The organism is Parafannyhessea umbonata (assembly GCF_012844235.1).
GTDB lineage: Bacteria > Actinomycetota > Coriobacteriia > Coriobacteriales > Atopobiaceae > Parafannyhessea.
The window spans coordinates 344,850-401,363 of record NZ_JABAGR010000001.1 but is presented as its reverse complement, the minus strand read 5'-3'; the positions used below and the strand labels follow the sequence as shown (position 1 = coordinate 401,363).

At 67.0% G+C, this 56,514-nt stretch carries 51 protein-coding genes and 1 pseudogene (2 of these 52 running past the window's edge); 18 read left to right on the top strand and 34 right to left on the bottom strand.

Features of this window, described 5'->3' with window-relative positions; all coding sequences use genetic code 11:
- The 7 genes from HF885_RS01785 to asrA all read right to left on the bottom strand — a co-directional run.
- Positions 1–1,055 carry the 5' portion of an L-aspartate oxidase gene (locus HF885_RS01785; protein ID WP_170103246.1) on the bottom strand. It extends 169 nt beyond the left edge of the window, so 1,055 of the gene's 1,224 nt are visible here — the first part of the coding sequence; it begins with the start codon at positions 1,053–1,055; its stop codon lies off the left edge, out of view.
- 20 nt (positions 1,056–1,075) lie between these two features.
- Positions 1,076–2,092, bottom strand: a complete 1,017-nt coding sequence (gene nadA / locus HF885_RS01780) for a quinolinate synthase NadA (protein WP_328804305.1) — start codon at positions 2,090–2,092, stop codon at positions 1,076–1,078.
- Between the two features lie 163 nt (positions 2,093–2,255).
- Positions 2,256–3,347: a Gfo/Idh/MocA family protein gene (locus HF885_RS01775; protein WP_170103245.1), complete on the bottom strand. Its 1,092-nt coding sequence runs from the start codon at positions 3,345–3,347 to the stop codon at positions 2,256–2,258.
- Positions 3,348–3,482: 135 nt separating this feature from the next.
- The gene (locus HF885_RS01770) at positions 3,483–4,514 is read right to left on the bottom strand and encodes a branched-chain amino acid aminotransferase (protein WP_170103244.1); all 1,032 of its coding nucleotides are present in this window, start codon (positions 4,512–4,514) and stop codon (positions 3,483–3,485) included.
- Positions 4,515–4,675: 161 nt separating this feature from the next.
- Positions 4,676–5,665: a sulfite reductase subunit C gene (gene asrC / locus HF885_RS01765; RefSeq protein ID WP_170103243.1), complete on the bottom strand. Its 990-nt coding sequence runs from the start codon at positions 5,663–5,665 to the stop codon at positions 4,676–4,678.
- 10 nt (positions 5,666–5,675) lie between these two features.
- Positions 5,676–6,476, bottom strand: coding sequence for an anaerobic sulfite reductase subunit AsrB (asrB, locus tag HF885_RS01760; RefSeq protein WP_170103242.1), 801 nt, complete (start codon positions 6,474–6,476; stop codon positions 5,676–5,678).
- Positions 6,469–7,524 (bottom strand): anaerobic sulfite reductase subunit AsrA, encoded by a 1,056-nt coding sequence (gene asrA, locus HF885_RS01755; RefSeq protein ID WP_170103241.1) that lies wholly within the window; start codon positions 7,522–7,524, stop codon positions 6,469–6,471. Before asrA ends, asrB begins: the two co-directional genes overlap by 8 nt.
- Positions 7,525–7,893: 369 nt before the next feature.
- On the opposite strand from asrA, the gene HF885_RS01750 reads away from it, so the two are divergent.
- A complete protein-coding gene (locus tag HF885_RS01750; protein ID WP_170103240.1) occupies positions 7,894–8,952 on the top strand; it encodes a threonine aldolase family protein in 1,059 nt (352 codons plus the stop codon).
- A 73-nt stretch (positions 8,953–9,025) separates the two neighbouring features.
- Here the strand turns inward: HF885_RS01750 and HF885_RS01745 are convergent, their stop codons facing one another.
- The 10 genes from HF885_RS01745 to HF885_RS01700 all read right to left on the bottom strand — a co-directional run bounded on the left by HF885_RS01745 (position 9,026) and on the right by HF885_RS01700 (position 18,458).
- Entirely contained in the window at positions 9,026–11,647 is a 2,622-nt protein-coding gene (locus HF885_RS01745; protein WP_170103239.1) for an acyltransferase family protein, read from the bottom strand.
- Between the two features lie 64 nt (positions 11,648–11,711).
- The gene (locus HF885_RS01740; protein WP_170103238.1) at positions 11,712–12,341 is read right to left on the bottom strand and encodes a 4'-phosphopantetheinyl transferase family protein; all 630 of its coding nucleotides are present in this window, start codon (positions 12,339–12,341) and stop codon (positions 11,712–11,714) included.
- Positions 12,342–12,359: 18 nt separating this feature from the next.
- Positions 12,360–12,890 (bottom strand): hypothetical protein, encoded by a 531-nt coding sequence (locus HF885_RS01735; RefSeq protein ID WP_170103237.1) that lies wholly within the window; start codon positions 12,888–12,890, stop codon positions 12,360–12,362.
- A 1-nt stretch (position 12,891) separates the two neighbouring features.
- The gene (locus tag HF885_RS01730) at positions 12,892–13,512 is read right to left on the bottom strand and encodes a DUF47 domain-containing protein (protein WP_170103236.1); all 621 of its coding nucleotides are present in this window, start codon (positions 13,510–13,512) and stop codon (positions 12,892–12,894) included.
- Positions 13,513–13,527: 15 nt separating this feature from the next.
- Entirely contained in the window at positions 13,528–14,577 is a 1,050-nt protein-coding gene (locus HF885_RS01725; protein WP_170103235.1) for an inorganic phosphate transporter, read from the bottom strand.
- Positions 14,578–14,820: 243 nt separating this feature from the next.
- Positions 14,821–15,021, bottom strand: coding sequence for a hypothetical protein (locus HF885_RS01720; RefSeq protein WP_090862875.1), 201 nt, complete (start codon positions 15,019–15,021; stop codon positions 14,821–14,823).
- A gap of 18 nt (positions 15,022–15,039) precedes the next feature.
- Positions 15,040–15,798, bottom strand: coding sequence for an amino acid ABC transporter ATP-binding protein (locus HF885_RS01715; RefSeq protein ID WP_090862877.1), 759 nt, complete (start codon positions 15,796–15,798; stop codon positions 15,040–15,042).
- 25 nt (positions 15,799–15,823) lie between these two features.
- A complete protein-coding gene (locus HF885_RS01710; RefSeq protein WP_170103234.1) occupies positions 15,824–16,672 on the bottom strand; it encodes an amino acid ABC transporter permease in 849 nt (282 codons plus the stop codon).
- On the bottom strand, positions 16,669–17,328 hold the full coding sequence (locus tag HF885_RS01705) for an amino acid ABC transporter permease (protein WP_090864268.1): 660 nt from the start codon (positions 17,326–17,328) through the stop codon (positions 16,669–16,671). Before HF885_RS01705 ends, HF885_RS01710 begins: the two co-directional genes overlap by 4 nt.
- 143 nt (positions 17,329–17,471) lie before the next feature.
- Entirely contained in the window at positions 17,472–18,458 is a 987-nt protein-coding gene (locus tag HF885_RS01700) for a glutamate ABC transporter substrate-binding protein (RefSeq protein WP_090847362.1), read from the bottom strand.
- Between the two features lie 349 nt (positions 18,459–18,807).
- On the opposite strand from HF885_RS01700, the gene HF885_RS01695 reads away from it, so the two are divergent.
- Together HF885_RS01695 and HF885_RS01690 are read left to right on the top strand one after the other, a co-directional pair.
- On the top strand, positions 18,808–21,114 hold the full coding sequence (locus HF885_RS01695) for an LTA synthase family protein (RefSeq protein ID WP_170103233.1): 2,307 nt from the start codon (positions 18,808–18,810) through the stop codon (positions 21,112–21,114).
- A gap of 192 nt (positions 21,115–21,306) precedes the next feature.
- Positions 21,307–21,681 (top strand): hypothetical protein, encoded by a 375-nt coding sequence (locus HF885_RS01690; RefSeq protein ID WP_328804304.1) that lies wholly within the window; start codon positions 21,307–21,309, stop codon positions 21,679–21,681.
- A 99-nt stretch (positions 21,682–21,780) separates the two neighbouring features.
- Here HF885_RS01690 and HF885_RS01685 read toward each other — a convergent pair whose 3' ends face one another.
- Positions 21,781–22,497: a Crp/Fnr family transcriptional regulator gene (locus tag HF885_RS01685; protein ID WP_090862890.1), complete on the bottom strand. Its 717-nt coding sequence runs from the start codon at positions 22,495–22,497 to the stop codon at positions 21,781–21,783.
- Positions 22,498–22,714: 217 nt separating this feature from the next.
- On the opposite strand from HF885_RS01685, the gene HF885_RS01680 reads away from it, so the two are divergent.
- Positions 22,715–23,494: a TIGR00730 family Rossman fold protein gene (locus HF885_RS01680; protein ID WP_090862893.1), complete on the top strand. Its 780-nt coding sequence runs from the start codon at positions 22,715–22,717 to the stop codon at positions 23,492–23,494.
- A gap of 59 nt (positions 23,495–23,553) precedes the next feature.
- Here the strand turns inward: HF885_RS01680 and HF885_RS10285 are convergent, their stop codons facing one another.
- From HF885_RS10285 to HF885_RS01655, 4 genes are all read right to left on the bottom strand, one after another.
- The gene (locus HF885_RS10285; RefSeq protein ID WP_206109719.1) at positions 23,554–24,840 is read right to left on the bottom strand and encodes a methylated-DNA--[protein]-cysteine S-methyltransferase; all 1,287 of its coding nucleotides are present in this window, start codon (positions 24,838–24,840) and stop codon (positions 23,554–23,556) included.
- 336 nt (positions 24,841–25,176) lie between these two features.
- Positions 25,177–26,160, bottom strand: a complete 984-nt coding sequence (locus HF885_RS01665; protein ID WP_170103232.1) for a type I phosphomannose isomerase catalytic subunit — start codon at positions 26,158–26,160, stop codon at positions 25,177–25,179.
- 179 nt (positions 26,161–26,339) lie between these two features.
- Entirely contained in the window at positions 26,340–26,501 is a 162-nt protein-coding gene (locus tag HF885_RS01660; protein WP_170103231.1) for a hypothetical protein, read from the bottom strand.
- Between the two features lie 61 nt (positions 26,502–26,562).
- Positions 26,563–27,780 carry a 6-phosphofructokinase gene (locus tag HF885_RS01655; RefSeq protein WP_170103230.1) on the bottom strand — a complete coding sequence of 406 codons (1,218 nt, stop codon included), beginning with the start codon at positions 27,778–27,780 and terminating at the stop codon, positions 26,563–26,565.
- A gap of 152 nt (positions 27,781–27,932) precedes the next feature.
- Between HF885_RS01655 and HF885_RS01650 the strand changes: the two genes are divergently transcribed.
- Positions 27,933–28,502 (top strand): flavin reductase family protein, encoded by a 570-nt coding sequence (locus HF885_RS01650; RefSeq protein ID WP_170103229.1) that lies wholly within the window; start codon positions 27,933–27,935, stop codon positions 28,500–28,502.
- A gap of 72 nt (positions 28,503–28,574) precedes the next feature.
- Here the strand turns inward: HF885_RS01650 and HF885_RS01645 are convergent, their stop codons facing one another.
- Genes HF885_RS01645 through HF885_RS01635 form a run of 3 tightly spaced genes read right to left on the bottom strand, consistent with a single transcriptional unit; the run spans position 28,575 to position 30,958 of the window.
- Positions 28,575–29,120 (bottom strand): flavodoxin family protein, encoded by a 546-nt coding sequence (locus HF885_RS01645; RefSeq protein WP_170103228.1) that lies wholly within the window; start codon positions 29,118–29,120, stop codon positions 28,575–28,577.
- 27 nt (positions 29,121–29,147) lie between these two features.
- Positions 29,148–29,678, bottom strand: coding sequence for a hypothetical protein (locus tag HF885_RS01640; protein WP_170103227.1), 531 nt, complete (start codon positions 29,676–29,678; stop codon positions 29,148–29,150).
- A gap of 2 nt (positions 29,679–29,680) precedes the next feature.
- Complete coding sequence (locus HF885_RS01635; RefSeq protein WP_090845954.1) at positions 29,681–30,958, bottom strand: O-acetylhomoserine aminocarboxypropyltransferase/cysteine synthase family protein; 1,278 nt, start codon at positions 30,956–30,958, stop codon at positions 29,681–29,683.
- 323 nt (positions 30,959–31,281) lie between these two features.
- Here HF885_RS01635 and HF885_RS01630 point away from each other — a divergent pair, with 323 nt between their 5' ends.
- The 3 genes from HF885_RS01630 (at position 31,282) to HF885_RS01620 (ending at position 34,681) form a co-directional block, all read left to right on the top strand.
- Positions 31,282–32,712, top strand: a complete 1,431-nt coding sequence (locus tag HF885_RS01630) for an esterase family protein (protein WP_170103226.1) — start codon at positions 31,282–31,284, stop codon at positions 32,710–32,712.
- A 192-nt stretch (positions 32,713–32,904) separates the two neighbouring features.
- Positions 32,905–34,107, top strand: coding sequence for an ATP-grasp domain-containing protein (locus HF885_RS01625; RefSeq protein ID WP_170103225.1), 1,203 nt, complete (start codon positions 32,905–32,907; stop codon positions 34,105–34,107).
- An 82-nt stretch (positions 34,108–34,189) separates the two neighbouring features.
- Positions 34,190–34,681 (top strand): GNAT family N-acetyltransferase, encoded by a 492-nt coding sequence (locus tag HF885_RS01620; RefSeq protein WP_170103224.1) that lies wholly within the window; start codon positions 34,190–34,192, stop codon positions 34,679–34,681.
- Between the two features lie 30 nt (positions 34,682–34,711).
- Here the strand turns inward: HF885_RS01620 and HF885_RS01615 are convergent, their stop codons facing one another.
- Positions 34,712–35,062, bottom strand: a complete 351-nt coding sequence (locus HF885_RS01615) for a helix-turn-helix transcriptional regulator (protein WP_170103223.1) — start codon at positions 35,060–35,062, stop codon at positions 34,712–34,714.
- Positions 35,063–35,322: 260 nt separating this feature from the next.
- Between HF885_RS01615 and HF885_RS01610 the strand changes: the two genes are divergently transcribed.
- The 4 genes from HF885_RS01610 (at position 35,323) to HF885_RS01595 (ending at position 40,399) form a co-directional block, all read left to right on the top strand.
- Entirely contained in the window at positions 35,323–35,517 is a 195-nt protein-coding gene (locus tag HF885_RS01610; protein WP_170103222.1) for a hypothetical protein, read from the top strand.
- 141 nt (positions 35,518–35,658) lie between these two features.
- Positions 35,659–36,645, top strand: coding sequence for a LysR family transcriptional regulator (locus tag HF885_RS01605; protein WP_170103221.1), 987 nt, complete (start codon positions 35,659–35,661; stop codon positions 36,643–36,645).
- Positions 36,642–37,649, top strand: a complete 1,008-nt coding sequence (locus tag HF885_RS01600) for an NADH:flavin oxidoreductase (protein ID WP_170103220.1) — start codon at positions 36,642–36,644, stop codon at positions 37,647–37,649. The genes HF885_RS01605 and HF885_RS01600 overlap by 4 nt, the downstream gene beginning before the upstream one ends.
- A 107-nt stretch (positions 37,650–37,756) precedes the next feature.
- Positions 37,757–40,399: a DEAD/DEAH box helicase gene (locus tag HF885_RS01595; RefSeq protein WP_170103219.1), complete on the top strand. Its 2,643-nt coding sequence runs from the start codon at positions 37,757–37,759 to the stop codon at positions 40,397–40,399.
- Positions 40,400–41,373: 974 nt separating this feature from the next.
- Here HF885_RS01595 and HF885_RS01590 read toward each other — a convergent pair.
- The gene (locus HF885_RS01590; RefSeq protein WP_170103218.1) at positions 41,374–41,586 is read right to left on the bottom strand and encodes a hypothetical protein; all 213 of its coding nucleotides are present in this window, start codon (positions 41,584–41,586) and stop codon (positions 41,374–41,376) included.
- A gap of 212 nt (positions 41,587–41,798) precedes the next feature.
- Here HF885_RS01590 and HF885_RS01585 point away from each other — a divergent pair, with 212 nt between their 5' ends.
- Positions 41,799–42,059, top strand: coding sequence for a hypothetical protein (locus HF885_RS01585; protein ID WP_170103217.1), 261 nt, complete (start codon positions 41,799–41,801; stop codon positions 42,057–42,059).
- A gap of 28 nt (positions 42,060–42,087) precedes the next feature.
- Complete coding sequence (locus HF885_RS01580) at positions 42,088–42,561, top strand: hypothetical protein (protein ID WP_170103216.1); 474 nt, start codon at positions 42,088–42,090, stop codon at positions 42,559–42,561.
- A 131-nt stretch (positions 42,562–42,692) separates the two neighbouring features.
- Here the strand turns inward: HF885_RS01580 and HF885_RS01575 are convergent.
- Positions 42,693–43,997, bottom strand: a pseudogene (locus tag HF885_RS01575) (glutamate-5-semialdehyde dehydrogenase); the annotation flags it as partial.
- 329 nt (positions 43,998–44,326) lie between these two features.
- Here HF885_RS01575 and yihA point away from each other — a divergent pair.
- Positions 44,327–44,914 (top strand): ribosome biogenesis GTP-binding protein YihA/YsxC, encoded by a 588-nt coding sequence (gene yihA / locus HF885_RS01570; RefSeq protein WP_090845931.1) that lies wholly within the window; start codon positions 44,327–44,329, stop codon positions 44,912–44,914.
- A gap of 16 nt (positions 44,915–44,930) precedes the next feature.
- Here yihA and HF885_RS01565 read toward each other — a convergent pair whose 3' ends face one another.
- Positions 44,931–46,157: a hypothetical protein gene (locus HF885_RS01565; RefSeq protein ID WP_170103214.1), complete on the bottom strand. Its 1,227-nt coding sequence runs from the start codon at positions 46,155–46,157 to the stop codon at positions 44,931–44,933.
- A 224-nt stretch (positions 46,158–46,381) separates the two neighbouring features.
- Here HF885_RS01565 and HF885_RS01560 point away from each other — a divergent pair, with 224 nt between their 5' ends.
- A complete protein-coding gene (locus HF885_RS01560; protein ID WP_154540962.1) occupies positions 46,382–46,519 on the top strand; it encodes a hypothetical protein in 138 nt (45 codons plus the stop codon).
- Positions 46,520–46,675: 156 nt separating this feature from the next.
- Complete coding sequence (locus HF885_RS01555) at positions 46,676–48,607, top strand: fructose-1,6-bisphosphatase (protein WP_170103213.1); 1,932 nt, start codon at positions 46,676–46,678, stop codon at positions 48,605–48,607.
- On the opposite strand, the gene HF885_RS01550 is transcribed toward HF885_RS01555, so the two are convergent.
- Both HF885_RS01550 and HF885_RS01545 read right to left on the bottom strand, forming a co-directional pair.
- On the bottom strand, positions 48,604–51,222 hold the full coding sequence (locus HF885_RS01550; RefSeq protein WP_170103212.1) for a heavy metal translocating P-type ATPase: 2,619 nt from the start codon (positions 51,220–51,222) through the stop codon (positions 48,604–48,606). The genes HF885_RS01555 and HF885_RS01550 overlap by 4 nt on opposite strands.
- Positions 51,223–51,255: 33 nt before the next feature.
- Complete coding sequence (locus HF885_RS01545; RefSeq protein ID WP_170103211.1) at positions 51,256–51,663, bottom strand: metal-sensing transcriptional repressor; 408 nt, start codon at positions 51,661–51,663, stop codon at positions 51,256–51,258.
- Between the two features lie 261 nt (positions 51,664–51,924).
- Here HF885_RS01545 and HF885_RS01540 point away from each other — a divergent pair, with 261 nt between their 5' ends.
- Entirely contained in the window at positions 51,925–53,973 is a 2,049-nt protein-coding gene (locus tag HF885_RS01540) for a YgiQ family radical SAM protein (RefSeq protein ID WP_170103210.1), read from the top strand.
- A gap of 19 nt (positions 53,974–53,992) precedes the next feature.
- On the opposite strand, the gene HF885_RS01535 is transcribed toward HF885_RS01540, so the two are convergent.
- The 3 genes in view from HF885_RS01535 to HF885_RS01525 are tightly spaced (each overlapping or abutting the next) and all read right to left on the bottom strand, a layout consistent with a single transcriptional unit that may run on beyond the window.
- A complete protein-coding gene (locus HF885_RS01535) occupies positions 53,993–54,664 on the bottom strand; it encodes a GTP pyrophosphokinase (RefSeq protein WP_170103209.1) in 672 nt (223 codons plus the stop codon).
- Positions 54,654–55,925: a sensor histidine kinase gene (locus HF885_RS01530; protein ID WP_170103208.1), complete on the bottom strand. Its 1,272-nt coding sequence runs from the start codon at positions 55,923–55,925 to the stop codon at positions 54,654–54,656. Before HF885_RS01530 ends, HF885_RS01535 begins: the two co-directional genes overlap by 11 nt.
- A protein-coding gene (locus tag HF885_RS01525) for a response regulator transcription factor (RefSeq protein WP_170103207.1) crosses the window boundary here: on the bottom strand, positions 55,915–56,514 show its 3' portion. 72 nt of this gene lie beyond the right edge of the window; the window shows 600 of its 672 coding nt (coding positions 73–672); its start codon lies off the right edge, out of view; it ends in the stop codon at positions 55,915–55,917. The genes HF885_RS01530 and HF885_RS01525 overlap by 11 nt, the downstream gene beginning before the upstream one ends.

The following is a 56,514-nucleotide window of genomic DNA, read 5'->3' as shown; positions in this document are numbered from 1 at the left end:
TCCTGGTCAACGTGGATGCCGCCCATAAGGTAGTGCTGCGCGGGCACCACGGGGATCGGCTCCCGCGTGATATCGTAACCCTCCTCCAGGCAGTGCTCGTAAATGTGCGAGAAGTGCTCGCGACACACCTCTTCCGGCACGTTCGCGAACGAGAGCCACACGTGCTTGGTGCCGTCCTTCTGCATCTGGCGCCGGATGGCGGCGGACACCACGTCGCGCGGCTGGAGCTCGTCCGTGAAGCGCTCGCCGTGGGCGTCCAGCAGCACCGCTCCCTCGCCACGGCACGCCTCGGATATCAGGAAGGAGCGACCGGGCTTGGTCGAGAAGAGCGTGGTGGGATGTATCTGCACGTAGTCCATGTGCTCGAGCGCCACGCCGTGCTCCTGGCACACGCGGCAGCCGTCGCCCGTGAGGCAGGGGTAGTTCGTGGAGTGCTCGTACAGTCCGCCGACCCCGCCCGTGGCCAGCACCGTGTCGCAGGCCCGGATGACAAGACCTTCTCCCCTGGCGTCCCTGGCATGGACGCCGACGCAGGCGCCGTCCCGCACCAGGAGGTCGTCCATGGTGGTGTACTCCATGATGCGCACGTTGCGCAGCTCGCGCACGCGCGCCAGCAGCTTCGTGGTGATCTCCTTGCCGGTGACGTCCGCGTGGTGCACGATGCGGTTTCTGCTGTGGGCGCCCTCGCGCGTGTAGTCCAGGTCCCCCGTGGGCGTGCGGTCAAACTCCACGCCCATGCGGATGAGGTCGTTTATGATCTCGCGGCTGGACCAGATCATGGTGTCCACGCTCTCGGGGCGGCACTCGTTGTGGCCGGCGCGCATGGTGTCGTCGAACCAGTAGTCGTAGTCGTCGTGGTCGCGCATCACGCAGATGCCGCCCTGCGCCAGCATGGAGTCGCAGCTTGCCACGTCCTCCTTGCTGAGCATCGCTATGCGCAGGTGCCGCGGCAGGTTGAGCGCCGCGTACAGCCCGGCCACGCCGCAGCCCACTATGCACACGTCGAAGTCCGCCTCGCGCTCGCCGCGCGCCGCGGCCTCGTCCCCCTTCGTCATGCTCGTCGCCTCCCGCGCGCTCATCGTGCCGCCAGCTCGAGCATGCGCTCGAGCGGGGCCATGGCCCTCTCCGCATCGTCCGGCAGCGACACCTCGCCGAGGTTGCCCTCGAGCGCGGCCAGGACCTTCTCCGGCCCCACCATCGCCATGTTCGGGCAGATGGGGGGCGTCGCCGGGAAGTAGACGCGCTTGCCCTGGCCGGCCGTGAGGCGGCCGATCTCCGCCGCGACGCCCACCACCGTCAGCACGATGAACTCGCGCGCGTCGCTCGCGGCGATGTGCTCGATGATCTGCTTGGTCGAGCCTATGTAGTCCGCCTCGCGCAGCACCTCCTCGGAGCACTCCGGGTGTGCGCAGACCTCCGCGTCGGGGTGCTCGAGCTCCAGGCGCTCCACCTCCTGCGGGATGATACGCTGGTGCGTGGGGCAGTAGCCGCGGTTAAGGATGACGTTCTTCTGGGGCAGCTGCTCCGCCACGTAGCGGCCGAGGTTCATGTCCGGGATGAACAGCACGTTGCGCTCGGGCAGCTGCGAGATCACCTTCACGGCGTTCGACGAGGTCACGCACACGTCCGACCACGTCTTGATCTCTGCGGTCGAGTTGATGTAGCACGCGACGGCCACGTCGCCGGCGTACTGGGCGCGGACCTTCTCCACGTCCTCGCGGCGCACCATGTACGCCATGGGGCACAGGGCGCGGGGCTCCGGGTTCAGCACGCGGCGCGCCGGGTTCAGGAGCTTCACGCTCTCCGCCATGAACGAGACCCCGGCGAGCACGATGGTGTCGCAGTCGAGCGTCTTGGCAAGGCGCGCCAGGTAGAACGAGTCGCCCACGTAGTCCGCGAGCGCCTGGGTCTCTGCCGGCACGTAGTAGTGCGCCAGCACCACGGCCCTGCGCTCGCGCTTCAGCTCGTTCACGCGCCGCGCGATGCGCGCGAGCTCCTCCGCGGAGAGGTCCGATCCGCGACCGCTCCTAAAGCGGCGCGTCGCCTCGCGAAGGCTCTCCTCCTCCACCGGCGTCCTTACGTAGTCTTCCACAGCACTGCCCTCCCACGGGCGCGCCCCTCTGGCGCGCACTGGGTCCGCAGTATGCCACCTGACAAGACAGCTGACAAGTCTGGTGTCTTGTCAGCTGAAATCTCCTCACGGCGCACAGACGCCACCTGGGCCGGGTGCCATCAACGGCACCCTTAGGCAGGCGCTATGCCAGGCCCTCGTCCCTCTCCTCCGGATAGGTCACGCCCCACTCGCGGCGCAGGCCGGTCATCAGTTCCATCACGTCCGAGGCGCAGTCGATCAGGCGGGCGGCCCGCTCGTCGCCCGCGACGGCGCGCTCGAGGTCCGCTACCTCGTAGTCGAGCGCGTAGCCCTCCTCGCCGCAGCGGACCTCCTCCACGCGGCCGTCCTCTGTCCAGACTATCCTCGCCGCGTCTGCGCGCGGGTAGTCGGTCACCTCGACGTAGCACCTGTCGAACGAGAGCATGCCACGCTTCGGCTGCTTGGAGTGCAGGCTCAGCGTGAAGGTCGCGATCTGCCCCTCCGGGTTCCGCATCACGATGCCGGACGTCTGGTCCACCCCCGTCGTCGCGAGGTTCGCGAGCGACAGCACCTCCCTGGGCTGGCTCCGCATGAACTGCCGCGCGAACGTGATGGCGTACACGCCTATGTCCAGCATGGCGCCGCCCGCAAGGCGCGGGTTATAGAAGCGGTTCGTGAGGTCGCCGTACTCCTTGTACGAGCCAAAGTTCACCTGCGCCAGGTTCAGCGCGCCAAACTCCCCCGCCCCCTGGCGGCGCCTCAGCTCCCGGTACAGCGGCATGTGCAGAATCGTCGTGGCATCCATCAGGACGACGTGGTGCTCGTCCGCGATGGCGCGCGCCTCCGCAAGCTCCTCGGAGTTCAGGGTGATGGACTTCTCGCACAGCACGTGCTTCCCGGCGGCAAGCACCGCGCGCAGGTAGCAGATGTGCGTGTTGTGCGGCGTCGTCACGTACACCGCGTCCACCCCGTCGTCCGCGCACAGCTCCTCGAGCGAGCCGTACACGCGCTCCACGCCGTAGCGCCTGGCAAACGCCTCCGCCTTCGCCTGCGTGCGGTTGCACACGCCGTGCAGGCGCCGCCCCGCCAGCGCAAGGGACTGCGCCATCTGGTTCGCGATGACGCCGCAGCCGATCACCGCCCAGCGCAGCTCGGGCGCCTCGAAGACGTCGGTCGGAAACTCCTTGCCCTCCACCTCGGCAAACGCCGCCTTCGCCGCCCGCGCGGAATCGAGCGGCCTTCGTGTCGCGCTCATGCGAGCCCCCTTTTTTGACGACTTATGAGACCACTTCGATTCTAGACGAGAAAAGACGCCCCCTTCCCGGTCGCTTCGTCCGGAAAGGGGGCGTCTGCAGGCGCGGGGACTCGCCTCGCGCGCGAGCGTCTCTCGCTACTCCACGTCGATCTTGTGGACCCAGCCGAACTTGTCCTCGATCTCGCCGGACTGGATGCCCGTCAGGGTCTCGCGCAGCTTCTTCATCACGGGGCCGACGTGCTCCATGCCATAGACGACCTTCTTGTCGTCGGAGTCGACCTCGCCCACCGGGCTGATGACGGCGGCGGTGCCGCACATGCCGCACTCCACAAACTGGTCGATCTCGTCAAAGCGCACGGGGCGCTGGGTCACCTTGATGCCCAGGTAGTTCTCGGCCACGTCCACCAGCGAGCGACGCGTGATGGACGGCAGGATCGAGTCGGTGTGGGACTGCGGAACCACGAGGTTGCCGTCCTTGTCCACAAACAGGAAGTTCGCGCCGCCGGACTCCTCCACGTACGTGCGGGTCTCGGGGTCCAGGAACATGTTGTCCGCATAGCCGGCCGCGTGCGCCTCGACGGAGGGCAGAAGCGACATGGCGTAGTTCAGGCCGGCCTTGATGTTGCCGGTGCCGTGCGGTGCGGCGCGGTCGTACTTGGAGACCTGCACCTTCACGGGCTTCACGCCGCCCTTGTAGTAGGCGCCCACCGGCGTCACCAGGATGCGGAACTGGTACTCGTCGGCCGGCTTCACGCCGATGACGTTGCCGGTCGCGATCATGAGCGGACGGATGTACAGCGTCGCGCCGGAGCCAAACGGCGGCACCCAGGCGGCGTTTGCACGGACGACCTGCTCGACGGCGTCCACGAAGCGGTCCTCCGGGAACGGCGGCATCACGATGCGGCGGGCGCTGTTGGCCATGCGCTTCGCGTTCTGGTCGGGCCTGAAGCAGACGATGTCGCCCTTCTCGGTGGTGTATGCCTTGAGGCCCTCGAACACCTCCTGGCAGTAGTGGAAGATGCCAGCGCACTCGGAGAGGGTAATGGAGTGGTCGGTGGTTAGCGCCCCTTCGTCCCACTTGCCGTCCTTGTAGTTGGAAACGTAGCTGTAGTCCGTGGGCTGGTAGGCGAACCCGAGGTTGCCCCAGTCTATGTCCTTCTTCTCCATCAACACACTCCTCACGATAGAACCGTATCCCGCGCTCGCGCGCGGAGTGCAACAGAGTCTACTACGGCGAGAAGAACGTGGCGTTTTTTATCGCGCGGATGAGACAGGCCTGAAACACTTCACGCGGCCGCAAGGCCTGAGGGCGCGCCCAGGACGGCCGCCTAGCGCAGGCTGTTATCGCGGTCGTAGCGCTTTCCGTCCCAGTACACACGTGTCGCACGCTGGCATTTCTCCGGAAGCTCGACGCCTTCGAGCGCCCACTTGCAGAACTCATCAAAGCCGACGCGATCGACTATGTAGCCTATGTGTTCCTTCCCCTCCGGGGCGTTGGGGTCGATGTACTCCTCGATGAACGCGTAGGTGTTCTTCACGATCTTCACGATGGAGTCCTCGTCCACCCAGCGCAGCCAGTCCTGCGCCAGGCGCGGGTTCTGCTTGCCGGTGCGACCCATGATCTTTACGCGGAAGTAGTGCTCGGGACTGCGCGTCCACGCACGCGTGGGGCAGTACACCACGCACACGCCGCAGCCTATGCAGCGGTCCTCGTCGCGCACGACCTTGTCGTTCACCAGCTTGAGCGCGCTCACGGAGCGACGCTGGCACCAGTCCACGCACTGGCCGCAGCCTATGCAGCGCGCGGGGTCGTACTGCGGCTCCGTCATGCCGATGATGCCGAAGTCGTTCAGGGCCACGTGCGCGCAGTCGTTGGAGCAGCCGGTGAACGCCACCTTCACGTGGCGGTTGTTCGGGAAGATCTCGTGGTCCATGCGCTGTGCGAACGCCGTGGTGTCATAGCAGCCAAACGGGCACAGGCGCTTGCCGGGGCACGCCACGACGTTGCGCGTGCCGCTTGCCAGATAGCCCTGGGAGGTGTCCTCCTGGTTGATCTTGGTGTCCTCGATGATCTGCTGCAGGAGCGCGTTCACCTTCGGCACGTCGTCCAGGCTGATGCCCGGGATCTCAACGCCCTGCCGGTTGGTCAGGAAGATCTCGCCGTTACCAAACTCCTCCGCTATCTCCACGATCCTGGCCATGCTCTTCGCGCTCACGAGGCCGCCGGGCACGCGCACGCGGCTCGCGGTCTCGCCGCGCACCTTGCTGTATCGGAAGGCGTTCTTCTTCAGTGCCTTGACGTTGACGTCCTGAATCATGTGTGCCCTCCTAGTCGATCAGGTTCTTGCTCTCGGTGTAGTTGAAGACGGGACCGTCCAGGCACACGTACTTCTCGCCTATGCGGCAGTGCCCGCACTTGCCCAGGCCGCAGCACATCTTGCGCTCCTGGCTCACCCAGATGTTCTGCTCGGCAAACCCGCGCTGCAAGAGCCCCAGCACAGTGAAGTGCATCATGGGCGGTGGTCCCACGACCACGGCCTGCGCCGTCGCCGGGTCGCGCAGCGCGAGCTCTGGTATGTACTTCGTGACGAGACCGACGTTTCCCGCGTAGCCCTCCGGCGCGGCGTCCACCGTGAGCGTGAGGTCGAGCGCCTTGTCCCAGCGCGCGAGGTCGTCGCGAAACAGCATGTCGTCCGGGCTGCGGAAGCCCACGATCACGTGCTTGTCGCGCGGGGTCGTGCTCTGGGCCAGTGCCTCTATCACGCCGCGCACGGGACTCACGCCCGTGCCGCCCGCAACCACGACGCACTCGCCGTCCACATAGCGGTCCACGTCGAAGCCGTTGCCGTACGGCCCGCGCAGAAGCAGGCTCTGCCCCGCGTACGTATCGAACATCTCGTTCGTGACGCGGCCGACGCGGCGGATGGTGAGGTCCACGGACTCGCCGGGCACGATGCCGCTCACGCTGATGGGCGCCTCGCCAAACTTGGGCACGGACACCTCAAAGAACTGGCCGGGCTTCACGTCGCCCGAAAACGCCATCCTGAACGTGTACTCCTTCTTGGTGTGGCGCACGACCTCGAGCACCTTGGAGGGAAACGGGACGTAGGGATTGGTCTGGCTACTCATCTTGCGCCTCCTCGCGCTCGCACGCGTCCGTCAGCTTGTTCACGCACGCCGCGAAGCTTATGTACTCGGGACACACGTCGTCGCAGCGCCCGCAGCCCACGCACATGTCGTACCCAAAGCGCTGGCGGAAGTCCCACACCTTGTGCAGCACCTTGAAGCGCATGCGCTCGCCGGCGGACTTTCGGTACTGCCCGCCGCCGGCCACGTTGGTGTAGCCGTCGATCATGCAGCTCGCCTGCACGCGCCTGCGCTCGCCCACGCGCCCGTTGTCCGTGTAGAACACGTCCTGCATGGTGAAGCACGTGCACGTGGGGCACACGATGTTGCACCGCCCGCAGCGTATGCAGCGGTTGGTGTACTCGTCCCAAAGCGGGTCCTTGTAGATGGAGGCCGGCACGCTCGAGGGGGTACGCACGTGCACCTCGTTCTTGGTTACGTGCGACGGCGTCACGTCCTTCTCGGCCGAGGCCGCGCCGGCAAATGCCGCCTTGACGGACTCGTCCGCAATGGCGCACAGGAAGTCGTCCCCAGAGGTCTCGAGCGAGAAGAGCCAGCCCTCCGGCGCGACGTTCGCTCCCATGTCCACGCAGAAACAGCTCGCAAAGCTCTGCGTGCAGCCGATGAGCGCGAAGCGCACGCGATCGCGGATGCGTGCGTAGAACGTGTCCGCGGGGCCGTTGCCCAGGTACATCTGGTCGAGCCGCTTGACGGCGTGGAGGTCGCACGCGCGCAGGAACACGATGACGGGGCGGTCGTCCGCCGCCTGGGCCGGTGCGCCGGGCGCACCCGGGCCGCCGGCCTCGCGGACCGCGTCCTCCGTGAAGTAGAACAGCGTCTGAGAGAGCGGCGTGAGCAGCTCCTTGAAGCTGTAGTCGCTCTTCGCGTCCAGCTCGAGCCCGGACGCATCCGTCACGAAGTCGTAGCGCACCACGTCCACGTCGGTGAAGCGGCCCTCGCCCACCTTCCTGACCGGTGCGTACAGCAGGTAGTCCTTCGAGAGCGCGGCGAGCGCGCGGTCGAGGCCCTCCCTCTTCAGCACGTATCCCATCGTCTTCCTTCCTCTTGCGCGGACCCCCGCAGGCGTGCAGACAGTGCCAGTCCGGCTTGGCGTCGCGTCACGTTGCCAGCACGTAACCCAACAGGCGATCCAGCGCTTGGACGCACGGCGCGACGACGGTCGGAGGCGATGTCCTTCTCGCCCGAAACCTTTAGAACGTATCGTACTGGCACAAGGAAAGTTGTCGTCATGGCAACAGGCGACAAATTCGCGAGTGGCGAAATTCGCGCGGGCAGGACGTCAGACGCTAAGGAACAGGTTGGTTGCGGACTTGCATGCCGATGCGCCGGCAGTCCACAACGGCTATAGTCATGAGGTCTGGCAGCCGGGCGCGGTCCGGCCAAACCGATTGGAGCGATCATGCGCATGTTCAGGAACGACTACTCTGAGGGGGCGGCGCCGCGGATAATGGACGCGCTCGTGGCCACGAACGATGAGCAGTGCGTAGGCTACACGGAGGGTGACCCGCACTGCGAGCGGGCGCGGCGCCTGATCCTGGATGCGTGCGGCCTGGACGAGGACGAGGCCGACGTGCAGTTCTGCGTGGGCGGGACGTCCGCGAACGTGATTGGCGTGACCGGGATGCTGCGCGACTGGGAGGGTGTCATCTGCACGCGCGACGCGCACATCAACGTGCACGAGACCGGCGCCGTGGCAGCGTGTGGCAGGACCGTCCTGCCCACGTGCGACGCGGACGGGTTCCTCTCTCCAGAGGGGGCGGAGCGCGTGTACGAGTTCCAGACGTCGTGCGGCAGGCACATGACGCGGCCCGCCGCCGTGTACGTGACGAACGCGACGGAGCTTGGCGGCGTGTGGGACGCCGCGCGCCTGGACGCCATATGCGACTGGGCGCACGACCGGGGGCTGAGGGTGTTCATGGACGGCGCCCGGCTGGCGTCCGCGCTCACGTCGGAGGGAAACGACGTGACTCTTGAGCACATAGCGCACACGGTCGACGCGTTCTACCTGGGCGGGACCAAGAACGGCATGCTGTTTGGCGAGGCGATGGTCATTCGCGACGAGAGGCTTCGCGAGGCGTTCCCCTTCCTGGTGAAGGAGCGCGGGGGCCTCGTTGCGAAGGGCAGGCTGCTGGGCGTTCAGTTCGAGGCGGCGTTCGAGCGGTCCGAGGGCGACGCGGAGGCGCCGTACTGGGCCATGGCGCGCCACGCGAACCGCATGGCCGCAAGGCTTCGCGACGGCTTGGCGGGCCTTGGCTTTGAGCCCTATGGGGACTCCCCCTCCAACCAGCAGTTCTTCGTGGTGAGCCCCGGGCAGCAGGCTGCGTTTGAGAGCGCCGTGGGGGCAGAGACGTTCTATGCCCTCGACGACGGCCGCAAGGTCGTGAGGTTCGTGACGTCCTGGGCCACGTCGATCCGCGACGTGGACGAGCTGCTGGAGCTTGCCGCCGGCATCGCGTAGGCACGGCCGTGCAAGACCGCGCGTGCCGGGGCCCGGCGCGTTGCGCGGTCCGAGTGCCCCGGCGCGCGGGCGGCTATGCCGCTTCCGCGCCGTCCCCGGTGGCGGAGCCCCTCTCCAGCGCTGCGCTCACGAGCTTCGCGTACGCCTTCCGTCCTGCCTTGGTCAGCGTCGCGCCATCGGGCCTGAAGTACTCGTCGTGCCCGGCGGAGGCGGCGTACCAATCGATGAGCCGCACGTTGCCGCGCGCCTTCGCCAGCTTGCGCAGCACCTGGTTGTTCGCCTCGCAGTACGTTGCCGAGGACCTGCAGGTCACGAGGTAGACCATCCTGCTCGCCTTCCCGGTCGCGGCAGACCCGGCAGAGCCAGACGCGTCGTCGCCCCCGGAGCCCTCAACGGCCGCGACCATCCGCGCCACCGACGCCGCGTCCAGCGGTGCGGAGTCGTCGGGGTCGATCGCCACCACGTCGCCGGCCGTCCCCGCCTTCGCGTAGCCGTCCCACGTCCGCGCCGTCGCCTTTGCGTCGCGCCCGGCCGCCGCGTCGATCATCGCCTTCGGCATCGCGGCGGAAAGCTCGTCCGCCGCCTCGAGCGTCGTGGCGTCGCCCAGCACTATGGCGCCGTACGTCGTGTTCTCCCGCGTGGGCTTCACGTAGCCGGTCGTCTTCACGATCAGGTCCGCCAGGTCCTGCGCGTGCTGTGGCCGCAGGTGGGTCCCGTCGTCCCAGAACCACTCGTCGTGTCCGGACGAGAGCGCGTACCAGTCTATGACCCCCACGTTCCTATGCGCATCGCCAAACGACTTCAGCAGCGCGTTGTTCGCCGAGACCCAGTCCTCCGGCGCCCTGTTGTTCACAAACCAAAGCTGGCGCTTCTTACCAACCGCGTCGTAGATCCTCTGCAGCGTGTCCTGCGTCAGCGCACCGTTCGTACCCACGGCAAAAATCACGGTATCGCCCACCACTCCCTGGTCGGAGTACTTGCGATACACGTCCAGCGCGTCCGTCGCCTGCCTGCCCACCTTCGCGTCGATCATGCCGTACGGAAACGCATCGTTCAGCGCGTCGCGCGCGCCCAGCGAAACGGAGTCGCCAATCAGGAGCACGTCGTACTTGCCCGCCGAAAGCGGCTTCCTCAACGTCGCCGCGCTCACGCGGTGCGCGCCGGGCTCGCCCCCCACCGCCGCGACGGGCGGCACGAACGCGAGGCCCCACGCGGCCACCGCGCACACGAGCACGGGCAGCGCAGCCCTCGGCACGCGACGGATCGCAGCCAAGGCCGCCGCGGCAAGCCCTCCTGCCAGGCCCTTCTCGCCACCTTCTTCCCCACGTGCCGCAAGGCGGCGAGCGGCGGCATCGCGCGGGCGAGAAGGACGCGGCCCCTCTGCGGCGACGCGGCCGCGCCTTCCGGCGGCGGACGCGCCCGCGGCCGGGGCCACGGGTCCGGCAGCCGCCACCGGCAGGATGGGGCGCGCGAGCGCCGCGAGGTACGACCGGAGCGAACCCTTGCGCAGCGGTTCCTCCACCAGGCGGTAGCTCAGCTCCGCCGCGGCCAGGATCACGCCCAGCTCGAGCGCCACCTGCCACGGCGCGAGCGCCGTGGTGGAGTTTCTTGGCTGCATCAGCTCGACGATGGGATAGTGCCACACGTAGATCGCAAACGAGCGCGAGCCCACCCACGCCAGCGGGCGCCACGACATCGCGCGCGAGACCGCCGTGCCCGCGGGCACGAGCGCCGCCACCGCCACGGCCGCGACGGCGGAGCACAGCAGGATGCCCCCGTAGTACGAGAAGGACGAGTACCCCTCGGTCGTCGCCATCATCGCGACGAGCGCCGCCACGGAGCCAAAGCCCGCAAGCTCGATCGCCATGCGCCGCCGAGGCCGGGCCGCGGCCGCCGTCTCCTGGCTCTTCTCGCCAAACGGCCACACGAACGCCAGGATGCAGCCCAGCAGCAGGCTCTGGGCGCGGGTGTCCGTGCCGTAGTACGCGCGCGAGGGATCGGCGCCGGGAACGTACAGCGCGGCCATCAGCGCGGCGGAGGCAAGCGTCAGAGCCGCGAGCGCGATCACAACGCCACGTCGATCGTGCCAGCGCGGGCCGCCGCCCCGCGGAACGGCTCGCATCAGCAGCATGAGGACGGGCGGCCACGCCAGGTAGAACTGGAACTCCAGCGCAAGCGACCAAAAGTGCGTCAGGGGCGAGGGGGCGCCGGCTGCCGCGAAGTACGACTCGTGGCTGAGGATCTTTGTCCAGTTGAGCGCCATCAGGAGCGCTGGCACCACGTCCGGGCGCATCTTCGTGAGCAGCTGGTGGTTCGCGACGGTGCACACCGCGGCCGTGACCGCGACGAAGACCACGCACGTGGGCAGAAGCCGCTTGACGCGGCGCATCCAGTAGGAACCAAGTCGGATGGAGCCCGTTCTTTCGAGCTCGGACAGAAGCCCCGCCGTCGCAAGGTAGCCGGAAAGCACGAAGAGCACGGTCACGCCCAATAGGCCTCCCGTGCACCACGAGAGCCCCATGTGGTAGAAGACCACGCCCAGCGCGCACACGGCGCGGAGGCCGTCGAGCGACGTGACGTAGCGGCGCGAGGAGCCGGCCGCCCCGCGGTCCGCCGCCCCCCGGGGCCGCCGCCCCGCCCGTGGCGCCTGCCACCCGGGCGCCGTTCCCGCACTCCGAACCCTGCGATCTGCCATGCGTGCCAACCAATCGACCCATGCCAAAGCGGCCAGCGGCCGCGTGACGTATCGACATCCAATTCTAGCAATGGCAGTCAAGCAGTCGAAGCGCGTCGCGGCGCAGGACGCTCATTTCAAACGGCACGTCCATCGCGCAGGTCAGGACGGTCTCCCCCAGCTCCACGGAGCGCAGCTCCCAGCCCAGGAGCACCTCCGGGCGCTTGCGCGGGTCCACGGCAAAGCCCGTGCCCATCGCCTTCAGGATCGCCTCGCGCCGGGTCCACGCCCTTGCCCACGCCGCGCGACGCTCGCGCGTGGAGCCGTCGCCCACGGCGGCACGCTCGGCCTCGTCGTAGTACTTGCGCGTGATGAGGTCCTCCACGTCGCGGTAGCGCGCCGGGATCTCCTCCAGGTCTATGCCCACGGGGCGTTTCGCCACCGCCAGCGCAACGATGCCCACGTCGTTCGTGAGGTTGAACTCCGGCCCGCCCGCCACGCGCGGCTTGCCGTACTCGCCGTAGCTCACGTCCGCGTCCGCCGTCACGCCCAGCACGTCGCGCGCAAGGAGGCCGCCTCCCAGCGCCTCCAGCCGCACGCGCGCGGGCCCCACCTCGGAGCGCCGGGCGTACATGGGCGCCACGACGCCGCGGCACGCGTCCTCGTGCCCGGCCAGCGGCGCGCAGTCAAGCACGTGCACCACGACCTTCTCCACCAGGCTCGCCCCCCGTCGTCACGCGAGGGCGACGCCCCGCATCCATCCCCAGCGCGGCTGCTCCCACGCCCCATACGCACCGTACCACAGCGCAAGCGGCACCGTGCGCACGCCGGAGTCCGCGCTGTCCATGACCATGCCGTCGCCCACGTAGATGCCAACGTGCCCATGCCGCGCCGCCTGCGGGCTCGCCGGGCAGCGCGGCACGGCCACGATCATGCCCACGCGCAGCTCTCCGGGGTCCTCCAGCGTGCAGTGGCGCTCGTACAGCTCGCGGGCGTCGCCGCGCTCCAACCCCAGGCCAGACCACTGGAACACGCCCTCCACCCACGCGGCGCAGCCGTTGGGCCCCGCCCACGGAAAGCCCTTCGCGTGCACCACCAGGCTGCGCTGGTCGCGGCTCGCGGACGCAAGAGCCTCCGGAACGTGGCCTCGCCCGGTCGCGAGGCGCCTCATGGGCAGCCCGCGCCGGGCGAGAAGGGCCTCGAGCCTTCGCAGCCGCTCCGCCTCTGGGTCCGGCGCGTCCGCCGGCCGCCGGGAGTCGTCCACGCTACGCGCTCTTCATCACGACGGTGCGCACCACCTGCGCCGTGTGGTCGCACGCGTCGATGCAGCTCTCCATGCGGTCGAACAGGCGCAGCCACGTCACGGTGGTGCGGCCGTTCTCCTCGTCGTGGAACAGCCTGCGCACGCCGCCGTTGTACACGACGTCGCCCTCGTCCTCGATGTCCGAGATCATGTTCGCGTGCTCCATGACCTCCGGGTCGCTCTTGTAGTTGGGCAGGTGGTCGATCATCCTGCTCACCTCGTCCACGCAGCGACGCGTCAGGCGCGCCATCTGGATTGCCTCGCCGCGCATCTCCTGCACGTTGAAAAGGTCAAGGCAGAGCGCTGCTCCGTTCATGTAGTCCATGATGTCGTCCATCGCAAGCGCGAGGTCGCTGATGTCCTGGCGGTCGAACGGGGTGATGAACGAGTCGTACAGCTCGCGCATGATGCGCTGGACCTTGTTGTCGCACTCGCTCTCGTACACCTTGAGCTCCGGGATGCCCGGAAACGTCTGCGGATAGCCCTCCATCACCTCGACGTAGTGGTCGCACGCCTCGACGAGCTTTGCCGCGAGGTCCTTGAACAGGGTGTAGAAGATGTCTTCCTTCTTGGCGCGTGCCATGTGGTCTACCTCCAGCTAGAAGATGATCAGGAAAATCTTGGCAAGAACGAAGCCTATGACTCCGCAGCCCGGGAAGGTGAAGATCCAGGTGTAGACCATCTCCTTCGCGACGCCCCAGTTGACGGAGCGCATGTTCTTCGCGGCGCCCGCGCCCATGATGGCCGCGGTCTTCGCGTGCGTGGTCGATACGGGAAGGCCCGTGAGCGTCGCGACCAGAAGCGACGCGGTGGCCGAGACGGACGCGGCAAAGCCCTGGTACTTCTCCATCTGCACCATCTGCATGCCGACCTTCTTGATGATGCGCTTGCCGCCCACGGCCGTGCCGATGGCCATCATGCCCGCGCAGAGCACCTCGACCCACAGCGGGAAGCCGCCCATGTCGGACGCCTTGAGCCCGGCGGAAAGCGCGATGGCGAGCATGGCGGTGGACATGAACTTCTGGCCGTCCTGCGCGCCGTGCATGAGGGCGACGCCGGCGGCACCGGCCACCTGCAGCTTGCCGAAGAGGCTGTCCATCTTCGCGCGGTTCGCGTGCCTAAGCGCGCGCTGTATGAGCCAGGCGACGAGCCAGCCGGCCGCAAAGCCCGCGGCGGTGGAGAAGACCAGGCCGTACACGACCTTCATCCACTCCCCGAAGTTGACGCCGGAAAGGCCGCCGTGCACGGCGAGCGCCGCGCCCGTGAGGCCCGCGATGAGCGCGTGGCTCTCGCTCGTGGGGATGCCGAAGATCCAGGCGCCCACGCCCCACGCCACGATGCCCACGGTTGCCGCGGCAAGCGCAATGAGCGCCGCATGCGTGTCGCCGCCAAAGTCGACCATGCCGCTGATGGTGTCCGCGACGGCCGTCGAGACGAACGTCATCGCGACGAGGCCGATGAAGTTGCAGACCACGCTCATGGCGATGGCGGCCTCGATGCTGATGGAGCGCGTGCCCACGGGCTCCGCGATCGCGTTCGCGGCGTCGGTGGCTCCGTTCACGAAGATGGTCCCCAGCACCAGGGCCATGACGACGGCGAGGAAGGGGTTCGCCTCGAGCATCGCCAAAAACTGCGAAAAGCTGACCAAAGTGACTCCTTTCTTTACATCCCGATGATAAAGGGAGGTGTCACTGCCAACAATGTAATCGCCCACAAGGTGGCAATGCCTTACTTTTCGCTTACATTGCACTAATTGGCTGGTCAATTGCCCCGTCTTGCGCGAATCCGAACACAGGCGCTCCACATGAGCCATCTGGCGTGCGACAAAAAGGGCGCGCCCAAACGGACGCGCCCCCGTCGGCACGGTAGTTCTTCTCGCCCGGCGTCGTGCCTAGCGATAGCGCAGCGAGACCTCCATGAAGCTCGCCTTGCCGTCTATGTAGTCCTTGAACGCGATGGTCGGGTCCTTGCCGTGGAAGCTCGCGCACAGGCCGCACTGGTCGCAGTCCGCGATGCACGGGTACTGCGACTTCACGTACCAGAGCCTGTCCATGCGAGAAGAGCTTGCGATGTCGGGCGCAGAGTCTGCCATGGGCCTCGCCTCCCCTCGCTAGTGGCCCTTGATGGACTCGAGGAACTCGCGGGCGCGCTCGGTCTTGGGGTGGTCGAAGAACTCGTTCGGGTCACCCTCCTCCAGGATCTGGCCATCCGCCATGAACTCCACGCGGTCGGCCACGCGACGGGCGAAGTTCATCTCGTGCGTGACGACGACCATGGTCATGCCCTCGCGCGCGAGCTCGACCATGACGTCGAGCACCTCGTTGATCATCTCGGGGTCAAGGGCGGACGTCGGCTCGTCGAACAGCATCGCCTTCGGGTGCATCGCCAGTGAGCGCGCGATGGCGACGCGCTGCTGCTGGCCGCCGGAGAGCTGCGCGGGCACCTTGCTTGCCTGCTCCGCCACGCCGACGCGACGCAACAGCTCCATGGCCTCCTGCTCCGCCTTCTTCTTGTCCACGTGCAGCACCTCGACGGGCCCCATGGTCACGTTTTCGAGGATCGTCTTGTGCGCGAAGAGGTTGAACTGCTGGAAGACCATGCCGATCTCCGCGCGCATCGCGGCAAGCTCCTTGCCCTCCTGGGGAAGCGGCTTGCCCTCGATCAGGATCTCGCCGGAGTCGATGGTCTCGAGGCGGTTTATCGTGCGGCATAGCGTCGACTTGCCGGAGCCGGACGGGCCTATCAGCACCAGCACCTCGCCCTTCTCGACCTGAAGGCTCACGTCCTTCAGGACGTGGAGGTCGCCAAAGTGCTTCTCTACGTGCCTCAGTTCGATCGTTGGGGTCTTGCGCTGCGTATCTTCAGACATTGGATGCTCCTATCAAGCGTGCGGGCTACACCGGGTTCTCCTGCGAGCGCGTGACCACCTTGGCGCCGCTTCTGCGCGCCAGGTTGACTGCCCACTGGTTGATTGCGTAGTTGATGAGGATGTAGATGATCGCCACCACGAAGTACACCGAGACGAGCGCGTCGTAGTTGCTGATGAGCACGCGAGCGTTCTGCAGCAGGTCCGGATAGCTCACCACGTACGCGACGGAGGTGTCCTTCACCACGACGACGAGCTGCGAGATGAGCGACGGGATGACATAGCGGATGGCCTGCGGCAGGATGATCTTGCGCATGACCTTGCCCTCCGTCATGCCGATGGAGAGCGCCGCCTCGCGCTGGCCCTTGGGCACGGCGTTCACGCCGGCGCGGAACACCTCCGCGAGCACGCCGGACGCCGTGAGCGCGATGGGCAGCGTCAGCATCCAGAACGAGGGCATCTTGATGCCGTAGCTGGGGATGACCAGGAAGAAGAAGTAGATCAGCAGAAGCGAGGGGATGCCCCTGAAGAAGTTGATGACCACGCGGAAGACGGTGCTCACCACGCGGTTGTGGCTGATTCTGCCCAGCATGAACAGGATGCCAAGAACGAGGGCGATGGCACCGGCGCACAGCGCGACCTCCGCCGTGCCGGCGAGCCCCATGAGCAGGAAGCGCCACGTAGACCACTGCGCGAAGAAATACCAGTAGCGAGAGTCGAACTGGCCCATCTCGTACAGCCTCGCCACGACCCACGCCACGATTGCCACGATCGCGACGGACGAGACGACGGTCCCCACCACGATGCGACGCCTTGTCCGAGGACCCGGGGCCTCGTAGAGCGCGTCGCGCATGGATACGCTGTCTGCGGCACTCATCTGAGGATCCTCACTCTCTTGTCGATGGCGTTTCCGGCAAGGCCGATCAGGAACGCGGTGCCGGCGTACAGCACGGCGGAGACCGCAAACGGCAGGATGCCGCCCACGGACATCGTGTTGATGTACGAGACGAGCCCCGTCAGCTCCTGCGGGTCAAGCGGAACCTGCGAGCCGATGGCCGTGGTCAGCATGACGGCGACCAGAAGGTTCGTCATGGGCAGCACAGACGAGCGCAGCGCCTGCGGAATCACGACGTTCTTCAGCATCTGGCGAAAGCTCAGGCCCAACGAGCGCGCCGCCTCGATCTGCCCCACGCCGATGGTGTTGATGCCGGTCATGAAGTTCTCCGAGCCAAACGACGCCGCCACCAGCACGGTCACCACAATGACGCAGGTCTGCTCGCTCCACACGACGCCCAGGTACGGGAACGCGTAATAGAAGATGATCAGAAGCGATATCGTGGCGACGTTTCGGAAGATCTGCACGTAGAGGTCCCCTACCTTGCGCAAAGGCGAGATGGGGCTCACGCGCGCGATCGTGACAAGAAGCGCCAGAAGCATCGCACCGACGTAGGAAACCACCGTCATCCAGAGCGTCGCCCCGTAGGCCTTGACGTACATCCCCCCATAGAGCGAGAAGAGCTCCTGAATACTCATGTTCACCCCCCGCATTGAAAGCAGAGGCCCCCGTGCGTGCACGGAGGCCCCCTCTTAGCACTGTCTTCAAGATACCCTCACGAACGCCACGTCCACAAGCCAATATCAGCTTTGGAACAATCACGAAACGTGGGCGAGAAACGCTAGTCCTCGATCGCGGGCGGCTTCGGCGCGGTCTTCTGACCGATGCGGGTGCCCATGCAGACCTTCCAGAGCTTCTCCCACACGCCGTCGTCCTCGACCTTCTGCAGCCAGGCGTTCACGAACGCTGCGGCGTCGGAGTCCTTCGGCAGGCCGATGCCGTAGTTGTCCTTCGGGCCGATGAGCTGCTTCAGCAGGCGGTACTTGCCGGGGTTCGAGATCATGGAGCCCATCTGCATCGTCTGGTCGATGATGTAGGCGTCCACGCGGTGCTGCTCCAGGGCGGCGCGGGCCTCCTCGTCGGTCTTGTACTGCTTCTGGATGGCCTTCGGCGCCTCCTCCTTCACGATGCTCGGGCCGGTGGAGCCGGACTGGACGGCGACCTTCTTGCCGGCGAGGTCGTCGACGGAGTTGATGTCCTTGTTCGTCGCGAGCACCATGATGCCCTGGCGCGCGGTGAAGTACGGACCGGCGAAGTCGATGAGCTTCTTGCGGTCGTCGTTGATGCTGTAGGTCGCGAACACGGCGTCAACCTGGTCGTTCTGCAGGACGGACTCGCGGGTGTCAGAGGTGACCTGCGTCAGGTCGATCTTGGAGGAGTCGCCCAGGATGTAGGCCGCCAGAAGCTGGGACAGGCCGGCGTCGAAGCCGCGAACCTTGTTGTCCTTGTCATCTAGATAGCTGAAGAGCTCGGAGGTCTGCACGCCGCCAACGCGCAGCTTGCCGGCCTTCTTCACCTTGGACGCCCACTTGTTAGCGGAGATGGTGGCGTCGTCGGCCTGCTTGGAGCTCTCCTTGATGAGCTTGTCGTACGCGTCCTTGTCCAGCTTGCCGGAGGTCTTCTTGGCGCTGGAGCCGGAGGCGGAGCTGCCGTTATCGGAGCTGCCACCGCACGCGGCAAGACCCATGGTTGCGAAGCCGCCAAGGCCAAGAGCAACCGCCTGGCGCCTGCTGACGACGATCTTGTCAAGGGGATTGGTGATGGACATGTGGGTTCCTTCCTTCGGGGTTACCCGTGGGAGCGGGGCAAGACCCGCCCGACAATGAGACCGGTACTCGCACCGGGCCGTGCACTAACACGGTAAATCCTATCGTGTTGCTAGGAAATGTCAACAGAGCCGCGCGTGACGTGCACAAGACGTAACACGACTGCCGCAACCTGCCATTTCAGCATAGCAATGGATTGTTTCTACCCACTTTTCAGCTCAATTTTCCGCATGCGCATTTTCGATAGAACGCTATTGCCCAAAGCGATTGCCGCGGGGCGAGAAAAGCCGTGACGCACCGCTCGCACTACAATGGCAGGCTGTGGCACATCTTCGATAGAGGGACTCTCACATGCAGGGAACAAATGGCTCGGCCGCGTTCTGCCCAACCGTGATGGCGCAGGTCGTCGTGCTTGTCGTCGTAACGCTCGCATACGCGCTCGCAAGCGCCGCGGTCGCGGCGCACCACGCGGGCGAGAAGGGCGCCCCGGCCGTCCTTGCCCGCATCCGCCCCACGACCCTCCTCTGGGAGCTTCCGTTTCTCGGCGCGCTCGTCTTCCTCTGGGCCTGGTGCGCACGCGGCCTGTACTCCGGCGGCATCGCCTCCCTCCGGGCGAACACCCTCGTCATCCTCATCGCTGGGATCGTCTGCCTCCCCAGGCTGCACCTCTCGTCGATCCTCGCGCGGCGCATCCCCACCCACAGGCAGGCCGCATGCCACACGACCGCGACCATAGTCCTTCTCGCCCTCTGCGAGGAGGCCTCCCGCGCTGCGCTCGAGGTCCCGTGGAACGACGCGTGGCTCGACATCGCGCCGCAGTTCGTGGCGATCGAGGCAACCATCATCGGCCTTGCGCTTCTCGCCCTGTACTTCCTGTTCCAGCGTCGCGGGGCTGGCGTCGCCCTCGGAGTGGGTTTCATGCTCTTCGTCGGCATCGCGCAGTACTTCGTGTTCCTGTTCAAGGACGCCAACATCACGCCGGCGGACCTCCAGGCCCTTGGCACCGCTGCGGAGGTCAGCGGCGGCTACGTCTATGTCATCACGCCAGCCGTGGTACAGGCCTTCGCGTTCGCGGCGGCCGGCATCGCGTGCGCCGCGTACCTCATGCCGCCGGCACCGCAGGCGCTAGCCCAGGGCGGGCACGTGCCCGCCCATGCGGAGGTCGCGCGTCGCGGCGGCGTCCGAGCATGGCTCGCCCACGCGGCGTCCGTGCCCGCCGTGCGACGAGGCGCGCTCGGCCTTGCCTTCGTCGTCGCGCTCGTGCTCTTCGTAACGGTCCCCGGCTACGGAGCTGACTTCGGCGTCAGCCTCAACCACTGGAACTCCCTGTACAGCACGTCCCTGCAGGGCTTCTTCCCCTGCTTCGTGAAGGAGTTCCAGGCACGCCTCATCCCCGTCCCAGAGGGCTACACGGAAAAGGCCGCGAAGGCGGCCGAGAAGAGCCTGGTCAAGAGGTATCGCAAGACGCTCGGCAGCAGTGCGAGCACCTCGGCCGGAACGGCGCGCAAGGCAGCCGAGAAGCAGTTCGAGGACACGAAGCCGTCCGTCGTGGTCATCATGAACGAGTCGTTCAGCGACCTGTCCGTCTACAAGGCCATCGCGGAAGCCGGCTACGCGGGCCCCAACTACGTGAAGAGTGGCACGACCGACGCCATCCTGCGCGGCGACTCCTACGCCTCGATCTTTGGCGGCGGCACCTGCAACTCGGAGTTCGAGGCGCTCTGCGGCGTGAACCTACACTACCTGGGATCGAACAAGTACCCCTACACGCAGTGGGACTTCACGAACGTCGACTGCATGCCAAGGCAGTTCGAGCGGCTCGGCTACCAGACAACGGCAATCCATCCCAACCTGGGCACGAACTGGGACCGCGAGCGCGTGTACCGCCAGGTGGGCTTCGACAAGTTCCTCACGATCGACGACTTCGACGGAGCGGAGACGTACCACAACGGCTACGTGAGCGACCGCGCGACGTACCAGCGCGTGCTCGACGTCCTGGCCTCCAGCAACAAGCCCCAGTTCATCCACGACGTCACCATGCAGAACCACGGACCCTTCACCACCGGCACCATCCCGAGCAAGGACCGCACGAACTTCTCGCCCGCGGGCGCCACCAGCCTGGACAACTCGAAGCTGAACGAGTACCTGGCATGCGCCACGGAGTCCGACCACGCCATCGAGTGGTTTATCGGGGAGCTTCGCAAGCTCGACCGACCCGTGGTCGTGCTGTTCTTTGGCGACCACCAGCCCAAGCCCGCAAGCCCGTACGCGACGATCGGCTACGAGGGAGAGCCTTCCATCACGACCGCGGAGCGCATGTTCCACTCCAGCTACTTCATGTGGGCGAACTACGACGTCGCGGGCGACGAGCAGGCGGGACAGACGCTGGACGAGCCCATTTCCGCACTGGGTGACGAGCTCATGTATCGCATTGGTGCGCCGCTCTCCGCACGACAGAAGGCGTCCCTCGCGTCGCAGCTCGACCTGCCCGTGCTGAGTCTCATTGGCTACAAGGACGCGAGTGGAAAGTGGCACGCCTACGGAGACGACGAGCCCCTGGCGTCCCCTGACTCGACTGAGGGCTCGGACGCCGCCACTCATGCGGACAGTCTCATGGGCTACGTCAACTACCTGGAGTTTGGCAGCATCGTGAACTGAGGGTCCCAGCAGCCACGCCCACGGATACGCTTCACCCCGTCAAACAGCCGTCCGGCGTGCCGCGTTGCACGCTGGCGGCATAGTGTTCTTAACCTTGTTAGCCACTTTGGCGCCCTCGAGGCGGCCATGCGCCAGCTTGACATGCAGTGAGAAGTTCGCGACTACCTGGCATCCCACCCACACGCCGCGGTCGTGAACATGGGCTGCGGCCTTGACCAGACGGGACGCGCCTGCGACAACGGCAGGTGCAAGTTGTACAACGTCGACATGCCGGATGTCATCAACATGCGTGAACAGCTCTTTCCCACGGACTGGCGCGAGACCGACATCAAGAGCAACCTAAACGACCACGCGTGGATGGAACAGGTGGACGGATCGGATGGCGCCGTCTTCTTCGCGGCGGGCGTGTTCCACTACCTCACCACTTGGCAGGCGCGAACGCTTGCATGCGAGCTAGCCCGCCGCTTTCCGGGAAGGCGGCTCGTGTTCAACACGATTGGCAGACTAGGAAAGCTTTTGATGCGCCCGCTGCGACGGGATGTTAGGGATGCGCGTCAACCGCATTGACTTTCCCGGCACGACCGATTCGCGTTCGTCGGCAGCCCCTAGGGAACAGGAAGCGTAACACTGGCAGCGTCGACGGCATTCACGCAAGCCCCGCCATTGCTATGGAAGCCTCCGACGCGGACGTCTTTCAAGCGGACCCGCAAGCCTCATCCGGTTGCCATCCCGCTCGAGCACGCCCTCGTCCACCATACGTCCCATCTCGCGTGAGACGGCACTCCTGTTGCCGCCTATGAACTGGGCCAGTGCCGTCTGGGAGAGGAGAACCGTCACCCAACCGTCGGCATCTGCGGTAAGCCCTCCCAGGTAGACCACGATGCGGTCGCGCAAGCTGTGTTGGCCCAGAATCCTTACCTTCCGATTGAGAAAGACGCTCTGCGTCGAGACAATGCCCAAGAGGTTGCGTAGAAGCACCGCCTCGAGTGCGTCCGGCTGTCCGCCCGTGCCCAGCACACCCACGTCCAGCAGTACCACCTCGGTCGAGCGCAGCGCCACGAGCTCGATGGGGCTCTCGGGAACGCGGGCGCACGCGAACGCGGCACCATACATCTGACCTGCGGTGAAGCGATTCACGTTGATGCGGTCGAACCGCTCGCTGTCGAACGACCCCTCGACCTCGCCGGACATGAGGATTCCCACGTAGCGAAACGGCTCCCCGAAGCCCTGCAGCACCTCCCCCTTGGCAAAGGAGTGGCACCGCGCCCGCATGAGCACGAGCACGTGCGGAAGGTCCTCGCGAGAGACCCCCGCAAAGAGCGGGCTCTTCGCCAACATGTCCATACAGTGCGCGAAGCGCTTGTTCACGCCATCCCTCTGCATAAGCCGCACCCACTTCCGTTGCCATTGCAACATCAACCCTAACACCACTCACACTCACGCGCAAAGCGATTACGCTCGTCGGCGCAAACGTCACGCCCGCATAACGACTTTGTCAGCCAAAAAAGACCACGGCGCCCCACGGACACATTGCCCTAGACTGCGCACGGAAGAACGCAAGACACCGAAAGACATTCGAGAAGGATAGGAACGAGAGAGCATGCAAGACGAAGATGCCGAGAAGGACGAGCCGCGCGAGCAGGAGCCGGACTTCGAGCCCCCATACCACCGTGGCCCCGTCATCATGCGTGGCAAGATGATTCCGAAGGAAAGCACGAACTCCCACCTCCTTGCGCCCGACAAGGACACCTCGTGGCTCCACACGGACCCATGGCGCGTACTTCGCATCCAGGCGGAGTTTGTGGACGGCTTCGGCGCGCTCGCGGAGCTGGGGCCCGCAGTCTCGATGTTTGGCTCCGCCCGCACGAGCGAGAACAGCCCGTACTACAAGGCTGCGCGCGAATGTGCGCAGGAGGTGGCCAGGCATGGCATTGCCGTGATCACCGGAGGAGGCCCCGGGATCATGGAGGCCGCAAACCGTGGGGCGGCGGAAGTGGGCGGAACCTCCGTAGGGCTCGGCATCGAGCTCCCCCACGAGCAGAGCCTCAACAACTGGATCAACCTCGGCATGAACTTCCGCTACTTCTTCGTACGCAAGACCATGTTCATGAAGTACTCCCAGGGCACGGTCATATTCCCCGGGGGCTTTGGGACGCTGGACGAGGCGTTCGAGGGCCTGACGCTCGTTCAGACCGGAAAGTCCCCGCGCATTCCACTCGTACTGTTCGGCACCAGCTATTGGCAGGGCCTCTTCGACTGGATTCGTGGGTCCATGCTCGCCGAGGGCAACATCTCGCCCAAGGACGTCGACCTCTTCACGCTGACGGATGATCCCAAGGAGGCGGCGGACATCGCCATGAGCCAAATCCTGAACGGATAGGCAAGACATCCCGAGAGCCGGGACCGCATCGCCATCGTCAGGGATGCGGTCCCACGTCGCTACCCCATCTTCGCCCCCTCGAGCGCAAGGAGCCTGGCCTTCACCTCGATGCCGCCGGCAAACCCCGTCAGGCTCCCTCCTGCGCCAATCACCCGGTGGCACGGCACTATCACGCAGATGGGGTTGTGTCCAACAGCCCCTCCCACGGCACGTGCGGACGTACGCCTTCCCGTCTGGGACTCGACCCTCTCCGCAAGCTCTCCGTACGTCACGGTCCGTCCATAGGGAATCTGGAGCAGCTGCCCCCACACCACCATCCTGAAGGGCGTCCCCACAAGCCCGAGCGGCAGCTCGCCAGGATCGGGCCTCTCCCCCGCGAAGTACCCTCGCAGCCAGCGGCGGGCAATGTCGAACACGGGCAGGTCGTCCTTGCGGACGTACGCCTCGGCAACATCCGCATCCCAGTTCCTGTCATGCTCGAACCAGCAGTGCGAGATCCGCTCCCCGTCGCTCGCGAGCGTCAGGTTGCCTATCACGCCCGTCTCGAACGTCGTCACATACGTCGTACCCGTACCAGTCCCAGCAACCTTCCGGGGGGCAGAGCCCCCCTTCCGCACGATCTTCCGGGCCACACCGCCGTTCTTCTCGCCCGCCATGCGCGCGGGCCTTGTCTTTTGCGCAAGGTCGCGAAGCTCCGGAAGCGCGCCTCCGGCCACCTCCCACAAATACAGGCTCGCGACGCTGCAGTACGGGCTGAACCGGCGGCGATACCTCTCGAACAGCTTCCGCGTGATCTTACGGTGGTGGTAGAGCATGCGCAGGCCGCGCTGGATGGCAAGGTTGTCGAACGCGAACACGTCCGGACGGTTCAGGCAGAAGGTCAGGATCATCTCTGCCGTCCACCTGCCCACGCCGCGAAGCGACGCAAGCGCCTCTATGGCCTCGTCGTCACCCATGCGTTCCACCGCCGCGATGTCGAACGAGCCATCCTGAACGCGCAGGGCGAAGTCGCGGATGTAGCCCGCCTTGCCGTATGTCATCCCAAACGCCTGCAGCTCCTCGACGCTCGCGGCCGCAACGTGCGCCACATCCACCGTTCCAAGGCCGTCGCGCATGCGTGCCCACACCGTCGCCTGCGCGCGCGTCGAGATCTGCTGCCCCACGATGCTGTGGACTACCGCCTGAAAGAGGTCGTCGTCGCGCACGCGCCACACGTGCCCGATCCTGGCGATGGCGTCCGCCATGCGCGGGTCGCGCGCGGACAGGTATGCCACGGCATCGTCGCCGTACTCGACGTACCTGACCTCGCCTTGCACCAGCCTGTCATCCGCTTGCGTCATGGCCATCGCCACCCTCGTGGGCCTCGAGCGTTTGGTCAGACCAGCATACACCGCCCAGGTGAGAAGAACAAGTGTTCTGTTTCGTTTTTTACTCTCGCTCGGTTACGACGACATGGACGTAGGCACCGCCCTTGCCCTGGGCCTCGCAGATCGTCGCGTCGTACTCGTACGCGTCTTGGGTCATGTCCCCTCCAGACCGTTATCAACACAGGGTGGCGTCTCCCCCGCAAGTTGCCTCGCGGAAGAACTCCGCCGCCGAGAGCCCCTTCGAGCGGAAGCATCGGCAGTTTAGCGCCTGCCCAACCCCAAGGAAAACCGTTCCCGCCAATCTCTTGGCGCGACCTAGCCCTCAGGCCAGCTGACGATGAGCTCCATCTGCCCTTCGAACTCGAGGTCGCCGGAACCCGCCGGCGCCACGAAGTGCGACCCCAGCGCGAGCTCCCAGCTGCCGGCGCCAGACGTAACCTTGCCGCCCGTGCCATGCACCACGGAGACGCACATGAAGTCGTGCGTCTGAGGCACTCTCGCGGGCGAGCCCGGCACCACGCGCACGCGCTCCACCTCGAAGTTGGGACACGTGCCCAGGACGGTGACGCCGTCCTTCTCGGGCGCTGCGACATCGCCGCTCTTGGGAAGCGGCAGGTCGAAGTCCACCACGTCGAGCGTCTGCGGAATGTGCAGCTCGCGGCGGGTGCCGTCCGCCTGCACGCGGTCGTAGTCGTACACGCGGTACGTCACGTCGCTGGACTGCTGGGTCTCGAGCACGACGGTGCCTGCCTGTATGGCGTGGATGGTGCCGGGCTCGATCATGAAGAAGTCGCCGGGCTTGATGGGCACGCTGTAGAGAAGGTCGTCCCACCTTCCCTCCCGCACCATGCGGGCAAACTGCTCGCGGTCCTTCGCGCGCTGGCCCACGACGATGGACGCGCCCGGCTTGCAGTCCAGCACGTACCAGCACTCGCGCTTGCCCAGGCTGCCGTTCTCGTGCTCGGCGGCATAGGCGTCGTCCGGGTGCACCTGCACGCTCAGGTTCTGCCGGGCGTCCAGGATCTTGATGAGCAGGGGAAAGCGGCCGCCCTTTGCGTCGCCAAAGAGATCGCGCTCGTCCCTCCACAGCTCGCTCAGGGTACGACCGTCATGCGGGCCGCCCTCGATCGTGCAGTCGCCGTTGGGGTGCGCGCTGATGGCCCAGCACTCCCCCACGTCCCCGTCGGGGATGTCGTAGCCGTACGTGTCGTGCAGGTAGCGGCCGCCCCAGATCTTGTTGTGAAACACGGGCTTCGGGAACAGCAGCTCCTGCGGCTTCGTGCCAGCGCTCTTCTCCATGTGCACGTCCTTCTTCCTCCAACGTTGGAAGGCGCGGGCGCCGGCTCTTGCCTGGCGTCCGCGCCGGTGATACGTTCGCGCCTCTAAGATGACACGATGACAGGCTCTACTTCTGAGCGGCCGCCAGCTTTTGGTAAACGTCCACAAGGTCCTCGGCCATGATGCGGCTGGCCTCGGCGTTACGGTCGGTGATCCTTGTCGGTTCTTCCAAGCTCGTCGCGTACGGCCTTGCGCACGACGAAGTACACGGCGACCAGCAGAAGCACGGCAGGTATCACCAGCTCCAGCATCATGGCCAGAATCGACATGCCAAGCTCCGGCAGTCCCATTCCAAAAATCATGGTCCCCCCCATCGTCGCATCCAAGCGTATGGACCGCATGGCCTCGCCACGCGGAACTCCCCTATGCCAGCGGCGGCATCTGCCTTGGCAGTCCGCCTACGTAAGCGATCCGCTCCGGCGGCGCTACCAGGGGCCTTGCGTAGCGCACGAACTCCGGGGTGACGCCCATGCCGTCGGCGGCGATCCACTCGCGCGGGACGGGCCTCACCTTGTTCGCCACCTCCGCGACGCCCACGGTGCGCAGCCGCGCGCGGTACGGGTCGTCCGAGGTGCGCTCGACCGCGCACATGACGCCCGTCTTGCCGTCCAGCGCCGAAAGCGCGCCCAGGCGACCGAGCGCGAAGGCCTCGTCCAGGTCCGTCGCGCTCGCGCAGTGGCTGGCGCAGCGCTGGAAGGTGGAGATCTCCACGGCGCGCGTCTTGCAGCCAAGGCGCTCCTTCGCAAGCGCGGCCAGGTAGCGGCTTGCCCCGGAGAGCTGCGCCAGGTGACCGAACTCGTCGGTGCCCGTGCCAGCGGCGACGGTGCGCTCCGCGATGAGGCGGCCCGAGGCGTCGCGCACGCCCTCAGACGTCGCGACCATGACGGTGTTCTTCTCGGCGAGAAGTGCCTCGACCTTTGCCATGAGCGCGTCCTCGTCCAGAGGCACCTCGGGCAGCAGCACCACGTCGGGACTGGCGAGGCAGGCGGAGCCCGCGAGCCAACCGGCGTCGCGGCCCATGATCTCGACGAAGGTCACGCTCTTGAGGTCGTAGACGTCCGCGTCGCGCGCAACCTCCGCGACGGCCGTCGCCACGAAGCGGGCCGCGCTTCCGTAGCCGGGCGTGTGGTCCGTGCCGACGAGGTCGTTGTCGATGGTCTTGGGAACGCCGACGAAGCGGACGTCGCTTCCCACCTGCGCACCGTAGCGCGCGAGCTTTGCGATGGTGTCCATGGAGTCGTTTCCGCCGATGTAGAGCACGGCGGAGACGCCCGCCGCGTCGATGCGCTCGAGCGCGCGTGCGAAGAACTCCGGGTCGGCCTCGGGCTCCGGCAGCTTGAAGCGGCAGCTGCCGAGCCAGCTGGCGGGGGTGTCACGCAGGAGCGAAAGCGCGTCATCGTCCGGGACCGCCTGGTCCAGGTCCACCGTGCGCCCGTCGAGGAAGCCCTGGATCCCGTAGCGCATGCCGATGGCATGGGCGCCCTTCTCCCGTGCGCCGGCAATGACCCCGGCGAGACTGGCGTTGATGGCGGAGGTGGGGCCGCCCGACTGTCCAACAAGAATGCGCTTTGCCTGGGACATGGTCCTCCTATCTTCGTGGTTGGAACGAGTATAGCGCGCCGGCGCCGCGGCCCCGCGCGTTGCGGCGGTCTGGCTTGGACGCGCAACCGCAAGTGGGTACAAGGCAGGTAGGTGACAACGGCCACCGTCGCGGCGGCGAGTGAGGAGGAGCCATGCTCAAGGAACTGAAGGTCGGACCCTACCTGGCACCGATGCCGGTGCTGATGATCGCAACGTACAACGACGACGGCAGCGTCGACGTCATGAACATGGCGTGGGGCGGCATCTGCGACACGGACAAGGTGGCGCTCAACATTGGCGCGCGGCACAAGACGTCCAAGAACATCGCGGCCCGCAAGGCGTTCACGATCTCCGTGGCCGACGAGGCACACATGCGCGAGGCGGACTACTTTGGCATCGCCTCGGGCAACACCGTGGCGGATAAGTTCGAGCGCAGCGGGCTCACGGCAAAGAAGAGCTCCCGCGTGGACGCGCCCGTGATAGAGGAGTTCCCGCTGACGCTGGAGTGCGAGGTTATCGAGGACGACGAGGCCGTGAGCGGGCATCGCGTGGTCGGGAAGATCGTTGGCGTGCTGGCTGACGACTCCGTGCTGGACGCCGACGGCAAGCCCGACATCGCCAAGCTGCGCCCCCTGACGTTCGACACGTTCCACAACGGCTACTACGCGCTGGGCGAGAAGGTCGGCCAGGCGTGGAGCGATGGCAAGGGCCTGGGCGAGTAGGCACGCGGACGCGCCGGCGAGGACGTTGGAATCGGCAGTGGCCATCCGGGGCCGGCCCGCCCGTGCCCGGCGCTACGCGATCGAGGCCCCCAGCTCACGTGCCTGGGGAACGTCGGTGACGGCCGACGCGTCCAGGTCATCCGTGTGGAGCAGCACGGCAGAGCCAAGGTTCTTCCAGCCCATGCGCAGCATGAGGTAGTCGAAGTGCGCCAGGAGCTGCGCGGGGTGCGCGCCGCCGGCCGCAACCAGGAGCGCCCCCGAGCGGCCGTTGCCATGAAGCTCGTCCGGCTGGCACTCCGCAAGGGCCCAGAGCCGGTCGAACGCGTTCTTCAGCAGCCCGCTGTACGACCAGAAGAAGAGCGGCGTCGCAAGCACCACCACGTCGCACGCGCGATACGCCGCATACACCCGCGCCATGTCGTCGCGCTGCGTGCAGGGATGGGCCGGGTCCGCACCGCCGTGGAGGCAGCCCACGCAGCAGTGTATGTCGAGCGTGCGCAGGTCAAGCACCTGCACCGTGTTGCCCGCCTGCCGCGCGCCCTGCGCAAACGAGCGGATCATGGCCGCGGTGAAGCCCCTTGCGCGGGACGAGCCGTTCAGCACGAGGATGCTTGCCATGGGGTTCCTCCTTTTTCCACAGATGGGCTACAGCAGGAGCGCAAGCAGGAGCGCCGCCTGGCCCACGGTGTTCACGACCTCCTCGGCCCAGTTGTCGCGCGCAACGTCCTGACGGTTGTGGGCGGCCATGTAGCTCATGGCGACCATGCAGCCAGCCCATCCCGCGAGCGCCACCACGGCCGGCGGCCGCACCAGCGAGGCGAGCACGCCCGCAAGCGCGTCCAGGCGCATGACGGCACCGGCAGCCATCAGGGCAAAGCCCAGCGGCATGACGTAGCGCATCTGTCGCGCGAGGAAGGGAACGTCGCGGCGGGCAAGCGCCAGCAGCGCCTTCCAGGCAACCTTGCCGGCGCCGCCCGCGAACGCCACAACCGAGCCCACCACGAAGAGCGGGCTCGCGATGCGCCGGCCAAGCACGATGGAGCTGAGGCAGAACAGCACGACCGGCACGGCGTCGAGCGCCGCGAGCGCGGCCGTGAAGCCCTCCGGAACGGCGTCAGGCCGCATGTCCCGCTCTTCTCGCCCGCGCGGGTCGGCGCCCTGCGATGCGGCCGCCACGGCTATGCCTGCTCCAGCGCCTGGGCAAGGTCGTCCAGGATGTCCTGCGTGCCCTCGAGCCCGCAGGAAAGCCGCACCATGGACGGGCTGATGCCGGCGGCAACAAGCTCCTCGTCCGTCATCTGGCGGTGGGTGGAGCTCGCCGGGTGCAGGCAGCACGTGCGGGAGTCCGCCACGTGGGTCTCGATGGTGCACAGCCTGAGCGCGCGCATGAAGCGCTCGGCCGCCGCGCGCCCGCCGGCCACGTCAAACGAGACCACGCCGCAGGTGCCGTGCGGCATGTACTTCTGCGCGAGCCCGTGGTAGCGGTCGCCCGGAAGCCCGGGATAGCGGACGGACGCGACCTTGGGATGCGCGCTCAGAAACTCCGCCGCGGCCTGCCCGTTTCTGCAGTGCTGCGGCATGCGCACGTGCAGGCTCTCGAGGCCGATGTTCAGCAGGTAGGCGTTCTGCGGGCTCTGGATGGAGCCAAAGTCGCGCATGAGTTGCGACGTCGCCTTGGTGATGAACGCGCCCGCGTTGCCAAAGCGCTTGGCGTACACGATGCCGTGATACGACTCGTCCGGCTGCGTGAGGCCCGGGAACTTGTCCGCGTGCGCCATCCAGTCGAAGTTTCCGGAGTCCACGATCGCGCCGCCGACGCACGAGGCGTGGCCGTCCATGTACTTGGTGGTGGAGTGGGTCACGATGTCCGCGCCCCACTCGATGGGGCGACAGTTCACGGGCGTGGGGAACGTGTTGTCCACGATGAGCGGCACGCCGTGGTCATGCGCGGCGGAGGCAAACAGCTCGATGTCGAGCACCGCGAGCGCGGGGTTTGCAATGGTCTCGCCAAACACGCACTTGGTGTTGGGCCTAAACGCGGCGTCCAGCTCCTCGCGCGTGCACGTGGGAGAAACGAACGTTGCCTCCACCCCCATCTTGCGCATGGTGTGCGCCAGGAGGTTGTACGACCCGCCATAGATGGCGGAGCTCGCCACCACGTGGTCACCGCACTCGCATATGTTGAAGAGCGAGAAGAACGTGGCCGCCTGGCCCGAGGACGTCAGCATGGCCGCCGAGCCGCCCTCCAGCTGGCAGATCTTCTTCGCGACCGCGTCGTTGGTGGGGTTCTGCAGGCGGGTGTAGAAGTAGCCGTCCTCCTCCAGGTCGAACAGGCGCCCCATGTGCTCCGAAGTGTCGTACTTGAAGGTGGTGGACTGCACGATGGGCAGCTGCCGGGGCTCGCCGTCCCCGGGAACGTAGCCGCCCTGCACGCACGTGGTCTCGATGGTGCCCATAAACGTCTCCCTGCTCGCTGGCGGCCCCCGACGCCATGGCCGACGGGACCGCAGACCTACATGCCCATGAACATATATGTTGCCACACCTTAAACCCTGCGCGGCAATAAAGCCGTGCCGTCTCCCCCATGCAGAACCAAGGACACCCGAAGCGACACCAACGCCCCCTACGTTGCAGCCATGTGGCAAAAACGGCCCCAAAATGCACGATTTCGCACGTAATGCTACAATTCACGCGGGCAAAGACCCGCCGGCGGACAATTTCGTACCTTCTGCCGACGCGTCAAAGCGAATACATGGACTCGATAGGAGGACATTCCAATATGAAGCGTTCCGTCTACAAGCTTAAGAGCAAGTCCCTCGGCCAGGAGGCCAACCTGATCGTCTACGGCGAGGGCGGCTACCCCGTCGTCGCGTTCCAGACCCAGGACCAGAAGGCGAGCGAGCTCGAGGACGAGGGCATGGTGGACGCGCTTGCCGAGTTCATCGACGGCAAGCAGATCCAGCTCTTCTCGGTTGATAACTTTGACGAGCAGAGCTGGTCGCTCCTGAACGGCGACAACGAGGCCCGCGCCGCCCGCCAGGAGGACTACTTCCGCTTCGTGACGGACGAGCTCATCCCCCGCGTGCACGAGCTGAACGCCTCCAACCTGCGCCCGATCGCATTTGGCTGCTCCATGGGCGCCGTGCACGCGGCCATCGCGCTGTTCCGTCGCCCGGACCTCTTCCAGGGCTGCATGGCGCTTTCCGGCATCTACCACTCCGGCTACTTCTTTGGCGACTGGATGAACTCCACGCTGTACGACAACGACGTCCTGGCATTCCTTCCCAACATGCCGCTTGACCACCCGTACGTGGGCCTGTACCGCAACCGCTCGCTGCTGTTCTGCTGCGGCCAGGGCGAGGACGCGCAGTTCGCGGACGACGAGCGCCGCATGGACGCAGAGCTCAACCGCCTGGGCGTGGACCACTGGTGCGACTACTGGGGAGCAGACGTCACGCACGACTGGTACTGGTGGAAGAAGCAGATGGCCTACTTCCTGCCCTTTGTGCTGGAGGACGTCGCCAAGGAGGTAGAGAAGGAGCCCGTGGCGCCGTGGGTCGCGAAGGCGCAGGAGCCCGCGAAGAAGCCCGCTGCCAAGCCCGCCGCGAAGAACGCCGAGGCAAAGCCTGCCGCGCCGAAGGCAAAGGCGAAGCCGGCTGCCGCAAAGGCAGCTGCCAAGCCCGCCACGAAGTCTGAGCCCAAGGCAGCGGCAAAGGTCGCGGAGAAGACCGCAGCCAAGCCTGCCGCGAAGTCTGAGCCCAAGGCAGCCGCTAAGCCGGCCGCGAAGAAGGTCGCTCCCAAGGCCGCTGCGAAGGCAGAGCCCAAGCCCGAGGCAAAGCCGGCCGCGAAGAAGGCCGAGCCGAAGCCCGAGGCAAAGCCGGCCGCCAAGGCGACCCCGGCCAAGGCCGAGCCGAAGCCTGCCGCAGCGAAGCCTGCCGTGAAGAAGGTCGCTGCGAAGGCGGAGCCGAAGGCAGCCACAAAGGTCGCGGAGAAGACCGCGGCTAAGCCGGCCGCGAAGGCGGAGCCCAAGCCTGCCGCAGCAAAGCCGGCCGTGAAGAAGGCCGAGCCGAAGCCCGAGGCCAAACCAGCCGCTAAGCCGGCCGTGAAGAAGGCCGCTTCCGCCGCAAAGCCCGCGGCAGCCAAGAAGCCAGCCGCAAAGTCCACGGCCAGGAAGGCTGCCACCACCAGGACGGCCCGCAAGAAGCGCTAGTCGCCGCACGAAAGACAGCCTCGAAGGCCCCACGCCCCTAACACCACGGAGCGCGGGGTCTTCTCGTTAGCGCCGCACTTCTCCCCCGCCCTGCGCCGGGACGCGTCGACGCTTCACACGCACGCAACCTTGCGCTGGTATCATCGCTGGCACGCGCCGCACACGGCGCCGAACCCTCCGGATTGGAGCACCTTGAACTTCGTCTTCGTATCGCCGCAGTTTCCCCACACGTACTGGCAGTTCTGCGACCGGCTGCGCCGGCGCGGCGTCAACGTGCTCGGCATAGGCGACACCCCGTACGACCAGCTCGACGGCCGCCTTAAAGACGCGCTCGCGGAGTACTACTGGGTCCCGAGCCTTTCGGACTACCCCAGCGTGTTCAAGGCGGTCGCGTTCTTCTCGTACAAGTACGGAAAGATCGACTGGATAGAGTCGAACAACGAGTACTGGCTCGCACAGGACGCCGCGCTGCGCACGGACTTCAACGTCACGACCGGCCCCAACGCGCAACAGATCCGCTCGCTCCAGAGCAAGGTCGACATGAAGCTGGGCTACCACCGCGCCGGCGTCGCGACCGCGCGGCAGATACGCCTGACCACGCTGCAGGCGGCGCTCGACTTCGTGGAGGGCGAGGGCGGCATCGGCTGGCCGGCGTTTGCCAAGCCGGAGCGCGGCGTGGGCTCGGTCGGCGTCGCCAAAGTCGACGGCCGCGCGGACCTGGAGCGCCTGATGGGCGAGAAGGGCCAGACGCCGTACGTGCTGGAAGAGTACGTGGAGGGCCAGATCTTCAGCTACGACGCCATCCTGGACTCGCACTGCCAGCCGCTGTTCGAAAACATGGAGGAGTTCCCGCCCTCGATGGCCAGGGTCGCGACGGAGGGGCTCGGCCTCTGGTACTGCTCGCTTCCCACGGTCGACCCCATCCTGCGGCAGCTGGGCCGCGCGTGCGCCTGGAGCCTTGGCCTTGCGCGCCGCTTCGTCCACATGGAGTTCTTCAGGCTCGCCCACGACAAGCCGGGCCTTGGCCAGCGGGGCGACTACGTGGGCCTCGAGGTCAACGTGCGCCCGCCCGGGGGCTACTCCCCCGACATGATGAACTTCGCCCACTCCACGGACGTGTATCAGATCTGGGCGGACATGGTGGCGCTGGACCGCAGCACGCTGCCGCCCTCGCGCGACAACCACTTCTGCGTGTACGCGGGCAGGCGCGACTCGCACGCGTACGCCCACTCCCACGAGGAGGTGATCGCGCGCTTTGGCGACTCCATCGTCATGTGCGAGCGCATGCCGGATGCGCTCTCCAATGACATGGGCAACCAGATGTACACCGCCCGGCTGGACGGCGCGCGGGAGCGCGACGAGTTCATTCGCTACGTGCAGGAGCGCGCGGACTGACGCGCCGGCCCCACACGCGGCAGGCGGGCGGCGCGACGCAGACAGGCGCAACGCAAACGCAAACGCAAGATAGGAGAAGAGCATGAACATCAGGCGCGCAACGGACGCAGACATCCCACAGGTTCTGGACCTGCTCGTCCAGGTGTGCAACGTGCACGCAGACGGAAGGCCGGACCTCTTCGTGAGGGACACCACCAAGTACACCGCGGACGAGCTGAGCCAGATCTTCCGCGACGACAGGACCCCCGTCTTCGTGGCGGTGGAGCCGGCGGACGCGGCCAACCCGGACACGGGCGAGCGCGTGCTGGGCTACGCGTTCTGCATATACCAGGACTGGAACGGAAACAACGCCACTGGCATCCAGACGCTCTACGTGGACGACATCTGCGTGGACGAGTCCGCACGCGGCAAGCACGTGGGCACGGCCCTGTATAACCACGTGATCGACTTCGCGCGCGGCGAGGGCTTCCACAACGTCACGCTCAACGTGTGGTCGTGCAACCCCGGCGCCCTCAAGTTCTACGAGGCCATGGGCATGAAGCCGCAGAAGATCGGTATGGAGACCATACTCTAGCGCGCCTAGGCCAAGGCGCCCCGCCACCGCCTACTTCGGGCGCCTCGACTTCGACGTCGCGTCCAGGATTGTCTCGAGGGCGTCGCGCACGTTCGGCGCCAGCCGCGCATAGATCTCCGCATAGCGCTCCTCGTACGCGCGCACGCGCACAACGCGGACGTCTCCCTCGTATCCCAGCAGGTCGTTGGGGGTGCAACCCAGGCAGTTCGCCAGTGCCAGCAAGTGGTCCGCCTTCATCTCCACGCGGCCGGTCTCCCATGCGCTCACGGACTTCTCGCTCACGCCCATGATCGCCGCAAGCTGCCGCTGGCTCTTGCCGGCGGCCTCCCTGCAGGCCCTCAGGTTGTTCCGATGTCGCACGTCCGACTTCCTGGCGCCCATGGGCGCAAACGCCTCCCCTCGACCGCTCCGGCTCCGCGCAACGCAAGCGATTCTTCCCGCTCGGCGCCGCCAAACGCAAGCAAAAGCACTTCAGATACAAAGAATGCTCTTCTCTATTCATAGGAGAGTTCCCACGCGGCATGTCTAGCGCCACTAGGCACGCATGCCAAAACGCCGTAGAATCTAGTCTTGCTAGACAGTTGGATAGCCGGACGAGAAGTACAAGCGTCCGTACCCCAAGCGCATTCGGAGGACACCCCATGAGCGACGCCACCAGCGACCGTCCCGCCTTCGTCGAGCCCAGGCCAACGGACAAGTTCCTCCTGCAGACCACGGGCGAGGTCGTGACGTATGAGCAACTGCTCGATATGTGCGGCGACGCGCCGCGGACGGAGGGCGAGCTCGAGGCCATCCTCGAGGAGTACGCTGCGGCCGCCATCGTGACGGAGCTGTAGCCCAGGCCGCCGTCCCATCGGCACGCCGCGCCCTTCTCGCCGCGCCCGCGCGCCTGCGTGCGGACGCCATGCCGCGTTGCGCAAATCGGCCTTCGCGTGGTATAGCTTTACTGCATAGCAGACCAATGCGGGAGGCCCCAAATGCAGCTGCAGCAGCTCCGTTACGTTATCGCCATAGCCCAGAGCGGCTCCATGAACTCCGTGGCGCGCAAGCTCTTCATATCGCAGTCCAGCCTCTCCGTCGCCGTGAAGGAGCTGGAGGCGGAGCTTGGCATCAGGATCTTCAACCGCTCCAGCAAGGGCATCAGCCTCACGAGCGACGGCGTGGAGTTCCTGGGCTACGCGCGCCAGGTGGTGGAGCAGGCGGACCTCCTGACCGACCACTACACGCGGCGCGGCACGTCCCAGGGGCGCATGTCCGTGAGCACGCAGCACTACGCGTTCGCCGTGCGCGCGTTCATCAACTTTCTGCAGGCGCACGGCGGCTCTTCGTGCGACTTCAGCCTGCGCGAGACGCGCACGGGCGAGATCATCGACGACGTGCGCACGTTCCGGAGCGACATCGGCATCCTCTTCCTGAGCCACTACAACGAGACCGTCATCCGCAAGCGCCTGGGGGACGGCTCCCTCGTCTTCACGTCGCTCTTCCACGCGCGACCGCACGTCTTCGTGCGAGAAGGGCATCCCCTCGCGTCGAAGCGCACGGTCACGGCCGAGGACCTTGCGCCGTTCGAGCGCTACGACTTCGAGCAGGGTGCGGAGGCCTCGCTCTATCTTTCCGAGGAGCCGCTAGGCGACCTGCCGCACGCGCGCCACATCACCGTGAGCGACCGCGCCACCATGACGGGAATCCTCAGCCACTGCGACGGCTACCTCATATCCACCGGCGTACGCTCCGACGAGATGTTCAACGGCATCGCGTCCATCCCCATCAAGACGGACGAGGTCATGAACGTGGGCTACGTCACCCACAGCCAGCGCCGCCTGAGCGGCCTTGCCCGCGACTACATCCGCGAGCTCGAGCGGCTCATCGTGAGCTTTGACCAGCCGGAGGAGATCGTGCCCTCGAAGGCGGCGCTCAAGAGCGTCGCCGCGCCGGCCGCAGGCAACGCGGGGACGGAGGCATGACGCCGTTCGACCCCGTGCGGGTGGGGCGCGTGGAACTGCGCAACCGCGTGGTGATGGCGCCTATGGCAAGCGGTCGCGCGAACCCGGACGGCAGCATAAGCCAGCGGCTGCTTGACCACTATCGCGAGCGCGCGGAGGGCGGGCTGCTTGGCCTTGTTGAGTGCGGCCACCACTTTGTGACGGCAGACGGCCAGGCCACGCCCCGGCAGGCGTCCATCAGCCGCGACGACGACCTCTGCGGCCTTAGGCTGGAGGCCCGCGCGTTGCACGAGTGCGACACCCCGGTGTTTGTGCAGCTCAGCCATGCCGGAAGCGCGGCGCGGCCGCAGGTGATACGCCAGGTGGCGCTCTCGCCCAGCGGCGTGAACTGCCCGGGCGCGAAGGTGGGACAGCCGCAGCCGCGTGCCATGACGCACGCGGACATAGCCCGCGTGGTGGACGCGTTTGGCCGCGCGGCGAGAAGGGCCCGCCTCGCGGGCTTCGATGGCGTTGAGCTGCACGCGGCGCACGGCTACCTTCTGGACCAGTTCCTCTCTCCCCTCACGAACCTGCGCCAGGACGAGTATGGCGGCTCGCTCGAGGGACGCCTGCGCATCACGCTCGAGGCGCTCGACGCCGTGCGCGCGGAGGCAGGCGGCATGACGGTATCGGTGCGGCTGGGCGGCTGCGACTACATGCCCGGTGGCACCACCGTTGAAGACGCGTGCGAGGCGGCGGTCCTTCTCGCCCGGCACGGCGCGGACATGATATCTGTATCGGGCGGGATGAACTACTACACGCGCCGCGACACACTGGAACCTGGCTGGTTCAAGGGCGTGTCCGGGCCCGTGCGCGAGGCCATTGCCGCGTCAGGGCGCCTCGTGCCCGTGATGCTTACCGGCGGCATCCGCAGCATGCGCGACGCGCAGGCGCTGTTGGATGAGGGCGCATGCGACCTGGTAGGCATAGGGCGGCCGATCCTGAACAACGAGCGCTGGGCGGCGAAGAACCTCTTGCACGCATAGCACGCAAGGCGATGGGTCACCGAACCGCTACTATTGAATAGTTCGAGAGGCGGCGCACAAGGTGCCGCAAGACGGTTGCGACGCAGCCGCATACAGAAGGCAAGCACATGCAGCAAGACGCAGCATTGGATAAGGCGGCCGCCGACGAGGACGCCGTGGTGGACGAGGGGCCGAACGGCCAGGGGTCGCTGGGCAGGCTCGTGCCGTGGCCCGACGACGAAACGTTCGCGAACATCGACCCCGAGGAGGCGCTCGACCTCTTTTTGGGATGGGTAGACTCGCGCGGCATCGAGCTGTGGGACCACCAGGAGGAGGCTCTTCTCGACCTTGCTTCCGGCGACCACGTGATCCTGGGCACGCCCACCGGCTCCGGCAAGTCCATGGTGGCGCTGGGCATGTGCTTCATATCCATCTGCACCGACCGGCGCGCGTACTACACGGCCCCCATCAAGGCGCTGGTGAGCGAGAAGTTCTTCGACCTTGTGGAGCTCTTTGGCCGCGAGAACGTGGGCATGATCACCGGCGACGTCACGCTTAACCCGGACGCGCCCATCATCTGCTGCACGGCGGAGATCCTGGCGAACCAGGCGCTACGCGAGGGCGAGGCCGCAGACGTGGGCTGCGTCGCCATGGACGAGTTCCACTACTATGGCGACCGTGACCGCGGCTGGGCGTGGCAGGTGCCCCTGCTCACGCTTCCGCACACGCAGTTCCTGCTTATGAGCGCCACGCTGGGCGACACGTCCGACATCGCGGCGTCGTTGGAGCTGATGACGGAGCGCTCCGTGGACACCGTCGCGGACGCGCCGCGCCCGGTGCCGCTGGAATACAAGTTCGTGGACACCGCGCTGGAGCAGACCGTGAAGATGGCGCTGGACGCGGGCGACGCGCCGCTCTACATAGTGCACTTCTCGCAGGAGGCGGCCGTGAAGAGCGCCTCTGGCCTCGCGAGCTTTGGCGTTTCGACAAAGGAGCAGCGCGCACAGATCAAGGAGGCCATCGCAGGCACCCGCTTCACCACCACGTTTGGCAAGACGCTGCGGCGCCTGCTGCTGACGGGCGTGGGCGTGCACCATGCCGGCATGCTGCCGCGCTACCGGCTGCTGGTAGAGAGGCTGGCCCAGCAGGGTCTGCTTCCCGTGATCTGCGGCACGGACACGCTGGGCGTGGGCATAAACGTGCCCATCCACACCGTGCTGCTGACGGCGCTCTCCAAGTTCGACGGGCGCCGCATGCGCCACCTGAACGCGCGCGAGTTCCACCAGATCGCGGGCCGCGCCGGCCGCGCGGGCTTCGACACCGAGGGCATGGTGATCGCTGAGGCGACGGAGTACGACATCGAGAACGCGCGCGCACTGGCGAAGGCCGGCGGCGACCCGAAGAAGGCGCGCAAGATAAAGACGAAGCAGCCGCCGAAGGGGTTCGTGGGCTGGAAGGAGGCCACGTTCCAGAAGCTCATCGCCGCGGAGCCCGAGAAGCTGAAGCCACGCATGCGCGTGAGCCACTCCATGGTGCTGGCCGAGGTGGAGCAGGGCGGCGACACGTACTCCCGCGTCCACCAGCTGATAGCGGACTCCGCCCAGCCAAAGGACGAGAAGCTCCGCCTGAACATGCGCGCGGACGAAATCTTCGCGACCCTGATAGACGCGGGCGTGGTGGAGCGCCACGAGGAGGAGGACGGGTCCTTCTCGTACGTGACGACCGTCGACCTTCCGGAGGATTTCGCGCTTGACCAGCCGCTCTCTCCGTTCCTGCTTGCGGCGCTGGAGCTGCTTGACCCTGAGAGCGACACGTACGCGCTCGACCTGATATCGATGGTGGAGTCCACGCTGGAGGACCCGCCGCAGATCCTGCGCGCGCTGGAGCGCCAGGCGCGCGACCAGGCAATGGCCCAGATGAAGGCCGATGGCGTCGAGTACGACGAGAGGATCGAGCGCATCCAGGAGGTCACGTACCCCAAGCCCCTGGAGGAGCTTCTGGACGCGGCGTTCGAGCGCTACTGCGAGAAGGTGCCGTGGGCGCGCGACTTCAGCCTGAGCCCGAAGTCCATCCTGCGCGACATGGTGGAGACGGCGTCGGACTTCAAGGGCTACGTGCAGCGTTGCGGCATCGCGCGCTCCGAGGGGTCGCTGCTGCGCTACCTTTCCGACGCGTACCGCGTGCTCGCGCGCACCGTGCCCGAGGACAAGCTGGACGACCGGCTGCGCGACATCGTGGCGTGGCTGGGCCTTGTGGTGAGGACCGTCGACTCGAGCCTAGTGGACGAGTGGTCCGCCGCCGGCACCGCCGCGCCGGAGGCGGGCGCCGCCCCCACGGACGCCGACGAGGTCGTGCACGACCGCCGCGGCCTCACGCTCCTGGTGCGCAACGCCCTGTTCGCGCGTGTGCGCCTTGCCGCCGTGGGCGACACGGAGCGCCTGGGCGCGCTCGACGCGGACTGGGGCTGGCGTCAGCCGCGCTGGGCTCAGGCGCTGGACGCGTACCGCGAGTCCCACGACGACATCCTGCTGGATGCGGACGCCCGCTCCTCCGCCTACCTTGCGATAGACGAGTCGGACGAGAAGGGCGACGGCGCCGGTCGCCACGTCTGGCACGTGCGGCAGATGTTCCGCGACCCAGACGACGACCGCGACTTTGGCATATCGGGCGACGTCGACCTGGACGCGACGCAAGAGGAGGGCGGGGTCGTCTTCTGCAGGTACCAGGTGGGCTTCGTGGAGGACCTTCTGGAGAGCGAGCACCGGGCGTAGCGAAGGGTTCTGCGTGCGACCCGGGCGCGAAGGTGGGCCGGGGGTACACTTCTGCCGCGAGTTTGCAGGGGCGGCGTAAACTCGGCCCTTACGAGTACGCTGGCGATAGGCGCCGGTACACACCTGCGCCGAGTTTGCAGGCGCTCCGTAAACTCGGGCCTCACGAGTACGGGCGACGCTGCGTGCCGGTACACGTCGGCCGCGAGTTTGCAGGGGTCTCGCAAGCTCGGCCCTCACGAGTACGGGCAATGCTTTGCGCCGGTACACTCCTGACCCGAGTTTGCACGCCCGCACGAAACTCGGGTCAGACGAGTACCGGGGGGCGCCTTGGCGGTACACGTCTGACCCCAGTTTGCATGGGTCTCTCAAACTCGCCCCTCATGTGTGCGGGAGGCACGTCCCGCCGGTACACGTGGGGCCGTAGCGTACGGGATCCCGCAAACTTGCGGCCGACGTGTGCCATAAGAAATCAAACCATGGCAGGAACTCGCCCATGTGTACCGGAAAATGCAAACTCGGGCCAGACGTGTACCATGAGGAATTAGTCTAATTCCACATAGCATGAGGTAGATGAGCTGCGCGATCAAAGTCTTAACGAACGACCCGGTACACATCTAAGAGTTCCTGACATGGTTCAACTAGTGATGGTACTCGTCTGGCCCGAGTTTGTGGCTTCTTGCCAAAAGCGCGCCCATGTGTACCGGGCCGGTACACATGGGCCGCGAGCTTGCAGGGCCCCTGCAAACTGGGCTTCGAAGTGTACCCGGCCCGGTACACGTCTGCCGCGAGCTTGCACGGACCCGTGAAACTCGGCCTCGACGTGTACGGGCGTGTCGACTCGGGGCTCACGTGTACCGGCGGCTGGCACCGGCCGCGCCGCACGCCACCGCCCGCGTCCACACAAAAGGCGGGTGCCACTCGGACACCCGCCCCACAGTCTCATTTACGCGCGACGCCAACGCGCACCGCTGCACCTAGTGCACGATGCCAACCGTTCGCAGCAGCTCCCACACGGCAGCCGCCCCCACGATCAGGAGCACGGGCAGCGTAAAGAGCCCCAGCCAGATAAGGCCCAGCACCAACGCGATGCGCAGCAGCCAGCCAAGGACGCGAAATCCCAGCGCCACCAGCTTGAACGCCAGCCACAAAAACCCGATCGTGGCGATGCCGGTCATCAACCCAACCATGAATGCACTCTCCAAAAGCACAGACGAGCGGCCCCATGCCGCCCGATGAATACCTGATACCCCAACATATCAGAGGCCAATCCCGTTCAAGGGTGGCACACGACGAATCCGCCACATCGCCAAGTCCCCCATCTCGTGCCGGTCTCGCGCCCCGGCCACCGCCTCCCCACGCTTGCGCTAGCATGGTGCAAACCACAACGCTCGGAGGACCAATGGACCAGAACGACCAGGCACTCGTAGATAAGCTCAAGGGAGAGCTCGCACAGCAGGGCATGAAGACCGCCTTCACGGAGGACGCGCCCGCAGCGGGCGAGAAGAACGAGGATTCCGAGGTGGACTTCCTCTCGGCCATGAACGCCTTCCGCAAGGCGAAGGCCTCGGGCGACAAGGACGCCATCGCCGCCGCCGAGCGCCACCTACAGGAAGTCGTCCGCCAGGAGATGCGCGACTTCGAGGGCTGTGACACGAAGTAGCTCCTCAGTCCGTCAACAGGAGGCATTCATGGAGGACGTTCCCCGCAGGCGCAAGGCTCCCCTCGTCGCACTCGTCATCTGGTCCGTCGCCGCCACCGTCGCGCTCGTAATCTGCGTCATCGGCATCGCAAACGCAAACAACGCCGCAACGTCCGGCGCCTCAATCGATCAAATCGCGGGCTTCTACTCCTTTGGCACCACGGTCGATGGCCCCGCAAACCCTACGCAGCTTTCCATCGGGCTCACAAGGAATGGCAGCGCAAAGTTCGTGTTCGGCAACAACATCGGCCAGACGGATTCCAAGCCAACGCTTAGCGGCACCGTCAAGAGGACGTCGGCACCAAACGTGTTCAGGCTCTACTCGAAGGCGGGAAGCCCCATCGGATACCTTTTCTACCAGCCTGGCGTCACCACGCGCGCGACGCGGACCGTCACGCTCGCGACGAACGAGGGCGAGACCCTCATGTCAAGGCAGTCGGAGGTTCCCCTCGGGGACGTGTAACGAACCCACACGCGAGAAGAACTCACTCCTTGCAACTACTTTACAACAGCGCCCGGAATTCCTCGTCGCGGAATCCGGGCGCTCTCATATAGACCCTAGACCTCGAGGCCGGAGCCGACACTCGCCCTGCCCTACCCCAGCTCGCGGTAGTGAAAGCTCTTCTCGCCCGAGGCGTACGGCGCCACGATGTCGCCATGGCCCACCAGGCGGTACTTGTACGTCACCAGGCCGTCCAGGCCAACCGGGCCGCGCGCGTGCAGCTTGCCCGTGCTGATGCCCACCTCGGCGCCAAAGCCGTAGCGGAAGCCGTCCGCAAAGCGGGTGGAGCAGTTGCGGTACACGCCGGCGGAGTCCACCATCTGCATGAAGTACTCCGCCGTGGCGTCGTTTGCCGTCACGATGGCGTCCGTGTGGTGCGATCCGTAGCGGTTGATGTGGTTGACGGCCTCGCGCACGCCGTCCACCACCTTGCAGCTCATCACGTAGTCGCCGTACTCCGTACAGAACTCGTCGTCTGCCATAAGCTCAACGGCGGGGATGCCCTCCACGCCGGCAAGCAGGTCCACGACCTCCTGCGTGCCGCGCAGGCGCGCGCCGCGCCCCGCCAGGCCGAGCGCGGCCTTCGGCAGGAACTCCGCCGCGATGGCACGGTCCACAAGCAGGGTCTCCGCGGCGTTGCACACGGCGGGATACTGCGTCTTCGCGTCCACCAGCACGCTCACGGCCATGTCCTGGTCCGCGTCGCGGTCCACGTACACGTGGCACACGCCGGCGGAGTGGCCCATCACGGGGATCTTCGTGTGGTCCATGATGTAGCGCACGAACTTGTTGGACCCGCGCGGAATCAGCAGGTCGACGTCCTCGTCGCAGCGCAGCAGCTCGTCTATCTCGCTGTGGAGCTCCGCCTGCAAGAGGCAGCCCGCGGGAAGCCCCGCCTTAACCACGGCCGCGTGTATCACGTCAAACAGCACGCGGTTGGTGTTCGCGGTCTCGCGCCCGCCCTTCAGCACGGCGCAGTTGCCGCTCTTGATGCACAGCGAGCTGATCTGCACCAGCGCGTCCGGCCGCGCCTCGAAGATCACGCCGATCACGCCGATGGGGCACGTCACGCGCCTCAGCTCCAGCCCCTGGTCAAGCTCGCGGTCGAGAAGGACCCTGCCCACCGGGTCGGGAAGCTCCTGCAGCTGCCGAAGGCCCTCCACGCCGTCGCGGAGCTTGGCCTCGTCGTAGCGCAGCCTCTTCTGGACGGTCTGCGCCACGCCTGCCTCGGCCGCGGACGCCATGTCCTTCTCGTTTGCCGAGAAGATGCTCTGGGCGTTTGCCTCCAGCGCCTGCGCGATGAGCTCGAGCGCGTGGTTGCGCTGCTCCAGCGGGGACGCCGCCATCGCAGGTGCCTCGAGCTTCATCTGGTGGATGCTTTCCCTCATGTCCATGTGGCCTCCTCGTGCGGGGCGGGACGTGCCGCCGCGGTGCCGCTGTCCTCTGAGTCGTACTGCAGAGTGTACCCCGTCTGCCCGCGCGCGCCCCGCGCGTTAACAACATGGTGCCACTCGCGGGTGCGGCGCGGTGCCACTCGCGGGTGCGGCGCGGTGGCGCTCGCGGGCACGCCGCGCACCGGGGCCGCGGGAGCGCCGCACTTGTGGGGGCTTTCTGACGCGGGCGCAACCTCGGGTAGAATCTACGCAGCACAAGGCGGCAACGGGCGTGCGCGGCACAGCCGCGGCACGCGTCTGGCGGCGGGCGACGCCCGCACGGAGGAGGAACCATGGGCAGGCTCAAGTACGAGACGGCGCGCTTCGAGGCGTCGTACGGAACCATCGCGCAGTTGCCCGAGCCCACCACGCCGGAAGTCTCGTTCGTCGGCCGCTCCAACGTGGGCAAGTCGTCGCTCCTAAACAAGCTCATCGGCCGCAAGTCGCTCGCGAAGGTCTCCAGCCAGCCGGGCAAGACCGCAAACGTCAACTTCTTCGACGTGGACGGCGTGCGCTTCGTCGACCTGCCGGGCTACGGCTTCGCGAAGGTGTCGCAGGCAGAAAAGCAGCGCTGGGCAAACCTCATCAGCGGCTACTTCGAGCAGGAGCGCAGCTTCAACCTCGTCGTCTCGCTCGTGGACATCCGCCACGACGCGCAGCAGCTCGACCGCGACATGCTGGGCTACCTCGAGCAGGAGGGCCTGCCGTTCGTCGTGGCGCTCACGAAGGCGGACAAGCTCAGCCGCAGCAAGCAGGCGCAGCAGCGCCAGGCGCTCGCCAGGCAGTTTGGGCTCGACGCGTCCCGCATGCTCGTGACGTCGTCCCAGACGGGCCAGGGCATCCAAGAGCTCCGCACCATGATCGAGGACGCCTGCCTCTAAAGATCTTGCCCGCGGCCTAGCTCCCCACCACGTCGCTCAGGCGCAGCACCAGCACGCGGTCCACCCGCGCGCAGTCCTGCCAGCGGTAGGCCTCGGCACCAGACTCGAAGCACAGGTACAGCCTGCCACCCGACACCTCGGTCTCCTCCATCATCGGCGGCAGTATGAACGTGGCCCAGGCCTGGGCGTTCCTCAGGTCGTTGTTCCAGGCCCCGCCGTCCCACGCCATCACCCTCAGCCTGCTGTCGCGCAGGCCGTACGACTGCGACAGCAGGCACAGGTCGCGCACGAGAGCCATCCCCTGCGCCTGGCCGTTGATGAGCGCACCGTCCACGGGCACGGGCATGTCCCCGTGCGAGCGCGCCGCGTCCTTCACCACGTGCCGCATCACGCGGGTGTTGCGCACGTCAACGGCGTCGTCCTGCGGCTCCTGTCCCTCCTCGCTCTCGAGGTAGCCGTCGCTCCGCACCTTCTGGAGGTCCGCCATCGTCTCGTCGCGGTCCGCCTGCCTCAGGGTGCCGCCCTTCTCGATGTCGAACGCCTGGATCGTCGTGCGCGACCTCCGCGTGTCGCTGAAGTCGCCCACGTACAGCCTGTCGCCCTTCACCGTAAGAAACGACGCGTGCGCAAGCGTCGGTATGTAGTACGTTCGCTCCACCGTGCACGGGCCGTCCGCGCGCGACGCGTCGTAGTACTGCCACGCGCTCGCCTTCAGCGAGCTCACGGTGGCGCCGCCGTTCTTGCCCTCTCGGTACCCGCACATCCACACGCGGTCGTGCCTCGCGTCGTACGCAAGTCCGCCCACGTGCGGCGTACCGTCCAGCACGATCACGCCCTCCAGCCGGTGGCTCCTCAGCCCGATGCGATAGATCACGGAGTCGTGCACGCGGTCGTGGCAGTACGCCGATACCAGCAGGTACCTTCCCGCCACGCACACGCCCTGCGGCGTCATCGTCGTGCACGTGCACAGGTTTCCGTCCGCGTCCAGCGTGCGCGTCATCTTCAGTCCCGGCATCACGTAGGAGTCGCGCATCACGCGGTCCACGTCGCAGTACGTGCCCATGCCGTAGTCGCGCAGCACGCGCCTCACGTCCGCGTCGGAAAACACGGCGTCCGCGTTCGTGCCATCCGCACTTGACGGCAGGCCCGCGCTGCGAGGGGCCACAAGTCCATACGCGCCAAGGCACAGGGTCGCCACAAGGAGCGCCCCCGCCGCGTGCAGCACCGCCCGTCTGGCCCGCATGTCACCTCCGACCCCCGACCGCCCGCAGAGCATCTGGCTACGGTAGCACTTGCGGCGTCCGCGCGCACGCGGCCACACGGCGCGTCAGCGCACGGCCACACATTTGTAACGCAACCGTCAGCTTGTCGCAGGCTTCGGTAAGCCCCAGCTCACAAGGGCAGTGCCGGCTCTCGCGCGTGGAAAGATACCAATAGAAGACAATTCTCAGAGGTTGGGAGGTCATCATGTCGTCCACCACTTTTAACCGCCAGACCGAGGGCTTCCTGCGCGGGTTCGGCATGGTTGCCGCCGTCGAGGTCGCGGGGATCATCGTCGCAGCGCTCACAATCCTGCTCCTTACGGGCATCACCCAGCTGTTCTAGCAAGACCCACATCGCCTGCCGACCGCATCCGACCGGTCGCGCGGCACCACCTTCCGCTCCCCCGGCGTCCTGCCCCCGGGGGAGCGGTCTTGTGTGTTTCGGGGCTATTATCGAATACGAATCCCAAAAGGCCTTCCACCACCGCAAAGGAGCCCCATGACCCAGAGCCCGCAGCAAGATCCGCCGGAAACTCCCACGGACACCGTATCCCAGCTCAGGTACCTGCGCCTGCTTTCGCAGCGCTTCCCCAGCCGGCGCGCCGCCATGAGCGAGATCATCAACCTCCGCGCCATCCTCACGCTGCCGCGCGGCACGGACCACTTCATCAGCGACATCCACGGCGAGTACGAGGCCTTCGAGCACATACTCAACAACTGCTCCGGCGTCATCCGCGAGCAGATCCGCGTGATCTTCTCGTCGGAGCTGGACGAGCGCGAGCAGGCGGAGCTGCGCACCCTGGTGTACTACCCGCGCGAGAAAATCGAGCGCCTGCGCGGCGAGGGCCTCGTGGACGAGGCCTGGTACCTGCAGAACCTCTATAGGATGGTGCGCCTGGCGCGTTGGGTCGCCGGCAAGTACACGCGCTCGAAGGTGCGCAAGTCCATGCCACCGGAGTACGCCTACATCATGGACGAGCTCATGCACGCCACGCGCGACGAGGAGAAGGTCCGCCATGCCTACCACCGCTCCATCCTGGAGTCCGTTGTGGCCGCCGGCGCCGCGGACGACTTCATCGTGGCGCTCGCCGGCCTCATCAAGCGCCTGGCTGTCGACCGCCTGCACGTGGTGGGCGACGTGTTCGACCGCGGGGAGCACGCGGACAAGGTCATGCACGTGATCGAGCACCACCCGTCCGTCGACGTGCAGTGGGGCAACCACGACATCGCGTGGATGGGCGCGGCGTGCGGGTCCGCGGCGTGCATCTGCTCCGTCGTGCGCACGTGCGTGCGCTACGGCACGCTGTCCTCCATCGAGAGCGGATATGGCATAAGCCTGCGCGAGCTTGCACTCTTCGCAAACCGCACCTACCGCGCCGGCGACGTGGTATCGCCGTTCCAGAAGGCCATAGACGTGCTGCTGTTCAAGGTGGAGGGCCAGACGTACCGCCGCCACCCGGACTGGCGCCGCGCGAGCGAGCGCCTGCTGCTTGACAAGCTGGACCTCGCGCGCGGCACCGTGCGCATTGGGGACCGCGACTGGCCGCTCAAGACCTGCGACTTCCCCACGATCGACCCAAGCGACCCCTTCCGCCTCTCGCCGGGCGAGAAGGACGTGCTCCAGGGGCTGCAGGCCGCGTTCCGCGATGCGGACCGCCTGCGCCGCCACGTCGCGTTCCTGTACGAGAAGGGCTCCATCTACCGCGTGTGCGACGGCAACCTGCTGTTCCACGGGTGCATACCGCTTGCGTCCGACGGCTCGTTCTGCAGCGTCAGCTGCGAGGGCACGTGGCGGCGCGGCCGCGACTACCTTGACTTCTGCGACTCCGTGGCGCGCCGCGCGTGGACGCGGGGCGACCAGTCCGCGCTGGACTGGATGTACTACCTGTGGTGCGGCGCCCACTCCCCGCTTTCCGGCCGCGTCGTGAAGACGTTCGAGCGCGCGTTCGTGAGCGACAGGGCGGCGTGGGAGGAGCCGCGCGACCCGTACTACGACCTGACGGACCGCGAGGACGTCTGCGTGCGCATACTCGAGGAGTTTGGCCTGTGCGGCCCGGAGTGCCGCATCATCAACGGCCACACGCCCGTGCGCACCGTGCGCGGAGAGAGCCCCGTGCGCGCGAACGGGCGCAAGCTCGTGATCGACGGCGGCTTCTGCCGCGCCTACCACGACAAGACGGGCATCGCGGGCTACACGCTGGTGTCCGGCTCGCACGACCTGCGCATCAAGGCGCACCGGCCGTTTCTGGGCATCGAAGCCGCCCTGGACGACAACGCGGACATCATGAGCGAGAGCGACGTGCTGCGCCGCTACGACCACCAGGTGCTGGTGCAAGAGACGGACCGCGGCGCGGAGCTGCGCGCCCAGATCCAAGACCTGGACGCGCTCGTCCGCGCCTATCAGGACGGCACCATCCCGGAGCGCGCCTAGCGGATGCCGACCACCTTGTACCCGGCCTCCTCAACGGCCTTCGAGAGCTTCTTGTCGCTCACGAGCGGGCCTGCGTCCAGGGTGGCGCTCTTCTCGTCCAGCGACACGTGCACGTTCTTCACGCCACGCACGCCCTCGAGCGCCTGCGTCACATGCGCGACGCAGTGGTCGCACATCATGCCTTCGATATCGAGCGTCTTGCTTGCCATGGGGGCACTTCCCTTCTTGTCTGCCCCGGCGCCTTGTGCCGGGGACCCTTCCTTTCGAACCTTCACGCCATCCTTCGCGGAGGCCGCGGCGGCACGTCCGCGGGGCTTCCACGCAAAGAGCCTGAGCGCGTTCGACACCACGAACACGGAGCTGAAGCCCATGGCGGCGGCGCCCACCATGGGGTTGAGCGTGACGCCCACGGGCGTGAGCGCACCCATCGCCACGGGGATGCACACGGCGTTGTAGAACAGCGCCCAGAACAGGTTCTGCCTGATGTCGCGCATCGTGGCGCGGCTGAGCTCTATGGCCGTGGCCACGTCCGCCGGGTCAGAGCGCATGAGCACCACGTCCGCCGAGCCAATGGCCACGTCCGTGCCGGCGCCGATGGCGATGCCCACGTCCGCGCGGGCAAGCGCCGGCGCGTCGTTGATGCCGTCGCCCACCATCGCGACCTTGTGGCCGTCGCGCTGCAGGTCGTGCACGTGGCGCTCCTTCTGGTCGGGCAGGACGCCGGCTATGACCTCGTCCACGCCCACCTGGGACGCCACCGCGCGGGCCGTGGCCTCCTGGTCGCCCGTGAGCATCACGGTGCGCACGCCCATGGCGCGCAGGCGTGCGACCGCGGCCGCGGAGGTGGGCTTCACCACGTCCGCCACGGCTACCATGCCCAGCACGCGACCGCCCGCCGCAAAGAACAGCGGCGTCTTCGCCGCGGCCGCAAGCTCCTGCGCCTGCGCCGCAAGGTCGCCCAGGTCCACGCCCTCCGCCGCCATGAGGCGGGCGTTGCCCGCAAGCGCGGGCCTGCCGTCGACCGTGGCCTTGATGCCGCCGCCGGCCACCTGCGTGAAGCCGTCCACGCGCGCCGAGGCGTCCACACCCGGCGCCGCCTCGTCCACGTAGTCGCACACCGCCTGGGCCAGCGGGTGCTCGCTCTTGCGCTCCAGCGCCGCGGCCAGGCGGAGCAGGTCCTTCTCGCCCGCCGGCGCCACGGGCACGACGTCCGTCACCTTGGGTGCGCCCTCCGTCACGGTGCCGGTCTTGTCCAGCACCACGGTGTCGAGCGAGCCCGCGACCTCCAGCGCCTCCGCGCTCTTGATGAGGACGCCCTCCCTCGCGCCGCGCTCCGTGCCGACCATGATGGCCGTGGGCGTGGCCAGGCCAAGCGCGCACGGGCAGCTGATCACCAGCACGGACACCGCGTGGTTGAACGCGACGGCGAAGTCGCCCGGGGCGAGAAACGCGAGCCACCCCACCAGCGTCACGGCCGCGATCGCGATGACCACGGGCACGAACACGCCCGCGATGCGGTCCGCCTGGCGCTCGATGGGCGCCTTGGAGCTGGTGGCCTCGTCCACGAGGCGGATGATGTTCGCGAGCGTCGTGTCGGCGCCGACGGCCGTGGCCTCCATCGTGAACCAGCCGCGCCGCGACACCGTGGCGCCCGTCACGCGGTCGCCCACGCCCTTCTCGGCGGGAACGGGCTCGCCCGTGATCGCGGACTCGTCCACGGAGGCCGAGCCCTCGCGCACCACGCCGTCCACCGGCACGGACTCGCCGGCCCGCACCACCAGCACGTCGCCCACGCGCACCTCGTCGGTTGAGACGCTCTGCTCGCGGCCGTCGCGCAGCACGGTCGCCGTCTTCGGGGCGAGGTTCATGAGCGCGGATATGGAGCTCGTGGTCTTGCCCTTCGCGCGCGCCTCGAAGTACTTGCCCAGCGTGATGAGCACCAGGATCGTGCCCGCGGAGTCAAAGTACAGGCTGCCCATCATGGCGTGGTGCGCCGCGGCCATGTCCATGCGGCCAAGCGCGAGCGCCATCTGGTACACGCCCACGACGCTGTAGCCAAAGCTCGCGGCCGAGCCTATGGCGATGAGCGAGTCCATGTTGGGCGAGAGGTGCGCCAGCGTCCTGAACCCGCGCACGAAGTAGCCGCGGTTCGCGAACATGACGCACATGGCCAGCATGAGCTGCGTCACCGCGGACGCCATCATGCCGCGCATGCCCGCGAGCGCCGGCACCTCCGGCCAGCCGAGCATGGGGCCCATGGCCAGGTAGAACAGCGGCACCCCAAACGCGAGCGACCACAGGAGCTGGCGCCGCTTCGCCTCGATCGCCTTTCTGGCGCTCACCTGCGGGTCCACAAACGCCGCGGGACGCCCGTCCGCGGCGGCGGCACGGCTTCGGGGCTCGGCGCCGTAGCCGGCCTTCTTCACGGCCGCCACCACGGCGTCCAGCGTCTGCGGCCGCCCGTCGTACGCGATCTCCATCGAGTTCTTCAGCAGGTTGACGCTCGCCTCGCTCACGCCCCTCACGCCTGCCGCCGACTTCTGCACGCGCGCCTCGCATGCGGCGCACGTCATGCCCGTGACGTCAAACGTCTCGCGGGCCTCCCGGCTTGTCATCTTGCACCTCCCCGGGCGCCGGCGCGCCTGCGCCTACGCCCCAAACTTCCTCAGCAGGTCCATTACCTCGTCGACGACCTCCGTGTCGCCCTGTTGGATCCTCTCGACCACGCAGGTCTCAAGGTGGTCGCGCATGACCATGCGGCTCACGGCCTTGACGGCGCTCTCCGCCGCCGCAAGCTGCGTCAGCACGTCGCCGCAGTACCTGTCGTCCTCGATCATGGCCTTGACCCCGTTCAGCTGGCCGATCGCGCGGTTCAGCCTGCAGGTCACGCTCTTCTTCAGCTCTTCCGAGCGCGGCGTGTGCTTGTGGGCCGGCGTCGCGGCGCCAGACGCGCAGCAGCCGCACGGCGCGGCCGCGGCCGTGGCGGGCGCGTCCTTCTCGCCCGGCGCACCATGCGCGTCGCACCTTGCCCGCGCGCTCCCCTTGTCCCGTGCCATGGCGGCCTCCCTTCCGGCCCCAGGGCCACATACCCCCAGGGGGTTCCTCTCACTGCAGTGAGCCTATACCCCCATGGGGTACCTGTCAATGGGAGAGAGGGACGGGAGGCCCTCTGCCCACACACGCCGCACACATCGACCGCATGCCGTCGCGCAGGGCCGGGCGCGGCGAACCGTATAATCTGTTGCAGCAGTCTGCCGCGCGGTGGCCTGCGCACACGCACCAGCACCGCAAGCACCGGCACGCAAAAGGAGCGACGCATGAGCTTTCTTCCCGTAAACAAGCAGGACATGGCCGAGCGCGGCTGGGACCAGTGCGACTTCGTGTTCGTGTGCGGCGACGCCTACGTGGACCACTCGTCGTTTGGCATGGCCATCATCACGCGCACGCTGGAGGCGCACGGCTACAAGGTGGGCGTCATCTGCCAGCCGGACTGGCGCGACCCCGCGAGCGTGCAGGCACTGGGCCAGCCGCGCCTGGCGTTTCTGGTGTCCTCCGGCAACATGGACTCCATGGTCAACCACTACACCGTGGCAAAGCGGCGGCGCTCCACGGACTTCTACTCCCCCGGCGGCAAGATGGGCCTGCGCCCGGACCACGCCACCGTGGTGTACTCCAACCTCATCAGGCGCGTGTACCGCCACGTGCCCATCGTGCTGGGCGGCATCGAGGCGTCGCTTCGGCGCCTTGCCCACTACGACTACTGGAGCGACTCGCTCAAGCGCTCCATCCTGCTCGACAGCGGCGCCGACCTGCTGATCTACGGCATGGGCGAGCTGTCAGTGGTCGAGGTGGCAGACGCGCTCGACTCCGGCCTGCCCGTGAGCCAGGTCACGTGGATCCACGGCACCGTGTACCGGACGCGCAGCATCAAGGACGTGGACCGGCCGCTCATGCTTCCCACCTGGGACCAGATGCAGGCGGACAGGCTGGCGTACGCGCGCAGCTTTGGCACGCAGGGCAAGAACCTGGACCCGTTCAGCGCGCGCACCCTGGTGGAGGAGTACCCCCACAACGTATACGTGGTGCAGAACCCGCCGACCATGCCGCTCACCACCCAGCAGATGGACGAGACGTACGAGCTCCCGTACGAGCGGACCTACCACCCCATGTACGAGGCCGCCGGCGGCGTCCCCGCCATCAAGGAGGTCAAGTTCTCCATCGCGAACAACCGCGGCTGCCTGGGACAGTGCAGCTTCTGCGCGCTCAACTTCCACGAGGGCCGCATCATCCAGAGCCGCAGCCACGAGTCCATCCTGCGCGAGGCGCGCCTAATGACCCAGGACCCGGACTTCAAGGGCTACATCAACGACCTATCGGGCCCCACGGCTGACTTCCGCATCCCCGCGTGCCAGAAGCAGCTGAGGCACGGCGCCTGCCCCAACCGGCGCTGCCTTGCGCCCGAGCCCTGCCCCAACCTCCGCGTCACCCACGAGGACCTGGTCCAGCTCCTGCGAGAGCTGCGCGCCGTCCCCGGCGTCAAGAAGGTCTTCATCCGCAGCGGCATCCGCTTCGATTACGCCATGCTCGACCCCGACCACACCTTCATCAAGGAGCTTGCGGAGTACCACACCTCCGGCCAGCTGCGCCTTGCCCCCGAGCACATCTCGGACCAGGTGCTCGAGATCATGGGCAAGCCCCACAACCACATGTACGAGGACTTCTGCAAGGAGTTCGAGAAGTACAGCCGCCAGGCCGGGAAGGAGCAGTACGTGCTGCCCTACCTCATGAGCAGCCACCCGGGCTCCACCATGCGCGAGGCCGTGAGGCTCGCGGAGTTCTGCCGAGACCTCGGCTACAACCCCGAGCAGGTAAGCGACTTCTATCCCACGCCGTCCACGGTGTCCACCTGCATCTTCTATACCGGCGTGGACCCGCGCACCATGGAGCCGGTCTACTGTCCCACCAACCCGCACGAGAAGGCCATGCAGCGCGCGCTGATCCAGTACCGCAACCCCAAGAACTACGACCTGGTGGTGGAGGCCCTGCACAAGGCCCACCGCGAGGACCTCATTGGCTACGGCCCCAAGTGCCTGGTGCGCCCGGACGGCCCGTGGCACAGCAAGGACGACGCCCCCGGCGGCAGGCGCCACGGCAAGGGCAGTGGGTCCGGCGGGCGCGGCGGCAAGGCCGCCGGCAGGGGTGGCGCACAGGGAGGCGGCAAGGGCAAGGGACGTCCCTCGGCCCACGCAGGCAGCACGCCAGGCGGCGGGCACGGCAAAGGCACCCGCGGCGGCACCCCCACGCCGCATGGCAACGGCACGTACGCCTCCCGCGGTCGTCATCCCGGCAGGCGCCAGGGTCGGTAGGCCGCCAGACGCCCCGCCCCTACGCCCGCCTTATGGCGTCGCGCAGCGTCTGCATGTCCAGGTCCACGCTCGCGATCTCGTCCGCACAGCGCTTCAGCTCCTGCGTGAGCAGCGCCTGGTTCTTCACGGACTTCTTGTACTTCATCTTGTGCTCGAGCGTCGCCCAGAAGTCCGTGGCGACGGTGCGGATCTGGATCTCGCACGAGGGGAGAAACGCCGCAGCCCCGCTCGTAAACCTCACGTTCATGTGATAGCTCCGGTAGCCGTTCGGCTTCGGGTTCTTTATGTAGTCCTTCGTGCGCAGCACCTCGACCTCGGGCTGGCTCTCGATCCAGCGCACCGCGGCATACACGTCGTCCTCAAACGCGCAGATGATCCTCAGGCCCAGGATGTCCTGCACGCCCGCGTCGATCGCCGCGGCAAGCGACGATCCGTCGCCACCCTTGCGCCGCACCTTATCCACCAGGCTCTCCGGCGACTTGATGCGAGAGGTGTAGTACACCACGGGCTTCAGGTCGTCGGAGTTGCCCTCCGTGCAGGCAAAGCCCTCGGCCAGGTCGTTCAGCTGCTCGAGCCCCTCCCGCAGCCGCGGCAGGTCCTTCCCATAGAAGCTCTCCAGCTCGGCCTCGCTCTCCGCATGGCACCTGCCCGCCAGCACGCGGCCGGCGGCGCCCTTCTCGTCAGCGCTCATCGCTACCTCCCTCGGTCTCGTGCCTCCACGCGCGCTGCGTGGGGTCTCGCGTCGTCGGCAGCGTCACGGTCATCGTGACGGAGCCTCCGTCCGCCTCGGCCTCCGCGTGCACCTTGCCGCCGTGCGCCCGGGCCACGGCCTCCACCATCGAGAGCCCGATCCCATAGCCGCCCGCCTCGTGGGTCCTGGCCCTGTCGGACTGGTAGAACCTCCCAAACCAGCGGCCAACCTCCTTCGGGTCCACCCCCTCGGTGGCGTTCCTCACGCTCAGCTCCGCCTGGTGCAGGCGCCGCTCGAGCCGCACCTCGATGGCGCCGCCGTCCACGGAGTACTTCAGCGCGTTGTCGATGAGCGCACCGACCATGCGCTGCAGGTACTGCTCGTTGCCCCGCACGTAGATGCCGCCGCACACGTCGCTTGCCAGCGGGTGGTCCTCCGTCAGCGTCCTCGACTTGAAGCCGCGCGCCTCCCGGGACACCACGTCGGAAAGGTTCACCACGCCGGCGCCGCGCTCGTTCTCGGTCGACGCGCGCGAGAGCACGATCAGGCTCTCCGTCAGCCCACTCATGACGTCCACCTGGCTCTTGATGTCGTCGATCCACTCGCTCTTACCCACGTCCATCGCCAGGACGTCCGCGTCCGCGCTGATGATGGAGAGCGGCGTGCGCAGGTCGTGCCCCGCGTCTATCACAAACTGCCGCTGGCTCTCGTGCGCGCGCACGATGGGCTGCACGATCCGCTTCGACAGCAGCAAAAAGATCACGGTCACCACCACGACGCCCGCGCCATAGATCCGCAGCTCGGACGCGATGCTCGCGCTCAGGGTCTCCAGCTGCCTCGTGCGGTCGAGAAGGACCACGACCTTTGTCCCGTCCTTCTCGGCCCTCACGCCGTAGCGGAACCTCCCCACATAGCCCCGGTCGGTGCCATGCGCGAGCGCGCGCCCCACCATGGCCCGCGCCTCGTCCTCGTCGATGGTCGCTACGTGGTCGAGGTTCGTCTCCACCAGCGTCCCGTCGGACGCCACGCGCGCCACCAGGTAGCGCATCTCGTAGAAGCCCTCGATCGTGCTGTTCGAATACCTGGAGGGGTCCTTCGGGAGCTCTCCCCCCTCCTCGACGATGGTGTCGATCGACTTGTCCGCGTCCGCGTCCACCTGGGCGCGGCGCGTCATGTACGTCCCCAGGAACATGACGCCCAGCAGCACCACAAGAGAGGCGAGCACGCTCAGCGTCAGCTGTATGCGCAGCCTACGCTCCAACGGTCTCGACCATCCTCCAGCCGTCGCGGTCCGAGCCCTCCACCTTCACGCACGAGCCCAGCGCGTCGAGCTTGCCGTTCAGGTAGCTCGCGTACAGCTCCACCTCGCCATCGAGCGCCTCGCCGTCCCATACGCGCTCCCTCAGCCAGTCCGTGTCCACGGCCTTCCCGCCCGCGTGCGCCAGAAGCGCAGCCATCTGGGCCTCGCGCTGGTTCACGCCCAGGGAGGCCGTCCGCGTGGTCAGCGTGGAGGAGTCCTCCTCTATCACCAGGTCGCCAAAGCGCACCTTCGACGACGCCCCGGACCTGTGCCGAGCGGCGGCGCGTATGCGCGCCACGAGCTCGCGGCTGTCGTACGGCTTCGTGATGTAGTCGTCCGCGCCTTCAGCCAGGCCGGCGACCTTGTCGTCCACCTGCGTCTTCGCGGTCAGCAGTATCACGGGAACGTCGTTGCCCTCCGCACGGACGCGTCGCAGCACCTCGAGGCCGTCCAGCCCCGGCATCATGATGTCCAGCACGGCGACGTCAAAGTACCCGCGGTCGAGCGCGTCGAGCGCCTCCAGGCCGTCGTGGGCCACCTCCACGGCAAG

Bases quoted from the DNA above. Each gene is read 5' to 3' on its own strand.
- HF885_RS01595 (WP_170103219.1), top strand. From the start codon at position 37,757: ATGCAGCAAGACGCAGCATTGGATAAGGCGGCCGCCGACGAGGACGCC.
- HF885_RS01615 (WP_170103223.1), bottom strand. From the start codon at position 35,062: ATGGGCGCCAGGAAGTCGGACGTGCGACATCGGAACAACCTGAGGGCC.
- HF885_RS01650 (WP_170103229.1), top strand. From the start codon at position 27,933: ATGCTCAAGGAACTGAAGGTCGGACCCTACCTGGCACCGATGCCGGTG.
- HF885_RS01610 (WP_170103222.1), top strand. From the start codon at position 35,323: ATGAGCGACGCCACCAGCGACCGTCCCGCCTTCGTCGAGCCCAGGCCA.
- HF885_RS01750 (WP_170103240.1), top strand. From the start codon at position 7,894: ATGCGCATGTTCAGGAACGACTACTCTGAGGGGGCGGCGCCGCGGATA.
- HF885_RS01565 (WP_170103214.1), bottom strand. From the start codon at position 46,157: ATGCGGGCCAGACGGGCGGTGCTGCACGCGGCGGGGGCGCTCCTTGTG.
- HF885_RS01585 (WP_170103217.1), top strand. From the start codon at position 41,799: ATGGACCAGAACGACCAGGCACTCGTAGATAAGCTCAAGGGAGAGCTC.
- HF885_RS01680 (WP_090862893.1), top strand. From the start codon at position 22,715: ATGCAAGACGAAGATGCCGAGAAGGACGAGCCGCGCGAGCAGGAGCCG.
- HF885_RS01590 (WP_170103218.1), bottom strand. From the start codon at position 41,586: ATGGTTGGGTTGATGACCGGCATCGCCACGATCGGGTTTTTGTGGCTG.
- HF885_RS01695 (WP_170103233.1), top strand. From the start codon at position 18,808: ATGCAGGGAACAAATGGCTCGGCCGCGTTCTGCCCAACCGTGATGGCG.
- HF885_RS01655 (WP_170103230.1), bottom strand. From the start codon at position 27,780: ATGTCCCAGGCAAAGCGCATTCTTGTTGGACAGTCGGGCGGCCCCACC.
- yihA (WP_090845931.1), top strand. From the start codon at position 44,327: ATGGGCAGGCTCAAGTACGAGACGGCGCGCTTCGAGGCGTCGTACGGA.
- HF885_RS01560 (WP_154540962.1), top strand. From the start codon at position 46,382: ATGTCGTCCACCACTTTTAACCGCCAGACCGAGGGCTTCCTGCGCGGG.
- asrA (WP_170103241.1), bottom strand. From the start codon at position 7,524: ATGGGATACGTGCTGAAGAGGGAGGGCCTCGACCGCGCGCTCGCCGCG.
- HF885_RS01605 (WP_170103221.1), top strand. From the start codon at position 35,659: ATGCAGCTGCAGCAGCTCCGTTACGTTATCGCCATAGCCCAGAGCGGC.
- HF885_RS01745 (WP_170103239.1), bottom strand. From the start codon at position 11,647: ATGGCAGATCGCAGGGTTCGGAGTGCGGGAACGGCGCCCGGGTGGCAG.
- HF885_RS01720 (WP_090862875.1), bottom strand. From the start codon at position 15,021: ATGGCAGACTCTGCGCCCGACATCGCAAGCTCTTCTCGCATGGACAGG.
- HF885_RS01635 (WP_090845954.1), bottom strand. From the start codon at position 30,958: ATGGGCACCATCGAGACCACGTGCGTGCAGGGCGGCTACGTTCCCGGG.
- HF885_RS01620 (WP_170103224.1), top strand. From the start codon at position 34,190: ATGAACATCAGGCGCGCAACGGACGCAGACATCCCACAGGTTCTGGAC.
- HF885_RS01685 (WP_090862890.1), bottom strand. From the start codon at position 22,497: ATGCAGAGGGATGGCGTGAACAAGCGCTTCGCGCACTGTATGGACATG.
- HF885_RS01715 (WP_090862877.1), bottom strand. From the start codon at position 15,798: ATGTCTGAAGATACGCAGCGCAAGACCCCAACGATCGAACTGAGGCAC.
- HF885_RS01600 (WP_170103220.1), top strand. From the start codon at position 36,642: ATGACGCCGTTCGACCCCGTGCGGGTGGGGCGCGTGGAACTGCGCAAC.
- HF885_RS01710 (WP_170103234.1), bottom strand. From the start codon at position 16,672: ATGAGTGCCGCAGACAGCGTATCCATGCGCGACGCGCTCTACGAGGCC.
- asrC (WP_170103243.1), bottom strand. From the start codon at position 5,665: ATGATTCAGGACGTCAACGTCAAGGCACTGAAGAAGAACGCCTTCCGA.
- HF885_RS01630 (WP_170103226.1), top strand. From the start codon at position 31,282: ATGAAGCGTTCCGTCTACAAGCTTAAGAGCAAGTCCCTCGGCCAGGAG.
- HF885_RS01550 (WP_170103212.1), bottom strand. From the start codon at position 51,222: ATGACAAGCCGGGAGGCCCGCGAGACGTTTGACGTCACGGGCATGACG.
- HF885_RS01545 (WP_170103211.1), bottom strand. From the start codon at position 51,663: ATGGCACGGGACAAGGGGAGCGCGCGGGCAAGGTGCGACGCGCATGGT.
- HF885_RS10285 (WP_206109719.1), bottom strand. From the start codon at position 24,840: ATGGCCATGACGCAAGCGGATGACAGGCTGGTGCAAGGCGAGGTCAGG.
- HF885_RS01700 (WP_090847362.1), bottom strand. From the start codon at position 18,458: ATGTCCATCACCAATCCCCTTGACAAGATCGTCGTCAGCAGGCGCCAG.
- HF885_RS01580 (WP_170103216.1), top strand. From the start codon at position 42,088: ATGGAGGACGTTCCCCGCAGGCGCAAGGCTCCCCTCGTCGCACTCGTC.
- HF885_RS01665 (WP_170103232.1), bottom strand. From the start codon at position 26,160: ATGGAGAAGAGCGCTGGCACGAAGCCGCAGGAGCTGCTGTTCCCGAAG.
- HF885_RS01540 (WP_170103210.1), top strand. From the start codon at position 51,925: ATGAGCTTTCTTCCCGTAAACAAGCAGGACATGGCCGAGCGCGGCTGG.
- HF885_RS01535 (WP_170103209.1), bottom strand. From the start codon at position 54,664: ATGAGCGCTGACGAGAAGGGCGCCGCCGGCCGCGTGCTGGCGGGCAGG.
- HF885_RS01645 (WP_170103228.1), bottom strand. From the start codon at position 29,120: ATGGCAAGCATCCTCGTGCTGAACGGCTCGTCCCGCGCAAGGGGCTTC.
- HF885_RS01775 (WP_170103245.1), bottom strand. From the start codon at position 3,347: ATGAGCGCGACACGAAGGCCGCTCGATTCCGCGCGGGCGGCGAAGGCG.
- HF885_RS01705 (WP_090864268.1), bottom strand. From the start codon at position 17,328: ATGAGTATTCAGGAGCTCTTCTCGCTCTATGGGGGGATGTACGTCAAG.
- asrB (WP_170103242.1), bottom strand. From the start codon at position 6,476: ATGAGTAGCCAGACCAATCCCTACGTCCCGTTTCCCTCCAAGGTGCTC.
- HF885_RS01660 (WP_170103231.1), bottom strand. From the start codon at position 26,501: ATGATTTTTGGAATGGGACTGCCGGAGCTTGGCATGTCGATTCTGGCC.
- HF885_RS01730 (WP_170103236.1), bottom strand. From the start codon at position 13,512: ATGGCACGCGCCAAGAAGGAAGACATCTTCTACACCCTGTTCAAGGAC.
- HF885_RS01555 (WP_170103213.1), top strand. From the start codon at position 46,676: ATGACCCAGAGCCCGCAGCAAGATCCGCCGGAAACTCCCACGGACACC.
- HF885_RS01770 (WP_170103244.1), bottom strand. From the start codon at position 4,514: ATGGAGAAGAAGGACATAGACTGGGGCAACCTCGGGTTCGCCTACCAG.